This is a genomic window from Synergistaceae bacterium (assembly GCA_031267575.1).
GTDB lineage: Bacteria > Synergistota > Synergistia > Synergistales > Aminobacteriaceae > JAIRYN01.
Genome location: JAIRYN010000073.1, coordinates 1 through 57,671 on the forward strand (window position 1 = coordinate 1; position 57,671 = coordinate 57,671).

Here is a 57,671-nt window from a genome sequence, read left to right on the forward strand (position 1 = left end):
AAAACCTCTACAAACGCTTTTTCCGGTTCTTTGGGTAAAGCACCGCCGTGTTCACTCACCTAAACCTTTATTGTCTGTGAACTCGTCCAATCGCGGCTATCAAAATGTGTACTTTTTGACAGTCTCCCTATCACTGGCTAGCAACAGCAAAATAGCTAAATTTTTCCTAGGTATTATACCATAATTATTCCAAAATTTTGAGTCCAAATTTCAATTCTGGGATTTTATCAAAAAGTACGCTTTTTGATAGCCGCGATTAGGTAAGCTCACAGATGATAGAGGAATTTCAGGTTAAGGTTTTTCCCTGCATGCTCAAGCGATTATGCTCAATTTACATGTTATGGAGTATTTTTGACATCTCTCTAAAACTTATGTATCTATAACGCGTGAAAAAGTAGCCGAGTGGTCGGAGGGGTTTTGTTATTTCTCATCATTGATGTCTCATCATTGATGTCTTATCACTGATGTCTAATCATTAATCATTGATGCGGAATAGATCTGGTACGGGACAGCGAGTATATTTATGTGTACTGAACCTCTTGGAGGCTGGAGGCACGTAGTGGCTTTGAAAAGTCGTAAAAAAGGTGATTTTGCGCTGATGATGGCTGATGATGAGAGAGATTTACGCAAAGTATTATCCTGATGCCGAGCAAATTACGTTAGTGGCAGATAATTCGTGGCAGATAATTTAAATACTCATAACAAAACTCCAAACAGTTTTGACAAGAAGTTGAAAACAAGAAGTTGAAAACAAGAATAGATTCAGTGATAATTTCAGTATACTGAGGAGAAGGAGCGGGTCAATATGGGAGTTCTACCAGAAATTGATAGAAAGAGCCTTTGGAGCGCGATCGAGGAAATGGGTTCGATAGGCGTTACAGCTTCGAGGCGCGCGCGACTGGCTTTGGGACCGGAGGACTTGAAAGCCCGCCATTTATTGGTCCACTGGATGGAGGAATTGGGACTGGACATTCACATGGACGCCTACGCGAACCTTTGGGGCACGCGGCGCGGCCTGGATTTTTCGGCGGATTCGCCGGCCGTGTTCATGGGGTCCCATATCGACACGGTGGAAGACGCGGGGATGTTCGATGGCGTTATGGGGGTTCTTTCGGGATTGGCCGTTCTCCGCGCGCTGAATGAAGCCGGCGTCGAAACGAAGCGCCCTGTGGCCGTCATCTCCTTTACCGATGAAGAGGGAGGGCATTTTTCGGCGGGGGGCCTGGCGGGGAGTCGTTTGGCCGTGGGCGCACTCGACCTGGAGACCCTGAAATCTAAACGCAACCCCCAAGGAAAAAGCTGGGTGGAGGCTCTGGGTGAGAGCGGGTTCCTAGGGAAAGATCGGCTAGAACCTCACGCTTATCTGGAGTACCATATTGAGCAAGGTCCCGTGCTTTTCGACGAGCGGATCCAGATCGGAGTGGTGGAGGGCGTCGTCGGCCTCTCCTGGTTGCGGGTCACGTTCAAAGGCGAGGTGAACCACGCCGGGGCGTTCCCTATGAACCGGAGACGTGACGCAGGACTTGCCGCGGCTCGTGCTGTCGTCAAACTCAACCGGCTGGCCTTCGAACTCGGCCAGGGCACTGTAGTCACTTCAGGGCAGTTGAACCTGCGCCCAAACCTTCCCAACATCGTACCTGGCGAGGCCATCTTGACGGTGGATATCCGCCAGTTCGACTCCGACTTACTGGAGCGGGGCGTCACCAGGATCGAAGAAATCGTGAAAGAGGCGGGCAAGGTGGAAGGAGTATCCGTGAACGTCGAAAATCTCGCGTACACGCGCCGCGCGGCATTCACCGATGAAATGACGTTGCTAGTAGAGAACAAGGCCAAGGAACTGGGCTATAGTTCCAAACGGATGCCCAGCGGCGCCGGACATGACGCGCAGATCATCCACCACCTGTGTCCCAGCGCGATGATCTTCGTTCCTTCTCGAGATGGTAGAAGCCATTGTCCCGAGGAGTACACCTCCCCTGAGGACGTCGGCAACGGCGCGGAGGTGTTGCTGCGTTGTGTTCTGGACCTGGCGAACCGATAACCTTGATCATTCAAAAGTGTATATACACTATATCTATCTTATCAACATATCTATCTTATCAACCAAGAAATTTGTCAACGTCAAAAGCAGTCTCTGCCATTCATTTGTGATAATGTCCTCTTATTATAAATCGATGTTGGTATATTTCCATGGCGAGGTGAACCACGCCGGGGCGTTCCCTATTGAGCGTATTACCGAAGTATGGCAAATTTTCTTTCGGTCCTCTTCCTTTTCAGGCATTATTACGATAATATCTTGTGTGAATAAAATAGTATCTTGTGTGAATAAAATGGGAAAAAATGGAAAATAAATAAAATCAGAGGGGAAGGAGAGTATGCATAGCTTTACTAATGAGGATATAAGGTGTAATATGATGTTATGGATAAGATATATAGTTCAGGGCAAGCGGCAGAATTTCTTGGCATCAAAGTAAAAACTCTACAGAAGTGGGACAGGGAGGATAAATTAAAACCCACTTCACGAAGTAAAACAAATCGGCGGATTTATACTGAGAAGCAATTAAGAGATTTTCTGCGCTTGAAGTCGGAGGATTCTCGTGTCAGAGTCGTTGCGTATTGTCGGGTTTCTAGCCAAGCTCAGAAGCCCGACTTAAGAAAACAGCAAGCAGCTATTGAACAATATTGCGGCGAATTGAGGCTACAAGATGTCGAGTTTATTTGCGAAGTTGGTAGTGGTCTAAATTTTAAGCGACAAAAGTTTCTTAAACTGATGAAAGACATAGAAAAACAGCAAATCCGTCTGCTGATTATCGCTCACAAGGATAGGCTGGTACGTTTCGGTTTCGAGTGGTTTGAGCGTTTTATTAAAGATCATTTTTGTGAGCTAAAAATTTTGGACAGTAAAGAATTGAGTTCAGAGCAAGAAATGATCCAAGATTTAATGACGATAGTTCATTGTTTTAGCTCAAGGTTATATGGGTTACGAAACTACAAAAAATCCTTAAAAGAGGCATTGGAACATGATTATAGCTTACAAGACAGAAATAGATCCAGTGCCTGAGCAGATTGAGAAGATACACCGGACTACCGGCGTGTGTCGTTTTGTGTATAACCTATTTATAGCCACGAAATAGTAAAACTATAATTTAAGAGGATTACCAAAATTTAAGAGGAAACATGATAGCGACACCGGCTTTTACGTTTCTGATCACTACGTTCCTCGTAACAATGAACTCGTAACAATGAAAAGGATACAGAAGCGCGGCGGCATCGAATCAAGATATCCACCCTAGGCTGGGTAAAGCTGAAAGAGTATGGGTACATCGTATATGAATAAGCTATAATACATTAATGTTTCTACTGATAAGCTATTACAAAGCGCGACAGTGTGTTGCAGTGAAATTCTATACGGTGTATCGAGCGGCGTAGGTAACAGGCTTGCGCGTTTCAATAGCTTTCAATATCTTTTAATAGCTTTCAATAGCTTTTAATAGCTTTCAATAGCTTTCAATAGCTTTCAACAATTTTCAACAGCTTTCAACAGCTTTCAATAACTTTCAACAACAAGGAGGTGGACCAATGAAGGAGAAATTTACGATTGATTCTGGAGTTTGGGAGATGGTTCATATGCGTTCCAATAGCTGCTGATGTTGTAGCCAAAAACCAAGGCCGTGCAGTAGTTATTGCCCCGGTCACCGAACGTTTGCATGTAGAGACCGTATGTATCTACTGTGATGAAAATATTATTATAGATTGGGGCGATAACGGCGCTTGAGGAATATTTCCGCAAGCTTTGCGAGATTCAGCTTTTTCTTTGACTTCATACTCAAAGAAATACTATGCGAAACGTGTCTACTCGTTATAAGTAGGTATTAGTACGCTGAAAGAATCGGAGGGATTTATCTATCATGTCTTTTCTGGAAAAGCAGTTCAAGCTCCAAGAGAACCACACGACGGTAAAGACGGAGATTCTTGCGGGTGTCACGACGTTTGTGACAATGGGGTATATCATTTTTGTCAACCCGGACATTCTCTCCAAGGCAGGAATGCCATTTGGTCCCGTAATGGTCGCCACCTGCGTGTCCGCCGCCCTCGCCACGTTTTTAATGGCGTTTTTGGCTAATTACCCTCTTGCTCTGGCTTCTGGGATGGGGCTCAACGCTTTTTTCACTTTCAGCGTCGTCTTGAATCCCGACATGAACGTTGGTTGGGAGGGAGCTTTGGCCGCGGTATTTATCGAGGGTGTCATCTTTATCATCCTGACGCTCACCAAACTGCGCGAGACCATTGTCAACACCATCCCCAAGACCTTAAAGATAGGAATCGCCAGCGGGATCGGCCTGTTCATCACCTTCATTGGTCTGCAGGGCGCGGGTATCGTTGTCGGTAACCCCGCGACTTTGGTGGGGCTGGGTAGTATCAAAAACAGCTTTTCCATTGTCCTGGCCCTTGGTGGTTTGATCTTAATGGTGGTTCTCGAACATTTCAAAGTCAAAGGCTCCCTTCTAATCGGCATCGCGACTGTCACCGGCGTGGGAATAGCTCTGGGTAGAGTGCCTCTGCCAGAGGCCATTGTCGCGACTCCTCCGTCGCTTACCCCTATTTTCTGGCATTTAGATTTTTCTGGTCTAGGTGATCCCAATTTCTGGATTATCGTGTTTACCTTTTTCTTCGTCGATTTTTTTGATACGGTAGGGACATTGGTCGGCGTCTGCAACCGTAGCGGACTTCTGGACGAACAGGGACGATTGCCCCGCGCGAAGGACGCGCTAATGGCCGATGCTATCGGCACCGTCGCGGGGTCCATTTTGGGAACCTCTACCGTCACGACTTACGTCGAAAGCGCTAGTGGCGTTGCCCAAGGTGGACGCACGGGACTCACCGCGCTCGTCACGGGAATTTTGTTTTTGGTCGCTATTTTCTTCAGCCCCATCGTGGGCATCGTTCCCTCTTACGCGACGTCCCCCGCACTGATCATTGTAGGCATCTATATGATGATGGGGCTGCGTGACCTGAACTACGACGACTGGACGGAGTTGACGCCCGCGATGTTGGCCTTCTTCATGATGGCGTTGGCTTACAGCATCGCGATAGGGATCGAGTTCGGAATTGTTTCTTACGTTGTGATCAAGATCGTGAGCGGCAAGACAAAGGACGTGAATGTGGTTTTGATCGGCCTCGCGCTTTTGTTCGTCATCAAAGAACTTCTTGCCTAAGAAGCAATGCCAGACTGTTCGTTAGAAAATATAAGAGCGGGTCTCAGAGGCCCGCCTTTTTTACTTTCGGAGTATATCAAAACAAACTCAAAATACTACATCAGAATACTATAAACAGAAAGAAAACCACAAAAGAGGCTGCCCGAAGGCAGCCTCTTTTGTGATTGAAAGTACGAGTCGCTAACCCCGGAGGAGACTCAGAACCGATTGAGGCATCTGATTGGCCTGAGCCAGCATAGCGGTACCGGACTGAGACAGGATCTGGAGGCGCGTAAAGTTCAACATCTCCTTGGATATGTCCGCGTCCCGAATGCGGCTTTCCGCGTCCGTGAGGTTCGTGCTGGTGGTCGTCAGGTTGGTGACGGTGTGTTCCAGCGCGTTCTGAAAGGCCCCGATCTTCGCGCGTTGCGTCGAAACTTTGTTGATAGCGGCGTCCAGTATGGTGATGCCACGCGCCGCGGCGTCGCGATCCGTCACGATCACCCGTGTGACCCCAAGGGCGTCCGCCGACATGTTCCCGATATCCACAGCCACGTCTTCGCCTTCGTTAGCTCCGACTTGAAATATCGTGCTGTTGTCCACCAAGTGCAGAATCGTTTCGTAGGGTTGCGACTGCTTGATTAAAGAGAAGGCACGCGTCTGCTCGTTCCACTCGGCCCGGATGTTCGCCATCGGGTCGAACTCCACGTCCACGTTGGGATGGATAACCCCGACAAGCAGGTTGCTGGAGACCTTCACTCCGCTAGCGATGATGGTGCTATTGTGAGCGTCGTACACGGAGACGGTGAAGGAATTTTCTTTCGCTGTCTGTACTACATTGAGGGATAGGGCGTTGATGAGTTCCTCGTCGCCGGAGAAGGCGAGTTTGCCGCCATTGCCCGCCACCATGGATCGAATGACGAGAGTCCCCGCTACGGACTCCATCGTATTATCGTAGGTTTTGCCGTCCTCGACAAAGCTCACGAACTTCGACGCGCCCTTGGTCGCGTACCGTCCCTGACCTAAATCCGCGGAGATAGCGTCGTTCAGCTTCCTCTGCAACACGGCCAGGGTATCGGTGGAGTAAAGCGTAACGGTAGCGCTCTTGCCATCGCCCTGAGAAATGGTGATGGTCTGGTGGTTGGTTAGCAGAAAAACGCCTTGGGGGTTCCAAAACTTGTTGATGTCTCGCAGTTGGACATCCGCCTTTGCCGTCTGCCCAATATAGGCGGCCTCAAAGGTTGTCAGAGTGGTCTTCGTGCTAGAGGTGAAATTGCTGGTCGCCCCGAAGTTTTTCTCCAGGTTCAGAACGATATCGCCCTCGTATACCGTCCCGTTGTCCGTGTTGAGATAGAAGTTGCGGAAGTGCAGCTCCTTTCCCGCGACGGCGGCTTTGTTCACCGCGTAGTGGAGAGGGCGCTCCGATACCCTGTAGGTCGGGGGATTGGGTTGAATTCCCTTGTTGTTCAAGTCCATGTCCGCCCACTTATTGGGCCAGTCTGGGGTCTGTTGCCCTTCTATCCGGACAACTGTATCCGCGGCGGGGGCGATGGCGGATTTTGTCGCGGTGACGTTGAAGACCATCTTGTCGCCCACTGCGTAGTCGATCTTACCGCCGTTTCTCGTCGGATCGGACGTGAGGCTGTTCGCGTCGATGAAAATCGCGAAATCAAAGCCCAGCTTGCTGCTTGACGCCGGGGGAGCGGTTTCCCACTTGGTGGCCTCTTGGAGGGTTGGCGCCGCTCCGCTAGGCGCCTTGGCCGAGACGACGATATTTTCCTGAACGTGGTTCTCCACCGTGCCGTCTGCCTTCAGAATCGAGGACGTCAGGCGGAGCGTCACGGTCTTGCCCGTCATGTCCACCGCCGTAACCTCCGCCAGGACGCTGGCGTTGATATCCTGGGTGAGAACCGCGAAGATATCCTGCCCTTTACCTGTGCCAGGGCTCGAAGTTGATGGCGCGCTTGCCCGTTCGCCGGCTTGAATGCCTTGGCTGCTGTAATAACCCACCAGGCGGGTGTTGCTCGCGTCGCCTCCGTATGCCCCCACCGCTGCGTTCCAGATTGCGTTAGAGTCAGCGAAAGCGGTCTTCACGTCGCCGTCCGCCCGTATATTGTACGCACCAGCCGGGATGTTGTCCACGCGAGCGTTCTCCACTCCCACTTGGTTATTGACGCTTTTGTTCATGACAACGTTTTTGTGTTTGATCGTGAAAATATCGCTCTTTTGAGCTTCGGCCTGACCGGGATCCGCGTTGACCCTTATTTTGTAGTTACCCTCAAAGGCGGCCTTCTGTCCGAATTGATCAATCTGGCGCAGGGATCCTTTGACGTAGGCCTTCGTGGAAAGCTCACTAGAGGACCACAGAGCGGCGGCGCTGCCATCAAGCAGCCGCTTTTTGTTGAACTGCGTCGCGGTGGCTACACGGGTGAGTTCCCCTTTCAACTGGTCGATTTCCGATTGAATGTACTGGCGATCTTGCTGAGTCAGAGTATCGTTAGCCGCCTGAACCGCTAACTCCCTCATACGCTGGAGAATACTGTGATCTTCGCTCAATGCCCCTTCCGCCGTTTGCAACATCGAGATGCCGTCTTGGGCATTCCGAACCGCCATATTCAAGCCGTTGATCTGGGCGCGCATCTTCTCGGAAATGGCCAGCCCCGCCGCGTCGTCCGCCGCGGAGTTGATGCGCAAACCCGTAGAAAGCATCCTGACCGATTTTTGCAGAGCGGAATTTGTCTCATTGAGAGCGTTGAAAGCATAAAGCGCCGGTATGTTGTGATAAATCCTCATTATACGTTAACCTCCTTGTTACGAGACATCCTTATCCCGTTAACACAAAAAATCCTTTTGACCGTCCTGGTCTTCACTCACGCTTTTGTGTAGTACCTTTGCGTAGTCCCTTTGCATAGTTCCATCGTTATCATCACGGTTGGCGCCGAAACTGAAAATTTTCCCTCCCCCTCAACGTTGCTCGCCAACTGACTCACGCTCGATCTCATTCTGTTTTTCAGCCAGAGCCAAGGCTCTTTTATCATTATAGGAAAGAATTTATGGAAATATATGTGATAATTCATGAATAAAAACCGGTAAAAAGATCTATTTCAATTCAAGGCTGTTTTGATCGAGTTTTATGTAGAATCAATATATGTAGAAGCAATACACGAGAAGCCCCTCACTATTAAGATTGAGGGGCTTCTCGATCGAGTTTACGCAAAAATCAAGTTCACGCAAAAAGTTTATGCAAAAATAGATATGCTCGTTCCCGAATAGTAATTTGAGTTGCCGAAGCTGGACGGATTAGGGAGAGTGACTTTGATATTGACGTATTTGACCAAAAGTTTGCCGTTCTCATCGATCATCTGGTTAACTCTGGGTGTCTGTCTGTAAAATTCCGGGTCATCTTTCGTTATCATCGTCGGGATCGCTTGGGGGCATGCATTATTCGGATCTTGGCCTGGGGCGGCCCGCAAAACCATTTTGGTGGTTGGTTCCATTCCGGCAATCCGCACGTTGACAGATACGCTGAGCAGATAACCGTTTTGTGCACGAGAGTTCATGAGCGCTCCCCACAGACCTTCATCTTCAGTCGATCCCGTTTCCTGCGTTATATCGTACTTCTTAAGTTCTTCTTCTGACATTTGCGATGTTTGCGACATGAACTCAGACTCGCTTATGGAACCGGACGAAATTGTATGCCCAACGGGATCTCTAGCGAATGACTCCAAAAGACGTTGTGTTCCCGAAGAAAGCGAGCCCACCATCTTCGCGAAAGTATTGTTGTTAGCCTCCTCCGAATATGTGCCCTGCGGATTCGCCGCTCCGTTCCGATTGACAAACGAGGCAAGTTTCCCCTGCTGTTCCTGTAGTCTCGATAGATCGTTCTCCAAAGCGGCCGTACTCGCCTCGGCCGCTTTGGAGTCCATCACGCTTCTTCCTTCGTTTTTCAATATGTCGCCGACCGTCGGGACATTCGGGTCGCCCGTGATCTCCCACTTATCCGGCGCCCCAACAACGCCAGGATCAGCAAGATTTACTTCGGCAACATCCCACCGTTCACCGTTGGCAACGCGTTTGGCGGCTCTCGCAAGCATTTTATAAGATGACGTGTCTTCATACGAGCGTTCAGGAAACAGAACATTTCCATGTACGAATTTCTCTGTTTGGATATCCAGCTCATACTGCAACTTGCCTAACTCCGTCTGCAGGGCGATACGGTCTTGGGCGCTCAATGTCTCGCTCTGCGCCGATTCGGTAATTTCTTTCATTCGCGTGAGAAGTTCCTCCGCTATCGTGATGTGTTTGTCGATCGACTTCAATTTCGGATCGGCCCCCACGCCTCTTAACTTTTCTTGCCAGGATACCGCGTCATCACCGGAAACGTTCTCGCCGCCAGCAGGAAGACTTTTCTGAAAACTATCCGACGCGCGCTTAAGCGCCCCGCTCAAGCGATCAGTAAGAGAAGTCCCGCCCCCTCCGAGGCCACCCATTGGCAACCATTGCGATGCTCCTAAACCCACTTGATTTATCATCAAGATCACCCCTCCTTGGTTTTTTTAAAAGTCTCGTTACACTTTGTTCCGCAACGAGACTTTCAAAACTCACTGTACAGTATAAGAATTAATGTAGTGACCCATATAACCATCAAATATATCTGAATTATAGTACCCATTAACTGGCGACAGGAAATCCTTCAATTTTCCAGTATCTAAATCGTAGACAAATCCCGACTTCCAAAAAAGATCCTCGTTATAGAAGGTATCAGCAAACAAATCAGACTGACCACCCATAGATAACATATTACTAAAACTAAAGTGAACCGGCAAAAGCCATATAGCATTAGAAGCAGAACTACTTTCATGCAACTCATTCTCCATGCTGCTACTATAGCTTATAAATAGAGCCCGATGTATCGCCCCTGATGTTACATTAAAACGCGTAGATTTTTGTGGTTGTGGTATTGTTACTTGACGACTAAATGAGAGACTAATTGATGAAATTTTTAGGTCTGAATTAACCCACAACGTATTGGCTGTTGTCATATAAGCGATTCTGTTGTTGCTACTATTGCGTCCTAAAACCTGACCAATCGTTCCGGAAGAATTGAAGGTATTCACCAGTATCGAGTAATTATAGTTCAAATTGCTATAATACAAATTTCCCTCCGAAAGGACTCTAATGTAATAAGTACCCGGTGAAACCATTATCGGAACATTTGCGTTTGGTTCTATTGCCCCTTGATAAACAAGGTTTTCATTGTAAACATAGCCATAAACCAGAGGAATAACACCATAGACGTCTTGCATAATCATCGTCAGAACCGCTCGATTGGCAGATGTCGGTACGGTAAATTTAATAAAGTCTTCATCACGAAGAGTGGCTATTTCACCACTTATTCCTACTGTATTTGGCACCACAATCCTCGCGTTTTCGGGAAAATCATTAACTTCCGAGATTTCCGGATTGGGGTCAAAACTATTATAAAGAGTATATAGTTCAGTGGAACTTCCAGAATACGAGTACACAACAATAAAATATATCTCACCAGTTTCCGCTAGAAAGGATATATGCTCATCGGAACCCCCGACGCGTTGACTGGCTTTGAAAGACAGCACATTTCCAGCGTATAACTTATACACATACAAGTCATAATCCACATTAATCTGGGGAACTCGCAGGTGCATCGTGAATTGTCCAGCACTAGGAGCCTGAGTATAAAACCAAGATTGATGTCCTGTGTAGTCTAATGTGTCCGAAAAATTCATATTGGGCGGTATCATTGGAGCAGTGTTAGGCGAATCATTACCCGTGACCGAGGACATAGTACTCAACCCTGAGGACGAACTTTCACCTAAGGATAAGCTCTGACCGCTAGGTACAAACAGTCCATAAGGTGGTGATATCGGAGACAGCAAAATATTTTTTTTGCTCAAGTTATATATTGATTGATCCTTTGAAGCGACCGTCAGCGTCTCTGTCGGGAAATGGAGTGGTAGAGATTCATCCGACACTTCCATAATTGATCCAGCATAATTATTCCCCAAAAAGCCTACCCCCCCCCCCCCATATCTTCGTCATTCGCATGAACAGCAGAGCAAAAGAAAAACACACTTACAACCACCAACAACACATTACGCCTCATTACTCTACACCTCCAAATTTTCTACAGCTCTAAATCTTCATTGAATTCATTTTAATTTTAAAATTACTTTTGTCAATCCATGCTGAGCAGATTTACTATTCAGTCAAGTCGATCAATTCACGAGTTAAAGGCCTATACTAAATCGACGTTTCCGGGAATAATTCATTTCGCGTCTATTTCGCATCTATTTCACATCTATCTGAAACATTTATAATAAAAGTTTTAACTTACCAAATTCCTCTTTATGGAGATTCTGATGACATCCGCCAGGCTATTAGCTCCAAGTTTCGCATAGACCGTGTTCAGCAGCATCTTCACCGTTGTGATCGACAAATCGCGATTTGCCGCGATTTCCGAACGAGAAAGCCCTTCGTACAAGTCTTGAAGAACTTCCATTTCTCGCGTCGACAAACGCACGTCATCTCCTATGTTGTTTGCTTTTTTATACTCCGATATGACGAGAAGCAACTGCTTCGCGTAAGTGGCTGATTTCCTGTTGATCAGTTCGAGCCACTGGATGGGGATGCCGCAGTCTTTCTCCCGCATCGCCGCTCGGGTTAACGTGCGCATGTCGTTGCCCATTTCGATGAACGGCATCGTCAAATTGTTCGATAACGCGAGGTCATAAGCTTCTCGCAACGCGACCCTCGACTCGTCTCGATTTTTAATGTGATATTGACACGCCGCCGTGAGCAGTTTTATTTCTAGTTTTCCAAACAACACCTCACCAAAAACCGGTTTGCTTTCAATAAAGGATAGCAGCTCGTGGTATCGCTTGTCCGAGTAATAAAATTTCGCTTTGACAAAGTTTCCAAAATCCTCCTTGAATGTTCCTATGGAACCTTTTCCGAAGTCGTCGCTCAGTATCCAATGGACGACCAGATTGGGTTGATTGAGAACGAAATGGTACCAGCTTGATACGATGTCGTAGGTGATGAAACGGGTGGGATATTCTTTCATTTCCAACTGCGCGCTCAAGTTTTTAAATATCCTCTGGACCCCCTTGAAATCCCCCTGCGCGACAGCGATGCGCAAAAGATAAAACAGAGCCCGATTTCTGACTTCGTATTGATTTTTTTCCTCCGCTTTATATAACGCCTGCCTGAGGAATTTCATGGAATTTTTCAAGTCACCCTTGTAAAATTGCAGCTCACCTCTGGCCAGATCATCCAATCCGAACATACACCCGCCCATCATATGGCTCATATGCGGTATCGAGCGCGTCAAAGCGTCGATATATTCCTCCATCGCGCCGCTTCTCGTTGTTCCGACTTTAGAAACTAAAGCGCTCAGGGATACGCTGGTAATGGAACCAGATTCTAAATAAGGGCTGGAAGGGTTGGACTGATAATAATAAGTTGACTTCTCCAGCGGCTCCTCGAAATCGTAACGATCCGTGTGAGGCGCCATAAGATAGCGCGCGATAGCCAGAGCCATATAAGTGCCGCAAAGGACCCGGTTGTTGAAATCAGAGCAGGGCAGAGCCGAATATTTTTCGATGCGTTTCTCGATGTCCGCCAAGGCTTCTGCATAACGGTTCAGACTCATGAGCAGGTTCGGATACTCGCGATGGTACAAAGCGATGTCTTCCAGCGCGGAGGCCGGCGCTTTGTTATAGACGTCGAGAATAAACTTCGCTTGGTCGTAAGGGAACCGTATCGGCAGATGGTACACTAACTCGACGATCGCCTTGTATTCGCCAGCCTTGTCGTAGTAGGACACGGCATCCATTTTATACTCGTTCTCGTCGCACCAGCGAGCCGCTTTTAAGTAGATGTCTTTCTTTTCCTCCGCCGTCAGAAAATCCTGTTTTTGCCGCAGGTAGTCGAGAAAGAGGCGGTGGATAAGATAAACGTGCGAAAAGGTGTCAATCCGAACGAAAGAAGTGATTTTCTTCAATTCCTCGATGAGGGTTTTGTCACCTCCGGCAAGAATCGAAACCAGATCTCTCGAAAGGTGCTCAATCAGCGACAATTGAATTAGAAATCGTCGCATTCTCTCTGAACTCACGAGGAAGACCTCGTTTTCGATCATTTTGAAGATATTCAGCTTCATCGCGATACGCGCGTCTTGTACTTGATCGGGAGATTTTTTCAGGGACAAGCTGATCAGATTTACCGCTAACATCCACCCCGCCGTGTCGCTGTAAATACCGGCGATGCTTTGAGGCGACAACGGAATACCCATCAAACGAAAATACCCTGCTATTTCGCCCTCTGTCAAGCGTAAATCATCTTCGTTGACGTGAAAAACCATTCCCTGCGAGAGCAATCTCACCATGTTGATGTTTGGGTCTGTTTGTGAAATTAGGATCATGGCCACATTCGGGAACGGGGAATTGATGGATCGTTCGACAAACCGGAGCACCGAGTTTTCCTCGATGAGATGGAAATCGTCGAACACGATCACCCGCTTCTCCTTGAACAAGAGATTGTCCTCGATCGTCGAAAGGTATTTCTCGAACTGGTCTCTCGTCTCTGGAAATCCCAACATCGATAGACGCTCTGCCAAGTTCTTATCGCGCAGCAAAATCGTATTAGTGAAATGCTCCCAAAATCGGGCGCCCAGGTTATCGCGTTCCGAGAGCTGCAACCACAGCGTGTCCGCATCGTAGTTCTGGAGAAACGAGTAGACAGCCCAAGTCTTACCATAGCCAGTGCCCGCGGAAACAATGATCAAAGATTTCTGGAGGGCTTCCGCGAAAATTCCCTTTATTCGTGGGCGTTCCAGTAAAGTCCTATTTTCGGTAAGAATTGCCAATTCTCTGCGGAATATATGGTCACTCATTTATGAAAGATCCTCTATAAGTAGTATTTAGTAGATTTTTATTCCAGTTCCAGATTTTTATGCTTCCGATCCTTTCAGCCAGCAAGCCAGCAATAAATAACAGATCAATGATGTTGCGCTATACCTAAAGAATATACCTGCTTTTCAAAAAAACAATATGTTGGGACGTATTTTGTGATTTTTTGATCCTGCTTAGTCAAGTTTTTGCTTGATAACGTGAAGAAATATCTTTACAATAGTTTATAAAAGAGGTGAGGTAAAATATGACGCGAACAAACATCAACATTCGTATTGATGAAAATTTGAACACGAGCATGACCTGCTAGATGTCGACTGACGCGGAAAATCTGGTAAGGGATTTTAGAAAAGGGAGCATTCCCAAAACGCTGCTGGTCTTTATGCTTCCTTTTATGGCATCTAATGTTTTTCAGGTTTTGTACTCCACTGTAGATATGATTGTCGTTGGCCGCTGCGTAGGTAGCGCCGGACTTGCTGCGGTGTCTTTGGGTAGCCAGGTCCTAAATTTCGCCACGATGCTGTGCACAGGGTATTGCACCGGCGGACAGGTTCTCATCTCGCAGTTGATCGGCGCCGAACGCCGGAAGGAACTCAACGGGGTGATCGGCACTCTTTTCGCCTCCACGTTGATTCTGGGGGTGGCTTTCTCGGCCGGGATCGTCTCGTTACATCTGCCGCTGCTCCGCGTTCTCAACATGCCCCTGGAGTCTTTCAACATGGCGGTCGATTATCTGACAATCTGCGGGGTTGGCCTGATCTTCACGTTCGGGTACAACATGGTGTCTTCTGTCTTGCGCGGCATGGGGGACTCCAAACATCCCTTTCTGTTCATCCTTCTTGCCTCCGTGCTCAATCTGATTCTGGATCTGCTCTTCACCGGATACCTGGGGTGGGGTGTCGCCGGGGCCGCCGCGGCCACAATCTTGGGGCAGGCAGTTTCTTTCCTGTTCTCCCTGGTCTTTCTGTACCGTCGGCGCGCGGCGTTTTTCTTCGATTTCCGTCCACGCAGTTGGAAGATCCGTTGGATGTATTTCAACCCCATCGTCAAACAAGGCGTTCCCCTGGCCATCCACACCAGTGCTATCCACATCTCCATGTTTTATGTGAATAGCCTCGTGAATCAGGTTGGCGTTATCGCTTCCGCGACTTTCGGCGTCGGAATCAAGCTCGACGATATCTGCACAAAAATCTCCATCGGTATTCGTTACGCCGCGGGGCCCATGATCGCTCAAAATTACGCGGCGCGGGCTCTGGATCGCGCCAAAAGCGTCGTGTATTGGTCCTGGATTTTCGCCTGCGCTTTTCACGGTATTTTTATCGTCATTTACCTGTTATTCGGCAGACAGGCATTTGCTCTCTTCACAACGGACGCGGATGTTCTGGACTTGGCCCCAGTTTTTATTTCCGCTATTATGTGGACGTTCATGCCGCTGGCAATCATGCGTGGAACGAATGCCTTCGTCCAGGGCATTGGCAACGCTCCTCTGGGAATGCTTTTTGGGCTTTTAGATGCCGTTATCATGCGAGTTGGGTTGAGCTATGTCATGGGGGTCTTGGCAGGATGGGGCTTTTATGGATTTGTCTTGGGTTACGGCCTGGCTCCTTACGGCGCGGCAATTCCAGGAGCGATCTATTTCCTCTCTGGTATGTGGAAAAAACGTAAAAGCTTGATAGATGATTTAATAGATGATTTATAAAATACTTTTGGAGGCGGCACCCAGATTCGAACTGGGGATAAAGGATTTGCAGTCCTCTGCCTTACCACTTGGCTATGCCGCCCTCTTTCCAAACATAAAACAAAACTTAAAATATAAAACAAAACTTAAAACAAAACATAAAACGAAATTTCTCCTAAACACCCTTATCTAAACACCCTTATCTACACTGTATCCAATTCTAACTCATTTACTAGTAATTCGTCAAGTAGCTTACCAATAGAAAAGGGTATACAGATGAAAATGCAGTGGGGTCTGTAGTCGTGCCTACTCCCGGTATCCGAACGCTGTTCGTCGTCGTCAGCGCGAATCCATCAGTGCTTTTGACATACTCCCACGATTAAAGTCATGAAATTCTAACATCGACAAAGACAGCCGACTGAAACCGGTCTTACGTCTTCTTCATTTAATATAATAAGAGTGGATGCCCCATGCTCTTTTAAGAGTAGACGCCCCATACTCTGAGAATATTTACAGCCACATTAATATCTCGGTCATGTTCCGCCCCGCATCTCACGTTGATAAGCCATAAAAAGAGTTTAACATAAAAGTAGACATATGGCAAGAAATCAAATACAAAACAAACGCCACCGTTGGCGGCGTTGCGATTCTCATCTAATCTCATCCAATGACGGCTGAAGCCGTTGGCTTTCTCATCGCTTTATCGTCATTTTGGAGGCTTACACATAATATCTGAATAAGCTATAATACATTAATACTTATATCTGATAAACTATTACAAAATCTTGTAATGTGTCATGGCAAAATTATGTATTGTGCGTCAAACGGCGTAAGTCATAGGATTGCGCGTTTCGAAAATAAGGAGGTGGGCCGATGAAGGCGGAATTTACGATTGATTCTAGATTCTGCTAGGTGATTTATACGCGTTCCAATAGCTGCTGACAGCTGCTGACAGCTACTGACGTTAAAACCGAAAACCAAAGCCGCGCGGTGGCTATTGCCCTGGGCATTCGAATATTTGTGTGTAGAGACTGTGTGCCCCTACTGTACTGTGTGCCCCTACTGTATTGAAAATATTTGTGATGAAAATATTTTTGTAGATCGTGCTACAATGGCGCTTGTGGAATATTTTCGCTAGCTTTGCGAGATTCGGCTTTTTCTTTGGCTTCATAGTCAAAGAAATATTACGCGAAACGTATCTACTTGTTCTAAGTAGGTATTAGTACGCTGAAAGGATCGATTTCATAATGCGTAAGTTTTTGTCGATCGCCGGAATTGTTGTACTGTTTTTGTGTTCCAGAGCCTGGGCCGCGGACGTGGTTCGCGTCGGAATTGTATTGCCGATTTCCGGGCAGGCCGCTATGTATGGAGCTTATTGCAAAACGGGCGTGGAGTTGGCTTTGAAAGAACTGACCCCCGATATGACGATTAATGTCGGAGGCAAGAAGCTCCCCCTCGAACTCATCTATGAAGATAATGAAAACAAACCCGAAATTACGGCCAATGCATATCGTAAACTGATCGACCAGGACGAGGTTGTGGCCATCATCGGTCCGGAGTCTTCCTCCACGGCGCTGGCGGGAGGTCCTATCGCTCAGTCCGCGGGCATCCCCGTCATGACGATCTTCCCCACGAACCCAAAGGTTACTCAGGTCGGAGACTATATCTTCCGAGCCTGTTTCATTGATCCTTTCCAGGGAGCGGTAATGGCGAAGTACGCCTATGACGATCTAAAGATTCGTAAAGCCGCTGTGCTTTACAATAATGGCAACGATTTTTCCAAAGGGCTGACCGAATTTTTTACCCGAACCTTCGAGGAACTCGGAGGAAAGGTCGTTATCGTGGAGGCCTACGGCGGCAGCGATATTCGTGATTTCAACGCTCAATTCAACAATATTAAGGCCAGCGACGCCGAAATTCTCTTCATGCCCAACACCTACTTCGAGAGCGGACTCCAAATGCATCAAGCCCGCAGCGCCGGCATAACTCTTCCTTTGATCGGCGGAGACGGATGGGACACACCAGACCTCGTGACGATTTCCAATGGAGCAGAAGAGGGCGCGGCGTATTCTTGCGCCTTTTCTCACGAATCCACCACACCACAGGCCAAGAAATTCGTCGAGGCCTATAGAGTCGCTTACAACGATGTCCCGAACTCCAACGCGGTCCTCTCTTACGAGGCGTTCAATATTGTCTACAAAGCCATTGAGACCGCAGGCTCTCTGGAAGGGGCCGCCATCCGTGACGCCATCGCCAAAACAAAGCTGGAACTCCCATCAGGCGTCATTGAATTTGACGAAGAAAGAAACCCCAAGAAACCTGCTGTTATCGTGATGTACAAAGGCGGTAAAACGTCTTACGTTACTACGATCAATCCCTGAAGTCCTCCGAATACACTTGTCCGACAATGGTCAAAATATCGGCCATTGTCGCATTTTACGATAAATTTTGCGTTGGGTCTGACGTTGATTGAGACGTGGGTTGAAAGGAAGAATACCTTCCATGGAACAATTGATTCAACTGTCGGTTTATGGAGTTCAGCTTGGGGTTATTTACGCGTTGATTGCTCTGGGTTATACGATGGTGTACGGCATCATCAATCTCATTAACTTTGCCCACGGCGATTTCGTGATGATCGGGTCTTTTACAGCTTTTTTTGCGGTTAATCTCACAGGCGTCGGATTTTTCCCGGCCATCATCACCGCGATGCTCTTCCCCGCTATCTTGAGTATTCTCATAGAGCGCTTGGCTTATCGCCCGTTACGCAACAAGCCGCGTCTTTCGGCGCTGATCACGGCGATAGGCGTTTCCATTTTTCTTGAAAATTTCCCTCGCATGGTTCCCTTTATCGGCCCTAATTTCAGACGGTTTCCCGAACTTATCCCCATGCGTCACTTTTACCTATGGGGACAAGCGTCTATCAACACGATCCAGGTCACAAACATCGTAGCCTCCAGCGTACTACTCGTCCTTTTGATTTTTTTGGTCCAGTATACAAAAATGGGCAGGGCAATGCGCGCCGTCGCCTATAACAAAGACGCGGCCGCTCTGATGGGTATCGATGTCAATCGAGTCATTTCCTTTACGTTTTTCATCGGAGCCGCCCTTGCTGGAGCTGGAGGGGTTCTCTACTCACTAACCTACCCGATGATTGATGTTTTAATGGGGGTTTGGCTAGGGACGAAAGCCTTCATCGCCGCGGTCTTCGGAGGGATTGGATCAATTCCGGGTGCCGTGCTTGGAGGTCTATTGATGGGGATCATCGAGGTTTTCGCGACCGCGGTCTACTCCGAACTGGGTTATGGATCGAGTTTTGTCGTGCTGATCCTCGTTTTGCTATTCAGACCTTCGGGTCTTTTAGGCAAAGCTCCATTAGATAAAGTATGATTAAAGTATGATAAATAAAGTATGATTAGGGTATGATCATGGAAAAAACGACAACAAGAATGATCGTGGCAAAAATCAAAGATTACGCCCCCGCGTTAGGGCTTTTCGTCTTTTACCTCGTCTGTATCCAGCTCCGTCAGGCAGGTTACGTCAAAAACTACTGGCTTCAGGTTTTGATGTTTGCCTTAATCAACGGTATGGTGACGCTGGGACTTTACCTTATCAACGGCATCACGGGGCAATTTTCGATCGGTCAGGCGGGCTTCATTTCGGTCGGCGCTTATTCCTCAGGAGCTGTGACCACCCTTCTTTTCAATTTTCCTCCTCTTTCCGTCTACGTGAAGCCCTTCGTTTTTTTGCTGAGTATTGCGGTAGGGGGGATTGTCGCGGGAATCTGCGGCTATCTCATCGGGCGCCCCTCATTACGGCTGAAAGGAGATTATCTGGCCATCGTGACCTTGGCGTTCGGGGAAATTTTGCGCGCCATCATTCGCTGCATTCCCCAGGTAGGCGGCCCCCGTGGCTTTACGGGCATTCCTAGGTACAGCACGCTCGGATGGATCGTCGTGTTTTTCGGTCTTACCGTGTGGCTGATGAGAAATTACATCCATTCCTCCTTCGGCCGAGCCTGCGTCTCTATCCGCGAGGACGAGCTGGCGTCCGAGACGATGGGAGTCGACACCACACGATACAAAGTGCAGGCTTTCGTCCTCGGCGCGATGATCGCCGGCGTCGCTGGGGCTCTGCTTGCCCATGTTCTGGGGTTTTTGCACCCTGATCAGTTCAACTACATTCGTTCGACGGACTTCCTCGTTTATCTTTACGCGGGAGGCGCCGGCACCATGAGCGGCGCCATCGTCGGAGCCTCTCTCTTGACGATTCTTCCTGAGGCTTTACGCTTTCTAGCCGGTTGGCGCTTGGTCATCTATGGTATCGTTCTCGTGTTGATGATGCTCTATCGCCCCACTGGCATCTGCGGCGGAAAAGAATTTCCTTTTCTTATTCCTCATGTAGAGCGCGACGCTCTTTCGGAGAACGGTTGGGAAACGCCATGACCAAGATAACGTCGGCAAAGTCTTCCAAGAAATATTTGCTGAAGGTCGAAAAGAAGGAATATCTGCTGAAGGTCGAAAAGATCGGGATTCGATTTGGCGGGTTGCAGGCTGTGAGTGAATTCGACCTTAATCTCGCGTCCGGCGGGCTCTACGGGATTATCGGCCCCAACGGGGCAGGGAAAACGACGGTTTTCAACATGCTCACGGGTATCTATCGTCCGACGGAGGGGAGTATTCTCTTCAAAGGCAAGGAGTGGTCTGAGGGCAAGGATATGGTCGGCAAAAAAATTCACGACTTTACCGCCGCCGGAATAGGGCGAACCTTTCAGAACGTCAGGCTCTTCAAAAATTTGTCGATTTTGGAGAACATCGAGATCGCTTTGCACCGGAGCGTTCAATATGGATTGATGTCCGCGTTGTTCCGAACTTCCGTCATGAGGCGAAGAGAGAAAGAAATTCAAGACAAGGCGATCGCTCTTCTGAAGCGACTGGGGCTTTTGTCTCACCTGGACAAAAAGGCGAGCAGCCTCCCCTATGGTTTGCAGCGGCGTCTCGAAATCGCCAGGGCGCTTGCGACTTCCCCGACGCTACTCCTGCTGGATGAGCCCGCCGCGGGAATGAACCCTCAGGAGATCGACCAATTGATTGAAGACATTCGGTGGATCCAGGACGAATTTGCCCTGACGGTGCTTCTGATCGAACACCATATGGCGTTAGTAATGGCGCTGTGCGATGACATCACGGTGATGAATTTTGGCAGGATCATCGCCGGTGGGCCTCCGGACGCGATCAAAAACGACCGGACGGTTGTCGAGGCCTACCTGGGAAAAGGAGGCAACTTCTAGATGCTTCTGGATGTCAAAAACCTGACAGTGAACTACGACGTTATAGAGGCGGTCAAGGGGGTGTCCTTTTTCGTGGGAGAAAAGGAAATCGTCGCGTTGATCGGGGCCAACGGGGCTGGAAAGACCAGCATTCTTCGGGCGATATCGGGGCTTGCCGACATCCGGCAGGGACAGATCCTCTACGGCTCCACCGATCTTGTTGGTAAACCTCCCCACGACATCGTAAAACTCGGCATATCCCATGTGCCGGAGGGCAGGTTGATTTTCGCCCCTTTGAGCGTGAAGGAAAACCTTCTACTCGGCGCCTACACCCGGAATGACAAGCAGAACTTCAAAGCGGATCTCGAAAACATTTTTACCATCTTTCCCCGCCTTAAAGAACGTTTAAGTCAAGTTGGGGGAACGCTATCGGGAGGCGAACAGCAGATGCTCGCCATAGGTCGGGCCATGATGAGCCACTGTCGTCTGCTTCTGCTGGACGAACCCTCTATGGGCCTCGCTCCGATTCTGGTGGAAGAGGTTTTTTCCACGATTCTCAAACTGAAGGAAATGGAAACGCCCGTCCTTTTAGTGGAGCAAAACGCGAACATGGCGCTTTCTTTGGCGGATCGCGTCTACGTGCTGGAGACGGGAAGGGTCACCTTATCGGGTAAAGCCTCCGACATCGCTGAAATGGACGAAGTTCGGGCCTCTTATTTAGGCAAATAGAAAATATTCGGGGAATTTAAGTTATATAAGCTATAATTAGAGACACTGTTTTTCACCGACATTTTTTACGGTAAAGCGCTGAGAAAGCCAACGGTTTCAGCTGTGGGATGGGAATTGCAACACCGCCAACGGCGGCGTTTGTTTTGTATTTGGTTTCTTGTCATATGTCTACTTTCATGTTAAACTTCTTCAATAACTTATTAACGTGAAATGCGGAGCGGAATACGACTGGGATACTGATGTGGCTGTAAATATTCTCAGAGTGGGGCATCCACTCTTAGGGGACATCCACTCTTAAAGGAGAAAACGTGAGACCGGTTTCAGTCGACTGTCTTTGTCGATCTTAGAATCCTACACTTTATTAGTGGTGGGAGTATGTCAAGTTCATTTGTATTCATCATATTTCATTGGGAGGGGTTGTTGTTATGAAAAAGTTCGTTTCACTATTTGCGATTTTGCTTGTTTTTGCCGCTAGCGCTTCGTTTGCTGCGCCCGTCAAACTTGTGGTCGCTCACAACCAGACCTCGCAGGAGAATCCGTACCAGTATGGGATGCTCAAGTTCAAGGAAGCCGCGGAGAGACTGTCAAACGGGGAATTTTCCGTTGATGTGCACGCTGGGACCATTGGCACCAATGAAGACGAACTTGTCGAGAAAATCCAGCTCAGCGCGGCGGATGTCGTTGTCGTGTCCCCCGGATTCATGACGAAAATCGGTATTCCCGAAGTGGACATGTTCTCACTCCTCTACCTCTTTAGCGGATTTACCCACTGGGAGAAGGTTGTCGATGGAGAGCCCGGCGCGGCGCTTGCCAAAATCATCAACGAAAAATCAAACAACACCTTCCGTATCTCCGCTTATTGGTCCGCGGGTGTGCGAAACTACTACGGTAAAAAGCCGATCGAGAAGGTCGACGATCTGAAGGGAATGAAGATCCGCACGCAGATGTCAGGGGTCGTCGCCGATTTCTGGAAGAAAACCGGCGCGATTCCCACACAAGTTGCCTGGGGTGAACTCTATCAAGCTCTCCAGCAAGGAATCGTGGATTCCGCGGAGAACGACTACACCAACTTCAGCCTTCTCGACCATCATAAGACCGCCAACGGTAAGTTCATCACGGAGACCGAACACGACTTCACCACTCGTGTGGTTTTGATGAACGGCAAAAAATGGGATTCCTACAGCGATCAGCAGAGGGCCTGGATCACGCAGGCGCTAGAAGAGGCCACAGCGGAAGAGCGCAAAGTGACCTACGAAGACCTAGGCAAATCCAAGGAACGCGTTTTGTCGGACGGCGCTAAAGTCAATACGATTGATAAGGCTCCTTTTATCGCCATCGCCATACCCATCCAGGACGAACTCGCCAAACGTCTTGGTATGGAATCCTTCCTAAAGTCAATAAGAGACCTGGCTCAATAACTAAAGTCAATAAGAGACCTAGCTCAATAACCTAGACTCCAGGGGTTGTTCCATTTATTTTATTACCCCTCCTTTCGCAAGGAGGGGTAATTTTGGACGTAGCAGCCTGGCATTGGTGAGCTCATAGCCTGTGCTTGAATAGCCTAGATGGCCTGTGTTTTATAGGAGGGGACTGTATTGTGAAGAAGTGCGTGAAGATTGTTGTGCGTTTACAAGAAGCGGCTGGCACGTTACTATTGGCCGTCTTTTTTGCCGCGATACTTGCCCAGATCATGGCGAGATATATGAAAATTCCGCTGCTCTGGACGGAAGAGCTGGCCAACTATTCGTTCATCTGGGCGGTCTTTATGGGTGCGTCCGTAATGGTCTATTATAAGGCGCATTTTTGTTTCACCTTTTTCAAGGATTACTTCAAGGGTCGAATGGCCGCAGTTTACGATATTTTCGTCTGCGCGATACTACTGACTTTCACAGTTCCCATGTTCCTCTACGGAGTTAATGTGACCTGGACGTTCTGGAACTACAACTGGATTACGTTGCCGTGGATCAGGATGGGGTACACGTGGCTCTGCCTGCCGATCATGGGATTCACGATGTCATTTTACATTATGGCGCTGATGCTCGAAGACTTACAAGTTGTGCTAAGGAGGAACGCCTGATGGAATGGTGGGTTTACGTCGCGCTATTTGTGTTGCTGATTTTTTTGGGAGTGCCAATCGCTTTTGTTATCGGGATCGTTTCCTTGCTGGGAGTGGCCGGCATTCCCTTCACGCCGAACATCACGGTGTTCATGAAAATGTTCAATGGTCTGAACTCGTTCGTCCTGCTGGCCATTCCGCTATTCGTGCTGGCCGCCAATCTGATGAACCACGGTAAGATCACGAAGATGCTGGTCGATTTATGCATCGCCGCTATGGGGAACATCCGCGGGGGACTGGCTCACGCGAACATTTTGGTGTCGATGATTTTTGCGGGCGTTTCTGGGTCAGCCCAAGCGGACACCGCGGGAATAGGGAACATGCTCATCCCTGCGATGATCGAGACGGGATACGACAAAGAAACATCGGTCGGTGTAACAGCCGCGTCTTCGACGATCGGGGTCATTATTCCGCCAAGCATTCCAATGGTCGTCTATTCGGGCCTGACCAACGCCTCCGTCGCGGCGCTCTTCATTAGCGGCATGGTCCCCGGCATTCTGATCGGGATCGTTATGATGGGGATCGTCGTCTGGAAGGGGCGAAGACTGAACTTCCCGATCTACGAGAAAGCGAATCGGAAGGAAGTCTGGCAGCTTTTCCGAAAATCGTTTCCAGCTCTGCTTGCTCCCATCATCATTGTCGGCGGTATCAGCACCGGTTGGTACACGCCCACGGAGGCGGCCGCCTTCGCTTCGATTTACTCTATGATCATCAGTTTGTTCGTTTACAAAACCCTCAGACTGAGGGACCTGCCCGAAATCCTTCGGGAGACGCTGAAGCTGAGTTCTCTGTCGCTCTTCGCTCTCGCCACGGCCAGCGCTTTGGGGGAGTTGCTGGGGTACTACAAGGTCGCAGACCACGTTGCGACTTTTTTTTCCCTCTACATCACGAGCGCGAACGTCTTCATGCTGATGGTGATCGCGTTTTTCCTCTTCCTTGGGACGTTCATGGACGCGATTCCCGCCATGATCCTCTTCACGCCCGTGTTGCTCCCTGTGGCGTCTAGCCTTGGAATATCGTCGATTCACCTGGGGCTCGTAACCGTCATCACGCTTGCCATCGGCCTAGTAACGCCGCCTTACGGCCTGTGTCTTCTGATCGCGAGTTCTATCGCCGACCTTTCGATTGAGCGTTCTCTTTGGGGCGTCCTACCCTACATTTCGTCATTGCTCATTATCCTCATTCTAGTGGCGCTTTTCCCGTCGATTGCCTTTTTCGTCCCGCGCTTACTTGGGTTGATGTGAGAAAAAATACTATTAAGGACGGTCTAGGGATACAGCCCCAGACCGTTAAGAAAGGATTTGAGCAAGGAGTGTTTTGGTTTGTTTCACGTCGGTGTGACGTGACATTGATAGTTTATCCCATTCGCCCCGAAACAAAAGGGAAAAATACTATAATTCGACTACATGGAATTACTAATACCATGAGAGTTGAACTGAGAGTTGAACGAGGTATGTCGGGCGCGTGTTTTTCAAAAATCCACCAGCTTCCCTGAGAATGTGCAGCTCAAGAGTTTTTCCATTTCCGCCGGCGTGATCGGCCTCGGGTTGGCGCCCGTGCAGGCATCCCCAACCGCCAGCTCGGCTATCGAAGACAGCTTCGATTTAAACTCGGCTTCCTGAATGCCAAACTCTTTGAGTGTCGCGGGGATTTCCAGAATCTTGTTCATTTTGTCGATTTTGTCGCAAAGCGCCTGTACCAGACCCGCCTCGCTCGTGGCGGACAGACCGACGAAGCGGGCAATGTCCGCGTAACGGCTTGCCGCGTTCACCGCGTTGTATTTGATCACGAAAGGAAGGTAAATCGCGTTGGCGCAACCATGTGGGATGTGCCCTGTGGAAAACGCGGCCCCCGTCTTGTGAGCCATGGAATGAGTGATCCCCAAAAGCGCGTTGGAAAATGCCATCCCCGCTAGACACTGCGCATAGTGCATCTGTTCTCTGGCGCTCATGTCTCCTTTCCACGAGGAGACCAGGTAGTCGAACACCATTTGGATCGCCTTCAAGGCCAGGGGATCGGTGAAGGGGGAATGACATACGGAAACATAGGCTTCAATCGCGTGAGTTAGAGCATCCATACCCGTGTGAGCCGTAAGTGTCGGCGGCATGGTCTCGGCGATCAGCGGATCAAGGATGGCCACGTCCGGCGTGATGTTGAAGTCGGCCAGAGGGTATTTGACCCCTTTGGAGTAGTCCGTTATGACGGAAAACGCCGTCACTTCCGTGGCCGTTCCTGAGGTGGAGGGAATCGCCGCGAATCTCGCTTTTTGGCGCAGCTCAGGAAAGCTGAAGGGCGTTATGAGCGACTCGAATGTCGTATTGGGGTACTCGTAAAAGGCCCACATGGCCTTGGCGGCGTCAATGGGAGATCCTCCACCGATAGACACGATCCAGTCCGGCTGAAACTCCCTCATGGCCTCGGCGCCCTTCATCACCGTTTCGACAGAGGGATCCGGCTCCACACCCTCGAAAAGCTGTGTCTCCATCCCCGCTTCTTTGAGGTAGGCGACGGTTTTGTCCAGAAAACCAAAGCGCTTCATGGATCCTCCGCCCACTACGATAATGGCCTTTTTCCCCTTCAGCGTCTTCAATACCTCCAGAGAATTTTTCCCATAGTAAACATCTCTCGGCAGCGTAAATCTCGGCATTTTAACTCCCCCTTATCTAGAGATCAAATTATTTTATATTATATTACTCCGGTATGGAAAAACGACGACGAAAAATTTCTACTGCTATATCTAAAAATTTCTACTGTCATATCTATGTTGAGTATACGGAAAGTTTTTCTCTTCACGGATCCCGATGCCATGCGATAATAGGAGATAGAGAAGTAGGAGATAGAGCAGTAGGAGATAAAGAAGAGTGAAACATCAAAACGGTTGTCGTTTTTTTTTCCTTGGCCGGCTAATACAACAAGAGGTGAGCCTTGTGCAAAATCGAAATCAATTCGCGCTCTTTCGTTCGCGTCGTTTTCTACCGCTTTTTCTGACACAGTTCTTAGGCGCTTTCAACGACAATTTTTTCAAAAGCGCTATGGTGATGCTGATTACCTATCGCCTGGCGGAGGAGGCCGGATATGACTCCCGCATTCTGGTCAACGTCGCGGGCGGTGTCTTCATCCTGCCCTTTTTCCTTTTTTCCGCCACGGCGGGACAATTAGCCGACAAGTACGAACGGTCGTTTCTAGTGCAGCTCATTAAAATCGCGGAGATCGTGGTCATGGCAGGAGCCGCTCTGGGTTTTTACCTTGAGAACGTCTACTGGCTGATGGTTGTTTTGTTTTTGATGGGGGCGCAGTCCACCTTTTTTGGACCACTCAAGTACAGCATCCTGCCTCAACATTTGAGCGAAGACGAATTGATCGCCGGCAACGGGTTGATTCAGATGGGGACATTCCTCTCCATCCTGACGGGCACAATTTTCGGTGGGCTTTCCATCTTACGTCAGGGGGGCATTTATTTGGTCAGCGTTTTGGTCGTCGGCATCGCCACGGTGGGCTGGTGGTCCAGCCGGCATATTCCCAGAACCCGTCCTGTCGCTCCCGATCTGAAACTCTCGGCTCACATCGCGAAAGACACCTACAAAATCGTGGCCGACGTCCTTCCTTACAAGGACATTTTCCTCTCTATTCTAGGAATTTCCTGGTTTTGGTTGGTCGGCACGACTTTTCTTTCGCAATTTCCCACTTACGCCAAGCTGGTCATTGGCGCGGACGAACAGGTCGCCACGCTGTTTTTAGCTGTTTTCTCCGTTGGGATCGGCCTTGGCTCCCTGGCTTGTAACGGGTTCCTGAAGGGTGAGGTATCGGGGCGTCACGTTCCCTGGGCCGCTGTGGCCATGTCTGTGGCCAGCGTCTTCCTGTATTTCGCGAGCCGGCGCCCTCCGCTGCTTCCTGAAACCCCTGAGGTAGGTCTTTTAGCGTTCCTAGCCTCCTGGCAAAACGCGGCGGTTCTGACGAGTCTCTTTGCTATCTCGTTTTCCGGAGGACTTTATATCGTGCCGCTTTACGCCATCATCCAAAGCCGTACAGACGAGGCTCGCATGGCGGGGGTCATCGCCTGCACAAACATCACGGACTCGTTCTTTATGGTGGTTTCCGCCGTGGGAACCAGCTTTTTACTGGCCGCGGGATTTTCCATCCCCCAGATTTTTCTTGTCATGGCCATTTTGACCATCTTTGCGGCTATTTTCATCCGCGCGGCTGTCCGCGGACAGTTGAGGAAACGAGGAGCTCTCTAAGCGGAAATTTTAAGTACAGCCAACCTATTCGTTCCGCTTCAATCTTCAAATTCAATCTTCAAATGCGCCTTCAAACGTGCTTAGTATATAATAACTTGGAAATATATCCTTTCTATATCTTATTATGTCTTATATTCTTCACAAATTAAAAGATTAAATATAAAGAGATGAGTGGCTTGTTTGTAGATCTTGAAAAAGTAAAAAAAGGTTTTGACCGGTATGTCCAATCTTTCGATTTGTCAGCTCCCATGATCCGGTTGAAGTACCAACACAGTTACGACGTCATGAAGATTGGCACGACGCTGATGGATGCCCTGGCCTGGCCGGAGGATCGAGCCCAGGTAGGAATCGCGGCCTGTCTTCTCCACGACACGGGACGTTTCAGCCAGTACCGGGACTTTGGAACCTATTATGATGGAGCCTCTACTGACCACGGAGAACGGGGATATCAAGAGCTGCGCGCGGCTTTTTCCGCTTTTTCCAATTTTTCCAAGGAAGGGCACTTCAAGGAAGGAGACTTCAAGGAAGAACACCTCGGCGACGGACTGGACCAGGAGGCCCAAATGGCGATCTTGGAGGCCGTGAGATGGCACAATAAAAAGGCGCTGCCCGATACTGGCGAGATAACGCCCCAAGTTATGCCCTTTTGCCAGCTTGCCCGGGACGCCGACAAACTAGATATTTTCGCCCTGGTATCGCGCCGGATAGACGAGGGAACGGTGCTAGAGCTGTTGCCTCGCCACAAGATCGACGCGCCTCTTTCCGCCGCGCTGCTCGACGAAGTGGAAGCGCAATGGAGCGGGTCGTACAAAAACGCCTCTTCCCTGTTGGATTTTTTGCTGATCCAATTAACCTGGTCTCTGGATGTCAACTTTGCCCCATCCTGGGAGATGCTGCAAAGCAGCGGCGTGCTTACGCGTATCCGGGACCGATTTCCCAAGAACGACGCCAGAGTTCAGACTTTGTTAGACCGGCTTTTTGTCCGCATGGAGGAGCGCCAAAAGACTGTCGCCGCCATGGCGACAGCATATTTCTGAGGAGGAGGTTTTTTTGATGAAACGAAGCTTATCGATTTTTTCCCTTTTGTTTATGACGATCATGGCGTTGACGATTTTCGTTACGCCGGGGTGGGCCTGGAGCGGAAAACTGGCCTGGACTTACGACACTCAATCCCCCATCTCCAGCTCCATCTCCGTGGCGGGGGGATTAGTCTTGGCGGGCGATAGCGCCGGCGCGCTTCACGCCATCTACGTGGCGTCGGGTCAGAGGGCTTGGGTCCACAACGGAACGAGCAGCATCGTGGGGCAGCCCACGGTATCGGGTGAGAGCGTGATTATCGCTCAGGCGGAGGGCACAATAACGGCGCTCTCCTTGTCCAACGGCAAGGTACTGTGGAGATACTCACCTCCCGACTACGCCTCGGAAACCCTGATGGACGGCGCGTCGGTGGGCGACGGCAAAGTCTTTTTCTCCAAAGGAGACGGCAAGATGACGGCGCTTTCCGAAGCGAACGGAAAACCACTCTGGACCTACGACACCGGGCAAGAGCTGCGCAACGCTCCTTATTTTTCCAATGGCTTCATTTTTCTGGGGGAACAGCGGGGCCTCTTCAGCGCGATAAATCCCGAAACGGGCAAGCGAGACTGGGGTGGGGGCGCGGGGGGCCCCATCAATACCCCAATGACCGAGGAGGGCAACGTGTACTTCTCCAGTTGGGACGGGTCCGTGCACTCCGTCAAGATCCAAGGAATCATCCCCCAGTGGAAGGCCAACGTGGGAGACCCCGTAACGACTCGACCCTGTGTCGAGGGTGACAAGGTTTTCGTGGGGACGGCCAAGGGTAAGGTCGTGGCGCTCTCAAAAGACAATGGCGGCATTCTTTGGACCTTCGAGACTGGAGGCGGCACGGTGGTAGGGACGCCCGTGGCGGCCGAGGGATTGGTCTTCGTCGGCGGCGGCCAAGGAACTCTTTTTGCCCTCGACGGGAACAGCGGCGCGGCGCGTTTCACCTTCTCCACCGGGGGCGGCATCAACGGGACTCCGGCTTTTGCTGGAGGTGTACTTTTCTTAGGTAGCGCTGACGGAAAGATCTACGCGATCAGATAACATGCGATCAGATAACATCTAACACCGCCCGGCCGGGGGCAGCCAGAGGGACTTGAGCGAAATGAAAACACTGTGTGCCTGGATACAGAAATACGTCTTTTTGGAAGACCTTCCTCTCGACGTGAGAATGATGAACGTGACTTGCTCGGTCGGCATGGTCGCCGCCCTAGTGGTCACGCTCATTCGCTTCGTGGTAGGCTTTCCTTTTTCGTTATTTCTCGTGATGTTGGGCATCGTGCTCGTTATCGGTTTTCTGCTGTACGCCTGCAATTCTTTCCCTTCAAGTACCCTGCCCACATGGATCACTTTGATCTTGTTAGGCGATGTCCTGTTCCCGGCGGCGTTTTTCTTTCTTGGCGGAGCGGATGGCGGAATGACGGCGTTTTTTGTGGTGAGCATCGTCGCCATCTTTCTGCTAGCCCGAGGCAAAAGCCGTGCCGTTCTTCTAACGGTCCACGTCGCCTTAGTCACCTCCTGCTATTACGTGGGCTATAAATTTCCGGACCTGGTCCTGGAACTAAGTCGCTGTCAACAGACTATCGACAACATTCAATCCTTCATTGTGGCCGGCTTTTTTATCGGTCTCGTGGTCATGTTCCAACACAAGATCTACCTGATGGAAAAGCAGAAGGCAGAAGCCGTCAGCAAAGAGCTTCTCAAACAAGACGAACTGCTCCGTGTGGTGAACGACGTGGCGGAGAAACTGCTCACGTCGGATGTGAAAGACTTTGGGGACGCTTTGCAAAAGAGCATGGAAATGATGGCCCGCTGCGTGAAGGTCCAGCAAGTTCATATCTGGCAAAATATCGAAAAAGATGATGTACTGCATTACATCCAGATGTGCGAATGGAGAGAAAGAGCTGGCTTGAATCAAAAATGGGAGCAAGCAGGGGAACAAGAATGGAAGCCCATGAAGTTCTCGTATCGCGACAGCCTTCCTGACTGGGAGAAGATCCTGTCCAGCGGGCAATGCGTCAATGGCTCGCTGCGTTCTTTTTCCCAGAGGGATCGAGAGCGACTGCTGCCCTATGGCATCTTGTCCGTTTTCGTCATCCCTGTGTTCTTGCAGGATCGTTTCTGGGGTTTCGTCAGCTTCGACGACCATCTCCAGGAGCGAGAATTTTCCAAGGATGAGGAAAGTATCTTGAGATCCGGAAGCCTTTTGATCGCTAATGCCCTGGTCCGTAACGATATGACGCAAAACCTGGTTCAAGTCAGGGAAGACGCCTTGTCCAGCGCGAGGGCGAAAAGCGAGTTTCTCGCGAACATGAGCCACGAAATTCGCACGCCTATGAACGCCATTATCGGTATGACCTCTATAGCCAAGTCTTCCTCTGAACTGGAGCGGAAAAACTACTGCTTGAACAGGATAGAGGAGGCCTCCACGCACCTTTTAGGAATTATCAACGATATTTTGGACATGTCGAAGATCGAGGAAAACAAACTGACTCTCTCGCCGGTGAGCTTCGACTTCGAGAAAATGCTCCAGAGGGTGGTGAACGTCAGTAACTTCCGTGTGGATGAAAAACACCAAGATCTCACCGTGCACATCGATGAAGATATTCCTCCCACGGTGATTGGCGACGACCAACGGCTGGCCCAGGTTATCGCCAACTTGCTCTCCAACGCCGTGAAGTTCACGCCCCCGCAGGGTTCCATCCGCTTAGGGGCGTATCTCACGCGAGAGGAGGAAGAAAAAGAAGAAGAAAAAGAGAAAGAAAAAGGGAAAGAGAAAAACGGGCTCTGCACCCTCCGAATCGAGGTGACCGACACAGGCATCGGCATCAGCAAGGAGCAACAATCACGTTTGTTTAATCCCTTCGAGCAGGCCGATAGCAACACGTCGCGAAAGTTCGGAGGTACTGGGCTCGGCCTCGCGATCTCCAAGCGGATCGTCGAGATGATGGGTGGAGAGATAGGTGTGAAATCGGAACTCGGCAAAGGGGCCACTTTCTCCTTCACTCTCCAAGTCCGGCGCGATGCGGAGAAACGCGACCTCTCGCTCCAGGGGAAAAAATGGGGCCCTATCCGTTTGCTGGCGGCGGATGACGCTCTGGAAACACGGGAGTGTTTCGCGGACATCGCGAGCCGCTTTGCCGTAGCCTGCGATTTAGCATCGGACGCCCAAGGTGCCCTCCGGCAGGTCGAAACGAACGGTCCTTACGACGTCTACTTCGTGGACTGGAATATGCCGGACATGAATGGATTGGAACTCTCGAAACGAATAGCGGAACAGGGTGCGGCGTCTTCGGTGGTGATGATGATCTCCGCCACGGACTGGGTCACGATAGAAGAAGAGGCCAAAGCCGTGGGCGTGAATAAATTTTTATCCAAGCCGCTTTTTCCGTCCGCCATTGCTGAGCGCATCGATGAATGTCTCGGAACGGACGCGGACAAACTCCATGATGAACCGGAGGATTTCAGTCAGGACGAAAGGGGCCTTTTTGCGGGATATTGCGCGTTGCTGGCCGAAGACATGGAGCTCAACCGGGAGATCGTGTTGTCGCTTCTGGAGCCTACCGGCCTCGTTATCGATTGCGCCAAAAACGGAACGGAGGCGGTACGGATGTTCTCCGCCGCCCCCGACCGGTACGACGTGATTTTCATGGACGTCCAAATGCCGGAGATAGACGGATACGAGGCCACTCAGCGCATCCGGGCTTCGAGTTTTCCTCGCGCGAAACAGGTACCCGTCATTGCTATGACCGCCAACGTCTTTCGGGAGGACATCGACCAATGCCTCAAAGCCGGCATGAACGACCACGTAGGCAAACCCCTGGATTTGAACGAAGTGTTGGACAAGCTGCGCCTATACCTGATAAGTTAGCTCTCTATAAGTTAGCTTAATCACGCCATCGCATACACGGGGTTCAGTTATTTGTCTAGCCTATCGGCGATTTATCCAAGTCTAGAACCGTTGTCAGCAGCACATCGCAGCCCTTCTGAATATCTTCCTCTTTGGAAAATTCCTCCGGTGAATGACTGACTCCGTTCACGCTGGGAATGAAGATCATGCCGCAGGGGAACGACCTCGCCAGCATCAAGGAATCATGAAACGCGCCGCTTGGCATGAGCGCACAAGAATACCCCGCGTCCTCCGCTGCTTTCGCGACGGCGCGCGTCACCCTCTCGTCCATAGGCGCGGGTGGAGTGAAAGCGACAATTTGGGAGACATAGTCCGTTCCGTTCGCCTTCGCGATTTCCGCTAGACGGCGCAAGAGTTCCTCATCGATCCGCTCGATCACCGAAGACTCCCCGTCCCGTATTTCTAAACTGAACACGCAACTTCCCGGAATGACGTTGACCGCGTTCGGGCGAACCGCGATCATGCCCACCGTGGCGACGGAATAGGCGCCGCCGCAAGCCGTGACGACTTCTGGAACCGACGCGATGAAACGCGCGCCCGTCAGCAGGGCGTCTTTCCGGTCGGACATCAGTGTACTGCCCGCGTGGTTTTTTTGTCCCATGATTGTCACTTCGCGGCGCTTGACCCCGGCAATGGCGGTCACTGCCCCGATGGAGACGCCGTTCCGAAAGAGTGAGGCGCCCTGTTCGATATGCAATTCCAAAGAGCAAAAAACAGACGCCTTGTCTCGGACGGCTTTCTCCAACCCGCTCCAATCGACGCCAAACGCCGCTAAAGCCTCGGCCCGAGTCACACCCGCCCCGTCGGCAACCGTCGGTGAGAAAACGTCGAGCGGCGCGCCACAAAAAGCGCTGCTGCCGATCATGCCACTGCCAAACCTCGCCCCTTCCTCATCCGCGAAAACGATGACCTCCAGAGGGTGGAGTAGCTTTTCGCCGGAGGACAGAAGCGTTTCCACGACCTCCAGCCCAGCGACACAGCCCAGCGCTCCGTCGTACTTTCCGCCGTCTGGGACCGTGTCCATATGAGAGCCGATCAAAATAGCCGGAAGGGGCTTCTGCCCCTCTAGCTCTTGCCCCTCTAGCCGGGCAATCATGTTGCCCGCCGCGTCGCAAGCGCATTCGAGTCCTAGCGCGCGGAAATAACTGGCGAACAGATTCCTTCCCTTTTGATCTTCTTCGGAAAAAGCGAGACGTGAATGAGAACCATCGCTCAGTTCCCCGCACCGATAGATTTCTTCGAGCCTTGCCACGACCCGCGCGCCATTCGTTTTCATGATATGCCCTCCCAAAGATGGTAAGTCCAAAGATGCTAAGTTATTTAAGAAGCAGGACGCCTCGTGTATCTCGCGCTCTGCCGTCCGCGTATACGATTTTCCCGTGTGAAATCGTCGTTTTGACTCTCCCTTGAAAGGAAAACCCCAAGTAAGGAGAATGGGGATTTTTATGCAAAAGATCTTTTGGGCGAAGGATCCACCGCTCCCTGGGGTCGAATATTGCCATATCGGCGTCGTTCCCGACCCTCAAAGAGCCCTTACGGGGATATAGACCGAAGAGCCGCGCCGGGTTTCGCGAGAGCAGACAGACTAGTTGTTCGATGGGCAATCCGCGCTTTTTTACCCCTTCGGTAAAAAGCGCGGGCAGCAGAGTCTGCACACCTTGCACTCCTCCCCAAGCGCTCATAAAATTGCCGCCATTGGGGGTTTCAGGGGGGTCAATGAGGTCGCTTTCGGCCGAATGGGCGCCCCCCTGAGCTTGAATAATTACATTTTTTTGAGACATCGTCGAGGGCGAATGATCCGACCCCACCAGCTCGACGGCGCCGTCGAACACTCTTTTCCACATTCCCTCCACGGCTTCCGGGCTCCGAACCGGCGGGGTACACTTCAACACAGGTCCCATTTTTTCGAGATCCTCTTCCGTGAAAAGCAAATAGTGCGGACAGGTTTCGACCGTCACGCGGACACCTTCGGTATGAGCGCGCGTCACGGCGTCCACAACTTCGGGAAGGGTCGCGTGACAGATATGAACACGCGCTCCAGTGGTCCGAGCCATCTCCAAAACGGCGTTGACCGCTAGGACCTCCGTCAAAGGGGAATGCGCGTCGAGAAAGGATCGTGTCGTCCCTTTTTTTCGCGCTTCTATTTCGCCCCAGGCGGTCAAAGCCTGATCCTCGCAGTGAACTCCGATCAGAAGCCCCAACCGGGCGGCTTCCTTCATCCCCTTATAGAGAACCTCCGACGTGGCGTAGGGAAAGTCGTCGCCGGCGAAACAGGTAAAGGCCTTGAACGCGATAGCCCCCGCCTGGGACATCGCCTCCATCTCGTCCACGTTGTCGTCGACGAGCCCGCCCCATAGGGCGTAATCTACCTTCGCCCGCAGTTTTCCCGCCTCTTTCTTCAATTCGAGAGCTTCGACGGAAATCGCCGCGGGGCGCCCCGATAACGGCATGTCGATGACAGTCGTCACGCCTCCCGCCGCCGCGGCCGCCGTACCGGAGGCCATGTCCTCCCGTTCGGGAAAACCGGGATCATTGAAATGCACGTGCGCGTCGACGACGCCCGGCAGGACGTAACATCCTTCCGCCTCCACGACTTCTTCTTCTCTACCTTCAGGAAGAGACGCCGCGATGGTCGCGATGGTCCCCTCCCGAATACCAACATCAGCCCTTACGACCCCGGAGGGTGTAACGAGCAGCCCGTTCCTGACCGTCATATCAAACTCATTCGGCATCAATCGACACTCCCTCCCAGGTAGGCGCGTTGAACACGCTCGTCGTCACGAAGCCGACTCGATTCTCCTTCGAGCGCCACCTTCCCCGTGACCAGGACGTAGGCGCGATGAGAAATTTTCAGCGCCATGCGGGAATTTTGCTCGACAAGAATGATGCTGACCTTTTCCTCGCGGTTGATGCTGACAATGGCTTTGGCGATTTCCTGTACGAAGATGGGCGCCACCCCCAGAGACGGTTCGTCGAGAAGCAGCAATCGGGGTTTAGCCATAAGCCCCCTTCCAATAACCAGCATCTGCTGCTCGCCGCCGCTCATGGTGCCCGCCGACTGGCCGATGCGTTCTTTAAGACGGGGAAAGCGTTCCAGAATTTTTTCTAGTGATTCTTTGATTCCGACTTTGTCTTTTCGGAGAAACGCGCCCATCATAAGGTTGTCTTTCACCGTCATCAGGGGAAAAACATGGCGGCCTTCGGGAACCATCACGATTCCCCGTGCCACGATCGCAACCGGGGGCAGTTTGCCGATCTCTTCCCCATCGAAAAAGATAGATCCGCTCTGTATCGGTTTGAGGCCCGTGATCGCGCGCAGGATCGACGTCTTTCCCGCCCCATTGGCGCCCACGAGCGTTATGATCTCTCCTTTGCCGAGCGAAACGGAAACGTCCTGAAGGGCTCTGACGTAATCATAAGCGACGTTTATTTTTCGAGCTTCAAGATACATCCAATTCCGCCTCCTCGTCTTCGCGCCCCAGGTAGGCTTCGATCACGGCTTCGTCGTTCTGTATCGCGGACGGGGTTCCCTCGGCTATCTTCTTCCCGAAATTCAAGACGACGATCCTGTCGCTGATGGTCATGACGGCTGACATGTCATGTTCCACGAGAATGACGGTCACTCCACGATCCCGAATACCCCGGACCATCTGAATGGCCCGTGCCGTTTCCTCGGAGTTCATACCCGCGAAGGGCTCGTCCAAAAGCAGTAATTTAGGCTGTGCCGCGAGGCCGATCGCGATACCCAAAGCTCGTAAATGCCCATGCGGCAAGCTTGACGCGGTCATGTGCCTCACCTCGGTCAGTCCCAGGTAATCCAAAATCTCCGAGGCGCTTGCACGGAACCGTGCCTCGTCCGCCCGCGCCGTCCGCGTCCCGAAGAAAAAGCCGGGAAGAGAAGCTCGGCCGCTCAAATGGTGAGCCACGACGACATTGTCCAGCACTGTCATGTCCTTGAAAATCGTCGTCTCCTGAAAGGTGCGGACAATGCCTTTGCGGGCCGCGATATGAGGCGACTGCGATGTGATGTCCTCTCCCTTGTAAAATATTTTCCCCGACGTGGCGGGCAAGAATGAGGAGATAAGCTTGAACAAGGTGCTTTTTCCCGCCCCGTTCGGTCCTATGACGCTCAAAATTTCTCCTTCGCTGACCTCGAAGGAAACGTCGTTAACGGCGGGCAAACCGCCAAAACGTTTCGTGAGGTTTTTGACCTCCATCAGCGTCATGGCCGCTCTTCCTCGATAGCAGGCTTGATAGCAGGCTTGGCGGCAGGCTCGACACTAGACCGCGAGAACGGCCATTTCAAGCTCAACAGCCCATTTGGAAGCCATAGCATCATACTGATCATGATCAGGGAGTAAATCAGAGGCTGATATTGATTCAGACCCTGGAGCATCTCGAAACTCAGGAAAAGCACAAACGTGCCCACCAGGGCTCCCCACACGCTGCCCAGGCCTCCCAGGAAACAATAGAGCAGAAAATAAGTCGAGTCCTGAAATGTAAACGTGGCCGGGTAAATACTTTGCTGCGTCGCGACGAAAAAGGCCCCTCCGGCCCCCGCGAACGCCGCGCATATGGCCAAAGCGATGACGCGCAACCAAGGAACGTTGACGCCGAACGACGACGCCAGGTCCTCGTTTTGTTGGAGAGAGCGAAACAACCAGCCCAAGCGGCTGTTCACGACTCTATAGAGAACCGCGAAACCCAGAATCGTCAGGAATGCTCCCAGATAATAGAAAGCGAAGTGTTTGTCAAGGGTGTTGAAGTCAGGAATGATCGTAAAGCCGGCCACTTTCAGCGCGCCTGGCAAGGGAAGGTTCAAAATTCCCCTCGAACCGTTCGTCAGCGAGGGGAAACTTTGCGCGGCGAGGCGGGCCGTCTCGGTCAGGCTGAGGGTGATCATTGAAAAGTAGACTCCCTTCAGGCGCAGCAACGGCAACCCGACCAAAATACTCACAACTACCGTGATGGCGCAAGCGCCAACTAGAGAAAGCCAAAAAGACACTCCCAACTTCGAGATCATGACGGCGGAGACGTAACCGCCCAGCAGGGCAAAACCGCCTTGCCCCATATTGATCCGCCCGATGTAGAACATCAGCCAAACGCCGGCGCTGATCAGGCTCAAAACGGACGACGTCGTCAAAATCCCCAACCGATACGGCTGATCGCGGAAAAGCCACGGAAGCAGCACGAGGTAAATCGCCAGGAAGAAAGCAACACCTATTGCCGTTTTCAATTTTTTCACGTCGTTACCCCACAGCTTTCCCCATCAGGCCATTGGGGCGCACGGCCAGAAAGACAATCAGCCCGGCGAAAATAATGAGGTAGGTCTCGCCTCCAGGGAAAAAATGGTAGCCGAGAGATTCGATCATGCCCAGAGCCAGCCCTCCGGCTATCGCTCCCGAGACAACCCCCGCGCCGCCGATCATGACCATGATGAACGTTTTTATGGAAATCCAATTTCCGAGACCGGAATTGACTCCCGATATAGGCACAAGCATGGCCCCGGCGATTCCGGCCAGCATGGCGGCCAAGGCCCAGCCCAGGATTGCGTAGCGCTCAGTGTCCACACCCATAAGGCAGGCCGTCTCAGCGTCCTGCGCCATTGCACGGAGCGCCCGGCCCGGACGAGTGTAGCGCATAAATAAAATGAAAACAGCGATAAAAAGAAAAGAAAGCCCGATAACGAGCAGACGCCCCTTGGGGAGGAATACACCTTCTATCTGATAAACCCCGCTTATCACAGCAGGAACACCGCGGTGCTTTTCCCCGAAGAAAATCAGGACGAGGCTTTCGACCATCGTCGCCGTCCCAGCGGACAAAAGCATCGTGCTTTCGTCTCTCACACTGCGGCGCATGACGGGCCTGAAGAGAAGCGTCTGAAACAGGTATCCGATCAAAGCCAGTGTCAAAGCGGAAGCCACCAGAGCGACGGGAAAAGGCAGCTTCATCCTGCCGTATACATAGTAAGTCACAAAACCACCCAACACATAAAGCTGCCCATGCGCGAAGTTGAGTACATTCATGAGAGAAAAGATCAACGTCAACCCCAAAGCGATAAGGGCATACTGCGCTCCCGTGTATAAGCCGTTGAAAAGAACCTGCCCCACCTACTGCACCCCCTTTTGTCGCGCCTGTGAAACGCGCCTCCGCCGGTCAAAGCGGGCCGCCAGGGGGAATAAATCGTAAAAACCCCCGGCGACAAATCGGCCGTTTTTCTATTCCGCGCTTCCTACGAATAGAGTCTTGAAATCGCCGTCCTCGTAGATATTCACGACCATCGGGACGGAAATCTGGCGCTTCTGCCCGAAATAAGGGACTCCGATGTAATTAAGGGGTCGCTCGTCTTTCAGGTAAGGGTTGGGCATGGAGAAAGTGTCCATCGCGGTCTTGAACTTCGCCACGTCGGTAATGGCCTCCGGGCCGGCCTGCTGCAGGGTGTTGAGGATTATTTCGAGGGCGTAGACCTTCGTTCCGGCCTCGTCGTTCCACTCTCCCGCCACTTTCTCGTAGCGCTTCATAAATTCTTCCATGTAAGCGCTACGTATGTCGGGAGTGCTCGCGCCTCCGACTGAGATGAAGCCGTTGGCCGCGTCTCCGGCGAGTTCTGATATGACTTTGGCGTCCTGCGCGTTTTCCGTGCTGATTATCCCTTCGAAGCCAAGTTCACGGGCCGCTTTGATCAAAAGCGGTGTGTCAGCCGGGGCTGGACCAGATAGAACCAGCAAACCCGGTTTTTTGGAAACGATGCCGGACATGACGGGAAAGAAGTCCGTCGTGCCAGGTTCGTAAGTATCCCTGTCGGAAAGAACCTCCAGACCAAGTTTCTTCGCGGCGTCAGCGCCTTCGTCTCTTTGGGTAAGGGATTCGGAGTCGTTGCGCGCCACGAAGGCGATCGACTTGATTCCCTTGTTGTCAATCAGATATTTATAGATGACGGGGCCCGCCTGGTAGGATGCGATCATGCCCAAAATGGAGTTCGACGCCGGAAGAGAGTAGAGTTCTTTTGGAAAAGCGTAAGGAATGCTTATAGCGCCGCCTTGCTCGATAACCGGAACGATGGCCAGAGCGGTCGGCGCGATATTGGGACCGATGATGTAATGAATTCCTTCCTCGTAAATCAGACGCTCCGCGCCGGAAACGGCGACCTTCGGGTCGTTGCGGTCGTCGATTGCCACGATTTGTATAGTGTACTTCTCTCCTCCGATCTCGAATCCGCCTTGCTCGTTGATCATTTCAGCGGAAGCCTCGACGCAATAGCGATTGACCAATCCCCAAGAGGCCGCCGGTCCGCTCATGACGCCTAAGACGCCGATCTTGAGAATCTTCTCAGCCGCCATAGCCCCCATTACGCTGGAAAAAACAAAGAACACAACGAAAGACAGCACCAAAAACTTTTTAAAACTACACTTCATTTCTCGTGCACCTGGCCTTTCAAAATAGGTTCCGTATTTCAGTCCCCAAATAATATCCCACCGCCGCGTTGCTTAAATTTATTTTTTGGTTCATTTCTTAATTTATTTCTTAATTCAATTTCTTAATTCAAGTCTGCCGTGACCGAACATCGGCATTTTTTCGGACTTCCCGCCATCGTCTCGAAAAACAAGTTCGCCGCGGACGAAGGTCATAACGGGCTGACCCTTCCCTTTCAATCCAGCAAAGGCCGAAATTTTGTTCAGATAAAACAAAGAATCGGGGGTAATTTCCCACTCGCGTTCAGGGTCGAGGACGACAATGTCCGCGTCGAAGCCAATTTCAATCGCTCCCTTGCGTCCGTAGAGCCCGAAAACGCGGGCCGGTTCCTCGGATAGACAGCGGGCGAGGAGTTCCGGGCTTAAGTGCCGCTTGTGGACAGCACTGTCGTAAAGAACCTGCATTGTCGTCTGAACGCCCGAAATGCCACCCCAGGGCGCGAACGCGCCTTCCTTTTCTTCTTTTTCTTTTTCCCAGGGCGCGCATTTTTCCCAGGACGCGCAGGGCGAGTGATCGGAGGCGACACACTGGAGGGTTCCGTCGGCGACGTAATCCCACAATCGCTCCATAGCGTCCCGCTCTCTCAGAGGAGGGGCGCATTTGAAAAACATTCCCTCGCGCCCGCACAGGAAATCGTCCTCCGAGAAGACGAGGTAGTGTGTGCAGGTCTCGGCCGAGAGGGGAAGGCCTTTCGCTCTCGCTTGGCGCACGCGTTCCGCCACCTCGGGGTGACTGATGTGGCAGATATGAGCCCTCGCGCCAGTTTCGCGAACCAGTTCGATCACGTTTTCCACGGCGATGATCTCCGCGGAGAGGGGGCGAGACCGGAGAAAATCAAGACGCCCCGCCCGCCCCTCTCTTTGCGCGCGCGCTTCTTCGTGTTTGACGATAGCGAAATCTTCCGCGTGGAAACCGACGAGAGCGCCAAGAGAGGCCGCTTTTCGCAACGTTTCCCTTATGGCCCCCATATCGAGAGAACGGTAATCACTCGATACTGGGCCGATAAAAATCTTGAAAGCAACAACGCCGGCGTTGTGAAGTTCTTCCATTTTATCTTTATCTTTATCTTTATCTTTTTTATCTTTGTCTTTATCTTTGTCTTTATCTTTATCTTTGTCTTTGTCCGGTTTGTCTTTATCCAGAACGTCATCGACGAGACCACCCCAAAAACCGTAGTTCACCAAAGCCTTCTCCCGGACGGCCGCGTGTTTGGCGTGAAAGAGCGGCACGCTCGTCAAGGCGGGGTCGTTTTGGAGCGGCATGTCGAGAACGGTCGTGACGCCTCCGGCCGCCGCCGCCAGAGTTCCGTGCTCGAAATCCTCGCGCCACAGATATCCCGGATCGTTAAAATGGACATGAACATCAATGGCTCCAGGAAAAACGAGTTTACCGGAGATATTTTCCGTCTGACGCGCTTCCCATACAATATCCCTTTGGGTTATCGCGGAGATTTTTCCCCCTTCCGTGTAGACATTTCCCTCAAAAAGCCCCTCAGACGTGACGATAGTTCCGTTTCTTAAAAGCAAATCAAAAATCATTTGCTACCTCCCGGCGTTAGAGTACAGGAAGAAAGTTTGTGAGAAAACCCAATAAAATTGTAAGAAAAAGCATCAGAAAAAATCCTAAAGAAAAATCAAACTTCTTGCAACTTCTTGCAAAACTGAACCTAAGCTCTTTAATAATTCAGTATAGTATACCTTAAATAGGAATCATTATAAAAAATATCCAAAACACAAGTTACCTATTTGTATATATTGCACAAGGCTCAAAAAATCAAATTCCCCCGTTTTGTGATGGGGGGAATCTGAACGGCTTATTCGCGTCGCCGGAAGCGAAATACCCTTGTTGCACTTTCGCCTGTCAGGCTTTTTTGTAGGACAACACGTTCGGGTCGAATGCTTTTTTCCCGTTGTAAATGTCTCGGTCAAATTCCCCTTCCGATTGCGCGACGATCATCGCGACCATGACGTCGTCAATGGAATTTCCAATGGTGCGAATGGGGGCCAAGAAGAAGTCGGCGGCCGAGATGATGACCATCCCTTCTACCGGCAGCCCAACCGCGGCCAACACTACAGCCAGCATGACCAAACCGCCTCCGGGAACCGATACTGCAGCGAAACTGAACGCCGTGGAGAACACGATCAACGTCACAAGCTGAGATCCCGTCATGCTCAAACCAAACACTTGAGCGATGGTGACACACGACAGACAGAAAAAGCACACAGCTCCGTCGCTGTTCATGGACATTCCCATCGGCGCGACCAAGCGGTTGACTCTCGGACTAATACCAATCAACTTCTCGCCATCTTCCATTTTAGTCGGTAAGGTGACGGCGGAAGACGTTGACACGAAAGCGATCAGTGTCATACGAGCAATTTTGGGAAAAAACTTGAAGGGATTGACCTTGCAATAGCTACACGCGAAGACGATAAAGAACAGCATCACGGCACACATGGCGATGTAATTGGCGATGATCAGTTTCGCTAGCGTCAACAATACCTGGGTTCCGATAACGCCCACCGCGTAGCTGATGAAGGAAAAAATAGCGAGGGGTAATCCCTGAATGATGATGAAAATGAACTGCATGACGACTTTGTTGACGTGTTTGATGCCGTTCAAAACCGGGTTGCTTTCGTTCTTCGAGCCATAAATGCTCAACGTAATGCCAAAGAGAATCGCGATGATGACGCACTGCAGATTATTGCCGCCCGCCATTGAGGCAAAAATGTTGCTGGAAACGTAACCCAGCAATTGTTGGGAAAAATTGGCGGGCGTCGGCACAGTTATCGTTTGCAAGTCAAATACTCCCTCGATCTGCAATCCTACACCAGGCTGCATGACAAACCCCGCAGCCAGCCCAGCCAGCCCGGCCATCGCCGTCGTAAGGGCGAACAACACGATCGTCTTCAATCCCAGTCTGCCCAATTCCTTGGGGTTGAGAGTTCCAACCGCCTCGATGACGGCGGTCATGATCAACAGAATGATCGGCATCTGCATTAACTGAAGGAATAGATCCCCGACCACCTTGAAGTTCGCCATCTTTTCGCCGAAAACAATTCCGCAGACCAATCCCGCGACAGCAGCTATACAAATCCCCAACATCAAGCTGTACCTGAACTTTCCCTTACCCAAAATAAACCCTCCTTAATTTAAAAAATGTCTCCGCGCGTGAAATAACGCATGAGCCGAAACGCAACACTTTAGTTTCTACGCGAAAGTTCAAGTAAGTTAAAAAAGGATTCATCTAAAAACGACGTGGCCGAGTTCTCTCAGCGATTTCTAATTCATCTTCATCTTCTTCATCTATTTCTAATTTATCAGTATAATGCGCCTCAAAAAAATAATCATTGTGATAAGTAAACAAATAAAAATTTTTTTATAGTAAAGTATTCCTAATGCTTTCAATCGCACTTCTTTTTATACTCCATAAAGTCCCAAAAGTATAGTTGCCCATAGCGGCAATATTTTTCACAGGAGGCGATTTTTGTGGGGTATCCCAAGGGAAATCTGGTTAGTCGCGCTATCGTGAAGCCGGGTATTTACACTGTCATTCCACCAGAAGGAAGGGTCTTCAACGTTATTCCCAACTTCGAGGGATTTTCAACGACCATCCTCGCATCCCCGAAATACGGCGCCAGCTTTGTGTTCTACGTCTCCAGCCTGGCGCCGGGAGCTAAAACCAACAAAACCTGGTGCAAAGAAGAGGGAATCGAGAGCTTCGTCTACTTTATGGACGAGGAAAAACCCGGTGACGGAAAACTTACTGTTCGCATCGGCGACGAGGAAAAAACGCTTTCTCAGGGTGGCTACGCCTATGCCCCGGCGGGGGTCGGCATGGATCTTTCCAGCACGTCTTCCGGCAAGATACGGATTCTGTTTTACAAACAGCGTTATCTTCCTCTTGCCGGACACGAGGCGCGTACTGTGTGGGGCAACGTCAACGAGATACAGGAAAGAATTTACGACGATATGGCGAACGTTTTCATCCAGGACTTGCTACCTATGGACCTGGGCTTCGACATGAACTTCCACATTTTGAGCTTTGAGCCGGCGGGGTGTCACCCCTTTATCGAGACTCACGTCCAGGAGCACGGGGCATACATCCTTTCCGGGCAGGGCGTCTACATGCTGGAAGAAGATTACGTTCAAGTGCAGAAGGAAGATTTCATATGGTTCGGACCCTTTGCCAAACAAGCCGTCTACGCGACGGGGCGTGAGCGTTTGAGCTACATCTACTCCAAGGATTTCAACAGAGACGTAGAGCTTTAGAGAACCGGAGGATGGGGATTATGAAAAAACTTCGCGTGGGCATTATCGGCGGAGGAATATCGGGAACGGCCCTTGGGTACCACTTGAGCCTCTATGGAGCCGCAGAGGTCGTTCTGTTTGAGAAAAACGCCATTGGTTGCGGAACAACGTCCAAGTCGGCTGGCACGGTTTGTCTTTTCGACGACTCGCTGCGCAACCGCTATTGGGATGTGCGTCTTTACGGGTTCGAGAGCTATCTAAAAATGGAGCGTGAGGAAAAGGGTTCCAGCGGGTTCGATAAGACGGGGACCTTAGTAGTCGCCACCTCCGAAGAGGTCGAGGCCACTATTCAGACGGGCATCGCCCTGACGAAGGCAGCGGGCTACGAAGGCGAGTATATCACGGACAAAGCTCGTATCAAAGAAATACTGCCTCTCATTGACGTCGAAAACATTTTGGGCGCTGGGTACACGCGGGACGACGGTTATTTTGACGGCACCATGATCTCCAATACCTACGCCAAAAAAATGCAGAAAAACGGCGGAGTCATCCACACCATGACGCCGGTCGTGGAGATCGTCGTGTCCGGCGATAAGGCGACGGGCGTGAAAACCGCCGACGGAACGACGCATTCGTTCGACTGCATTGTGGACTGCACCGGGCCTTGGAGCCGATTCACCGGGAAAATGGCTGGGCTGGACGTTCCCATTTGGCACACCAAAGCGGAGGCCTTCTTTCTCAGCCCTCCAGGGAAAAAACTGGATTTCGTTTTCCCGGTTCTCAAATACCCCGCGTTTTACGCCCTTCGGGCCGGGGACAACGTGTTTATCTGCAAATCCCACCTGTCAATGGATCTGGATAACCCCATGCACGCGGGCCAGTGGGATCCCGACAAGCTGCCGGCCACGGGAGGCACGGACGATTACTTTATCGAATTCCTTTTTGAGCAGATGCAAGTATGCGTGCCCGGCCTCGTGCAAAGCGGGCTCGTTTCCTCTTGGTTGTCCTATAGGGCCGAACCGCGGGATTTTCTGCCGCTTCTGGGAGAAACACCGCTCAATGGGTACATTGTAGCCACGGGCTACGGTGGCAATGGCATTATCGAGGCTCCGGCGGCGAGCCGCGATTTGGCGAAATATATTATGAGGGGAGAAAGCACGCCACTGCTGGAAGATTGGGCGTTCAAACGCCTTTGGGGCAAGGAAAGCTAAATGAACATTGCCGTCTGCGTGAAACAGGTTCCGGTTTCCAACAACGTTTCCGTTGATCCCGTCACTCACTCCCTGGTGCGAGAGAGCGCGGAAAGTATGCTCAACCCGGCGGACGCGAACGCTCTAGAGGAGGCCATCGCGCTGAAAGAACGGCACTGCGGAAAGGTGGTCGCGTTCACGATGGGGCCCCCCTCCGCGGAGAAGGTTTTGCGGACGGCCCTGGCGATGGGGGCGGATGATACCGTTTTGATCACGGATCGGGCTTTTGCGGGCGCGGATACTGTGGCGACCGCGAGGGTTCTCGCGGAGAGCTTACGGCGCTATGGCGCGTTCGATCTGATTATGACCGGATCGGAGTCCTCCGACGGCGCGACGGGGCAGATTGGGCCGATGCTTGCGGAGTATCTGGCGTTGCCACACCTCACGGAGGTACGGAAGATCGAAGCCGTAGAAGATGGGCGCCTGCGGAGCCTGAAAAGGTTCAAAAACGGTCTCCTGCGCGCCGCTGTGACGCTACCTGCTGTATTGACAGTTTCCTTCGGCTGCAACGAACCGAGACTACCTACGTTTATGTCGCAGATAAGCGCGAACAAAAAAAGCGTTCCTACGTGCACGAACAAGGAGTTAGGCCTGTCGTCAGGCGATGTGGGGCTAGCGGGGTCACCCACGGAGGTCATTGATACCTTCGAGGCGGAGAAGAAAAAGAACGCGGAGTTTCTTTCGGGAACCGCAAAAGAGATCGCGGAAAAGATATTGGCGCTGATTGAAAAGAAGAGAGGAACAGATAATGGCTGAGGGACGCGGAGGAATATGCGTTTTTGCCGATGTTTTCGAGAGCGGGGGAGGGGTCGAGCCTGTTTTCAGTGAGCTTCTCTCAGCTGCGCGCCGTATTGCGGAGACGACTGGGGAACCAGTTCAGGCTCTTCTTGTCGCTGAAGACATTGCCGGTCCTCTTGAAGAACTGAAAAACATGGACATCGACCAGATTTACGCCGCGGAAACTCGCGGGGTTTCAGAACTTGGCGATGATGCTCGGAGCGCGGTGGTCGCCGAAATGCTGAGGCGTGTCTCGCCGAGCTGTGTTCTTATCCCCGCGAACGACGCTGGGCGTTCTCTCTTTCCGCGGGTGGCCGTGAAGTTGAACACCGGTCTGACCGCGGATTGCACGGAATTGATCGCGGAGCGGCGGGGAAGCGGTTTTTTTATCCGGCAGAACAAACCTTCTTTCGGCGACAACGTGCTGGTGAGCATTGTTCACCGTGAAGGATACCTTCCGCAATTGATGACCGTTCGGGAAGGGGTTTATAAGCCGCACGGGGAGGCCCAGAAGAAAAAACCCGAAGTGCGAGTTTTTGAAGATATTCACACGCCGGAATCCGCTATTTCCCTGCTGGAAGTTTTGCCTCGTGACGATACTGGAGACGATATTCTCGGCGCGGATTTGGTGGTCGTCGCGGGTCGAGGCGCTCTGCAAGACGACGGGCTCCCCCCGCTCCGAGAGCTTGTGAAAAAAATCGGCGGGGCTTTGGGCGCTACGCGTCCTCTCGCGGACGAGGGTCTTATTCCTTTCGAGCATCAGATTGGCCAAACCGGCCGCACCATCAGACCGGAAATTTGTCTTTCTTTTGGCGTATCGGGAGCGATACAGCATACTGAGGGCATCAAAGACACGAAACTTTTCATCGCCATCAACAACGACCCGAACGCGCCGATCTTCCATACGGCTGACTATGGCGTGATGGCGGATATGAATGACATTGTACGTGCGCTCCTCGCATTATAAAGCAGGAGCATAAAGGGGTGCAGGGGTCGTAGACCCCTGCCGGGTTTGGGCGGAGCTCAAAATTGTCGCATTTCTCACATTTTCCATATCTAAATCTAATCTACATATCTAAATCTAATCTATCTAAGGGAGGTAAACAAGTATGGCATTACCAAAAAGTTTTTCCCCATTCAGTATCATGGAGAAACTGGAAGAAACGGGTTTGAAGGACAGAAATTTTGAATTTTTGACGGACTACACGCGCCAGCAATTGCAGAGCCTTTTCGAGGCTGGCGAGATGCTGGAGCCATTCTGGAAGGACAAACTCGAACTGATGAACGGTAAGGTGCTGGCTACGCTTTTCTTCCAGCCCAGCACGCGTACTCGATTCAGCACGGAGGTCGCGATGGTCCGCCTCGGAGGTTCCGTTCTGTCCGAGTCCAACCCTACGACAAGCTCCTCCACCGCTAAAGGGGAGTCCTTGTCCGACTACCTGCGCACAGTATCCAACTACGCGGACATCATTGCCCTGCGCCACCCCAACGACAAAGAGGTGTTTGAATCTCTGGGCGGCGCTCGTGTTCCTGTCATCAGCGGAGGGTGGGGCAACGTCACGCACCCCACACAGGGGCTTTTGGATGTTTACACCGTCTATCGAGCCCTAGGACGCTTCGAGGGGATAAAAGTCATGATAGCGTCCTCGGATCTCTCACGGGCACGTAGCGGACACTCTTTCGCCCTGGGACTCGCGGCGATGGGGGCCGAGCTGCTCTATATCGGTACCAGCGAGAACTCCATTCCCGATACCATTTTGGATAAGCTCAAGGCGGCCGGAGCGAAGTTCACCGTTCGTAACGACTTGAACCAGGCGGGATTTTTGGACTCCCTGATGGAGGTGGACGTGTGCTACCTTCCGGGTTGCAGCGTTCCCAAGGATGATCCAGCGGCGCGCGCGGCTTTCCTCGATAAAATCAAGCCGTTCTACATCACTCTTGACATGCTGCAGAAGGTCAAGAGCAAGACGAGTAAGGTTGTCGGAATCATGCACTCTTTGCCGCGCAACGATGTGGAATTTGACTATGCCATCGACGACAGCGAATTCCAGCTCTATTTCCGGCAGATGGCGTTTAGCGTTCCCATCCGCATGGCTTTGATTGCGGGTATGGTGGGCGTCTAACGCTCAGACAGGAGAAGAGACATGGGAAAGTTGGTGCTGATAGCTATCGGAGGAAATTCGATCATCAAAGACACTTCCCGCCAGGATGTCGAAGCGCAGTATGAGGCCATCTGCGAGACGGCGGAGCACATCGCCGATCTTATCGAGAGCGGCTGCAAAGTGGTGATTACGCACGGTAATGGCCCGCAGGTGGGGTTTCTTCTCCGCAGGTCGGAAATCGCTGAAGCCGTCGAGGGGCTGCACCCCATTCCGTTGGTCAGTTGCGGGGCGGACAGTCAGGGCGCGCTTGGTTACCAAATCCAGCAGGCGATGGACAACGAGTTTCGGAAACGCGGTATAGACAAACAGTCGGTGAGCGTCGTCACTCAAGTGCTCGTGGACCAGGACGACCCGGCCTTCGGGAAGCCCACGAAGCCGATCGGTTCTTTTTACGGCGACGACATGATAGAAGTCGTGAAAAAAGAGCACCCGGAGTGGTGTATGGTCAGTGACGCCGGGCGAGGTTGGCGCAGAGTCGTGGCCTCTCCTGAACCAAAGGAAATTATCGAGGCGAAGGCTGTTCAGAATCTGATCGAGGCCGGGTACTGTGTCGTAGCGGCGGGGGGCGGAGGCATACCCGTGCTTCGCGACGAAAAGGGTTTTCTCAGCGGCGTGGACGCCGTTATAGATAAAGATTTCGCCAGCAGCCTTCTGGCGTCGAAGTTGAAGGCCGACACGCTCATCATTTCTACGGGAGTTCCGAAGGTATATATCGGCTACGGGAAACCCTCGCAAAAGGCATTAGATCAGGTGACGGTGGAAGAACTGAAACGCTATATCGCTGAGGGACATTTTGCCGCGGGCAGTATGCTCCCCAAGGTCGAGGCGGTCATTCGATTTATGGAAAACGGCGGCAGTGAAGCCATCATTACGAGCCCAGAGTGTTTAAACGACGCCGTGTCCGGAAACAGCGGAACTCACGTGATTCCGTAGGTTTTTGTTGTTTTGTTGATTGATAAAATTTTCGTGGGCCGAAGCGTTGAGTTTCGGCTCGTTTTTGTTGTTGGTGGGGAGGCGATATGGAAGCTAAGGTGATATAATGAGTCTCATAAAATTTTAAAGGTAAAATTTCAAGATAAAGTATAAAGATAAAATATAAAGAGGGGGCATGTATTTGCGCCGTGATTTTGGGAAAATCTTTGTCGCTGTAATGGTTTTTCTGCTCGCAGCGACCGGCGAGAGTCCATTGATGGTTGGAACATCCAAAGCCCCTAAACTTACGAGCACCGAGTTTTGTCCGATAGACGAGGACCATAAAACTAGAGATCTGCATGAGCTGCTTCTCCAGGTTGAAAGAATGAAAGCGGACGATGACTGTATCCTAAACGAAACACCCTCCACTATACTGCTTATAAAAGAAAAAGGTATGAAATCTATCGTGGTTAATCAAAGTATTTTCGTTGCTTTGCTTATGCCTGTCCTTGTTGATTTGTCAAAATTTGAAATCGACCCTCCTGTTATTCTGTTGCTTCCAACACAAATTGTGGAACGGAAATAGACTTCAGATATTTAGTTAATATTCAAACACAGTGAAGCAGCTTTTGTAGGTTGGAATATTTTATTCTTAGAGAGGAGGAAATTGATTATGGAGATCGTTATGTCCGATGGGTTGGCTCTCGTAAAGGTAAACATGTATCAACTGGCGGCGTTAGGGGTTATGGCTTATTACCTTGGAGTATGGGCTCGCTCCTGTTTCGCGTCGCTGGTTCGTTTCTCGATACCAGCCCCGGTGGTGGGGGGGCTTCCCTTCGCGTTGCTTGTGGCCGTGCTGGAATACAAAGGTATGGCAAGGTTTAGCTTCGATGGCACGATCCAGACTATTCTGATGTTGGTTTTTTTCTGCACCATCGGAATGAACGCGAGCATCAGTTTGCTCAAAAAGGGAACTCTTCTTATTTTGGCGTTTTTCTTGGTGTCAGTGGTCGGTGCCATTTTGCAGAACGTCATCGGGATGGGCGTCGCGTCGGCGTTTGCCATCGACCCACGTCTTGGAATAATCGGAGGGGCGGTGACGCTGACGGGAGGCCTCGGAACTGCCGGAGCCTTTGGACCAGTTTTTGAAAGCATGGGAGTGAAAGGCGCGGCGGCGGCCGGCGTAGCGTGCGCCACCTTTGGCATGATTGCCGGTTCCATAGTGGGCGGACCGACGGCCGAGTTTCTCATAAGGAGAAAAAAACTTAAAACGCCCCAGGATGCCGATTACGTTACATCGGAAGGCTTTGCGTCGGACGGCGATGTCGAAGACGAAAGCATGTTGCCCAAAGATTTGATGAATAATCTGGCCTGGGTGATTTTCGCTGTGGGTGTGGGCTCCATTCTAAGCTACTACGTGGGGGAATTTTTCCGCTCCATCGGTTCGAGGCAGACCTTTCCGGCCTATTTAGGGGCTATGTTTGTAGCGATATTCATACGTAACATGGGCGAGTTTTCTGGGATTTACAAAATAGACTCCAAAGTCATAGACGCTATTTCGGACATCGCCTTGTCGATTTTCATCTCTATGGCCATCGTGTCCATGAAACTGGCGGAGCTGATACATCTGGCGCTTCCCCTGGTCTGCATGATGTTCGTTCAATTGGTGTTCGTCCTCTTAATGGCGTACTTCATGGTTTACGCGCTGTTCGGCAAAGATTATGAGGCTTCGGTCCTATCGGCGGGGTTCATCGGGTTCATGATGGGGGCCACGTCCAACGCCCTAGTCAGTATGCAGGCGGTCACGTCAAAATATGGGTACGCCGCGAAAGCCTATTTCGTAGTACCGATCGTGGGCGCGTTTCTGATAGACATTCCCAATGCGTTCATCATCAATTACATGGCAAACGCCGATGGAATTCTGCGTGTTTTTGGACTGAAATAAACTTAGTTTTTTATCTTGCAATCAGTACAATCAATCAGTCAATCAGTACAATCGCAATGCCCCCGCAAAAGCCGGGGGTATTTTTTTACCTGCCTGAAAATGGCACTATAGCTTGACATCTGAAAATTTCGGTATGATACTCTCAATACCAACTCCAAAAAAAGAGAAAGTTGGTGGCTATGATGGTGGAGCCCGTTTTCCCCGAAAGGCGTAGACGGCTATGCCTTTGACAGTCAAACACATTTTGGAAATGCCGGAATTAAAGGGAGTGATGTTGATCGCCGGCGAATCTGGCCTGACCCACCGCGTCAGAAGCGTCAACGTCATGGAAGCGCCGGATATCGCGCAATGGCTGAGGGGCGGGGAATTTTTGCTCTCCTCCGGCTATCAGTTCCGGGACAGCGCCGAGGATTTTGAGGAATTCATCAAAACCATACATGCGGCGGGCACCGCGGCACTGGGATTCAAAAACAGATTTTTGCAGGAGTTTCCTCCGGGAGCGAAAGATTTCGCGGACCGGCTTGGCCTCCCGATTCTTGGGCTACCGATCGAGCTTCCGTACTCGGATATCATTCGTATTGTTATCATGAAAACGGATGAGGTGGAAAACGTTCGTTTTTCCGAGTCTGTTTTGCGTTCTTTCTCGGAAGTGCTAACGGAGGGAGGAGGGGCCGCGGAAGTTATCCGGAATCTGGCGTTCCTTTTGAACTGCGGTGTGTGTTTTTTGGGCGAGACGACAAGGCATTGTTCCCCCGCGAATGTTCAAGCTCAAGAGGGCAGAGCCCGTTTGATTAAAAGCGGCCTCACTGGTCCCCCTGAAACCCTTAAGAAAAACCCTTGCCAAGTGAGAATCGAGCGGGAGGAGTTTGAACGGTTACGTTTCCCCTTCTCTGGAAAGAACTTTGTAGACGAATGCATGTCGGCGGACGAAACGATTCTTTTAGAAAAATACCCACACGAACGCCTGAGTCTCTCTCATCGCTCCTACGGGCATTTCATTTTCGAAAACGCTCCTCATGGCGATATGTGGCGGGTAATTCTCGAACACGCGAAGGTCGCGATGCTTCTAGCCCTCCAGAAAGAAATAGCGACAAGGCAGGTCGAAGCCCGCTACCGCAACGAATTTGCGCAGGACCTCCTGACGGGCAATATTCGGAACCACGAAGAAGTCATCAACAGAGCACGGTCTTTCGGATGGAATCTGACGGGAAAACTCAGAGTCGTCGTCTTCGATATCGACAACTATAAAGCCCGTTTAGGACAACCCCTGCCAAAGGGAAGCGGTTTACACCTGGAAGAAGTGAAAGAACGTATTTACGTTATCTGCAAAAACGAAATGCGGTTTGTTTCCCAAAACCTTCCCTATCTTACAATGAGCGATTTTATCGCGTTCATCGTCAATACCGACAAATGTCAGGATTTCAGGACAAAATTAGAGCAGTGCCGTCAAGTTGTTCAGGAAAAAACCCGAACTTGCACAGGATTCACGATTTCCGTAGGCGTCGGAAACGAAAAAAACGATTTTTTCGGACTGAGCGAAAGCTATAACGAGGCGCGCCGCGCCATCGAGCTGATGCGTCCCTCAGCCGGCGAAGGTGGCTTCCACCTCTGGGATGAAATGGGAATTTTGACGATTATCGCTTCCGTAAGTAACTCCGAAGAAGCAAAAAAATTCTGTCTTTCACGGTTGGGTGGATTGGCGGAAGACGAGAGCCTACTCCACACTCTTGAGATTCTGGTGAAGCAGAATTGGAATTTCAAAGCCGCGGCGCGCCACTTGAATATTCACTACAACACGATTCATTACCGTTACGAGAAAATCTGTGAACTCACTGGACTCGACCTGTCAACGGGGGAAAAACGCCTAGAGGCGACTATGGCTCTCGAACTTCTTCATATCAACCCCAAGCTGAGAGAGAACTTTGCTTCCTAAGCCAAGGCTCTGACTCGTTGTATGGTTATTTGTTTTATTAGCTCTTATGATATAGTTAATACGGCGCTTGTGGGTATTTCTGAATATTTCTGAATATTTTTGAATATTTCTAAGAGCTTTGCAAGATTCAGCTTGTTCTGGTTCATATAGAGGCAAGAAAACTAGCTACTTGGTTGCGACCTTAGATTATAAATTTTTATGTACATTGTAATTAGAAGCGAAAAGTCTGGGGTTCTGCCTAAGCTCGTTAGGGCCGTAGACCCCAGATTTATGTATATTTATGTATTATTGTCGGTATAGACGAATCAGAATAAATCGGCGCGCATTTTTAGTGAAACCTCACAAAAACGCCTTGATTTTCAGTAAAACTTCTCTCAGAATATCCAAGGAAAGGATTTAATACGCGCAAAATATTATTGTCTGGAATTTTCTTGTCGGACGCAAGATCTGGCTAGAATCCTGAAAAGGAAGCAAGTGCAACTCCTCTAGAATAGACATATAGAACAAATATATATAAAATAGATATAATAGAATAGACATAAAGGTCGTTAACGTATCTTCTCTCGACCAAATTTTTCCTCGTTCCAATCTTCTTCACACTTATTTACCTTTTGTTTAACTTTCTCTCAGCCAGAGTTTAAAACTTTCCATTAATATAAAGCATGTAAGTTGATACAAGTGCGGAAGGAGCGATTAGCATGACATCGAATGACAAAAAACGAAAGAGGTTGCGCCTTTTTTTCGTCGTCTTGGGAGTAACGGCGGGACTGGGACTTGCGATCCACAGCGAGGCGGCTCCGCTTTTGAACTTGGCGGACTGCCTGGCTATAGCGGAGGTGAACCATCCAAACATAGCGGGCACGGCGGGGCAAATCGCCGCTCAACAAGCACGGCTCACTCAAAGCGCTGCGGCGGACCGGTTGGAGGTGTCAGGCAACCTCTCAACGTCCCGGTCGGGAACAGGACGCAACGAGAACGCGAGTTACTCGATCGGAGCGACCACGAGCATCAAAATTTTTGACGCGAACCGGAACAAATACTTGGTGGACGCGCAACGCGTCACCCTTTCCGCAACTGAGGAGGAGGGCCGTTCGACTCTTCTGAGTGTGAGAACCAATGTCAAATCGTCGTATATGACGCTTTTACTCGACATGGAGATAGCCAGCCAGTGCCTCGAATCGGTAAGGGCTTTCGCGCATCACCTGGAACAAGCCAAAGGATTCTATCAGGTTGGAAGCAAACCCTGGTACGACGTAACCAAGGCGGAGGTCGATCTCGGCAAAGCGCAACTCTCTCTTGTCGAAGCCGAGGCGAACATCGTAACGGCGAAGGCCTCTCTTTTGAACGCGATGGGCATCGACCAGCAAGAGGAATTTGACATCGAGCCCATAAGCCCCGATATTTCCAGCGCCCCGCAAGAACTAAACGAATCCGAGCTTTTGGCGGATTTGGCTTTGGACAATAGGTCCGATTACAGGGTGGCCGCGCTCAGGATCCTGGCGGAACAGGCGACTTTGAGCGCTGAGGCGAGAGCGTCATCGCCGAACGTCACTTTGACGGGAGGCTACAATAGTGGAGGCGATGATCTTTTCGACTTGGAAAAGGCTTGGAACGTAGGGCTCAGAATGACCGTCCCCATCGTCGACGGAGGCGCGACCAAGGCCAGGATCGACATGGCGCGAGGACAGCTCGTTTCGCTCGCGGCCACTCAGGAAAAATTGAGACAAGATATCCTCCTTGAGGTTCGTAAAGCCATCTCCGACCTGACGAAAGCCCGAGAGCGCATCCGAATCTCGGAACTCACGTTAGCGAGCGCCGAGGAAAACCGGAAAATGGCCGTCGGACGATACGAAACCGGAGTGGGCGACCCACTGGAGGTCACGGACGCGTTGCTCTCGTTTGCCGAAGCCCAACTTGCCAATCGTCAAGCGTACTATGATTTACAACTCGCGATCATCGGGTTAGAAAAAGCAATCGGAAAAGAGTTGACGGAAATTTGAAGAAAATTATTAGATCTTTTCTTTAGGCCTTTTATCAAATTCAGGAAAAAGCGATTGGGAAAGAAATTACGTAAATAAAAAAAATGTGGAGGTGACCCTGATGAAGAAAAAGATGAAGAAAAAAACAAAAATTCTGTTCCTCATATTGACGTTCGCCGCCGCGGCCTATGGGGGATTCCAATTTTTCGGCCCCGCCGAGGCAACCTATGTTTACAGGACTCAACCCGTCACGCGAGGAGTCATCACATCGAGCATCAGCGCGACGGGAAAGGTGAACGCGGTGGAGATGGTAACGGTCGGCACTCAGGTGTCGGGAACGATCAAAGAACTCTATGTCGATTACAACAGCCAGGTGAAAAAAGGGCAGCTGCTGACGTTGCTGGATCCAGATGTGCTCTTGTCGAAGATTGAAGAGAACAAGGCCAGTTTGTCTGTGGCTCAGGCCGGAGTCGTCAAGGCCAGGGCGGAGGTGCTCAACGCGCAGCGCAACAATACGCGCAATCATGAATTGTGGGAGCGCAAGCTGATCGCCAGAAGTGACGCGGAGAACACCGAGACGCAACTTATGGTGGCCCGCGCAAGCCTGACAGAAGCAAATTCGCGGGTTCTTCAAGCGCAGGAGTCCTTGAAGCAGGCCGAGACGAACTTGAAATACACCAAAATCACATCGCCCATCGATGGAGTGGTGGTGTCTCGTCAGGTGGACGTGGGACAGACGGTAGCGGCGAGTCTACAGACGCCGACGCTTTTCTCGATAGCGAGGGACCTGACCCAGATGCAGGTCGAAGCCAACATCGACGAGGCCGACATCGGCCGTATTCGAGAAGGGCAGAAGGCGGTGTGCCGGTTCGACGCGTGGCCGCAGGATTCTTTCGAGGCAGTTGTAGCGCAAAAACGCCTGAGCCCGGAGACAGTTTCCAACGTGGTGACCTATGTGGTTATTTTGAAAATCGACAACGAAGAAGGAAAACTTATGCCGGGTATGACGGCAAACATTTCGGTTGTGACCGAACAACGGGACGACGTTTTGAGGATTCCGGCGGCGGCCCTCAGGTTCACGCCTCCCGCGGGAGTGGCCACGGATTCGGCGCAGCGAAGCGAGGAGAGCACGGGCGGTCTCTTCCCCATGCCCCGGCGCAGATCTAGCGGCGGCGATAGGAACGCCGATCAGGTCGTGTGGCTTGTGGAGAATGGGCGTCTTGCCGGTAACGTCGTCGTTGATGAAACCGGAGTGAGCGACAGAACATGGGTCGAACTCCGCGGCGACGCACTCGCGTTTATCCGCGAGGGACAGGAATTGGCGGTGGCCTTCATTCTGGAAAAAGGCGGCTCAGCCGCGGCGGGAGCGCGGCAATGAGCGCTTTCATAGAGGTCGAAGACCTGGTCAAGACGTACCGATCAGGGGATTCGGAGCTACGGGCGCTGGACGGGGTGTCTTTTACCATAGAACGCGGCGAATTTGTGGCGATCATGGGTCCGTCGGGTTCGGGGAAATCCACGACAATGAACATGCTGGGGTGTCTCGATTCCCCAACTCAAGGAGTTTACAGGCTGGATAGTAAGGACGTGTCGAGTCTTTCCGACGATGAATTAGCACGTATTCGCAACGTGAACCTGGGTTTCGTTTTCCAGGGTTTTAACCTTTTGCCTAGACTCGACGCACTAGGCAACGTCGCGCTGCCTCTTGTCTACGCTCAGGTTGAGTCTGAAGAACGCGTCGCACGCGCGACGAGGGCGCTGGAAAAAGTGGGGCTCGCCTCACGTGTGAAACACCGACCTAATCAAATGAGCGGTGGACAACAGCAACGCGTCGCCATCGCGCGAGCCCTGGTCGG

At 51.0% G+C, this 57,671-nt stretch carries 43 protein-coding genes and 1 tRNA gene (1 of these 44 running past the window's edge); 29 read left to right on the top strand and 15 right to left on the bottom strand.

All coding sequences use genetic code 11. The features are described 5' to 3' along the window. Positions 1–805: 805 nt before the first annotated feature. The 4 genes from LBJ36_11725 (at position 806) to LBJ36_11740 (ending at position 5,213) form a co-directional block, all read left to right on the top strand. A complete protein-coding gene (locus LBJ36_11725; protein MDR1379701.1) occupies positions 806–2,038 on the top strand; it encodes a M20 family metallo-hydrolase in 1,233 nt (410 codons plus the stop codon). Between the two features lie 378 nt (positions 2,039–2,416). After that, positions 2,417–3,058, top strand: a complete 642-nt coding sequence (locus tag LBJ36_11730; protein MDR1379702.1) for an IS607 family transposase — start codon at positions 2,417–2,419, stop codon at positions 3,056–3,058. Beyond that, on the top strand, positions 3,018–3,131 hold the full coding sequence (locus LBJ36_11735) for a helix-turn-helix domain-containing protein (GenBank protein MDR1379703.1): 114 nt from the start codon (positions 3,018–3,020) through the stop codon (positions 3,129–3,131). Before LBJ36_11730 ends, LBJ36_11735 begins: the two co-directional genes overlap by 41 nt. Before the next feature lie 774 nt (positions 3,132–3,905). Beyond that, positions 3,906–5,213, top strand: coding sequence for an NCS2 family permease (locus LBJ36_11740; GenBank protein MDR1379704.1), 1,308 nt, complete (start codon positions 3,906–3,908; stop codon positions 5,211–5,213). Positions 5,214–5,393: 180 nt separating this feature from the next. On the opposite strand, the gene LBJ36_11745 is transcribed toward LBJ36_11740, so the two are convergent. The 4 genes from LBJ36_11745 to LBJ36_11760 all read right to left on the bottom strand — a co-directional run bounded on the left by LBJ36_11745 (position 5,394) and on the right by LBJ36_11760 (position 14,121). After that, entirely contained in the window at positions 5,394–7,985 is a 2,592-nt protein-coding gene (locus LBJ36_11745; GenBank protein MDR1379705.1) for a flagellin, read from the bottom strand. A 446-nt stretch (positions 7,986–8,431) separates the two neighbouring features. Then, positions 8,432–9,724, bottom strand: coding sequence for a hypothetical protein (locus LBJ36_11750; GenBank protein MDR1379706.1), 1,293 nt, complete (start codon positions 9,722–9,724; stop codon positions 8,432–8,434). Between the two features lie 69 nt (positions 9,725–9,793). Further along, entirely contained in the window at positions 9,794–11,236 is a 1,443-nt protein-coding gene (locus LBJ36_11755; GenBank protein MDR1379707.1) for a hypothetical protein, read from the bottom strand. A gap of 320 nt (positions 11,237–11,556) precedes the next feature. Continuing rightward, entirely contained in the window at positions 11,557–14,121 is a 2,565-nt protein-coding gene (locus tag LBJ36_11760; protein ID MDR1379708.1) for a LuxR C-terminal-related transcriptional regulator, read from the bottom strand. 326 nt (positions 14,122–14,447) lie between these two features. On the opposite strand from LBJ36_11760, the gene LBJ36_11765 reads away from it, so the two are divergent. Further along, complete coding sequence (locus LBJ36_11765) at positions 14,448–15,836, top strand: MATE family efflux transporter (protein ID MDR1379709.1); 1,389 nt, start codon at positions 14,448–14,450, stop codon at positions 15,834–15,836. An 8-nt stretch (positions 15,837–15,844) separates the two neighbouring features. Here the strand turns inward: LBJ36_11765 and LBJ36_11770 are convergent. After that, positions 15,845–15,918, bottom strand: a tRNA-Cys gene (locus tag LBJ36_11770). 1,144 nt (positions 15,919–17,062) lie between these two features. On the opposite strand from LBJ36_11770, the gene LBJ36_11775 reads away from it, so the two are divergent. The 8 genes from LBJ36_11775 (at position 17,063) to LBJ36_11810 (ending at position 25,170) form a co-directional block, all read left to right on the top strand. Further along, positions 17,063–18,196 (top strand): ABC transporter substrate-binding protein, encoded by a 1,134-nt coding sequence (locus LBJ36_11775; protein MDR1379710.1) that lies wholly within the window; start codon positions 17,063–17,065, stop codon positions 18,194–18,196. A 121-nt stretch (positions 18,197–18,317) separates the two neighbouring features. After that, positions 18,318–19,202, top strand: a complete 885-nt coding sequence (locus LBJ36_11780) for a branched-chain amino acid ABC transporter permease (protein MDR1379711.1) — start codon at positions 18,318–18,320, stop codon at positions 19,200–19,202. Between the two features lie 38 nt (positions 19,203–19,240). Next, complete coding sequence (locus tag LBJ36_11785) at positions 19,241–20,257, top strand: branched-chain amino acid ABC transporter permease (protein ID MDR1379712.1); 1,017 nt, start codon at positions 19,241–19,243, stop codon at positions 20,255–20,257. Continuing rightward, on the top strand, positions 20,254–21,102 hold the full coding sequence (locus tag LBJ36_11790) for an ABC transporter ATP-binding protein (GenBank protein MDR1379713.1): 849 nt from the start codon (positions 20,254–20,256) through the stop codon (positions 21,100–21,102). Before LBJ36_11785 ends, LBJ36_11790 begins: the two co-directional genes overlap by 4 nt. After that, complete coding sequence (locus tag LBJ36_11795; protein MDR1379714.1) at positions 21,103–21,810, top strand: ABC transporter ATP-binding protein; 708 nt, start codon at positions 21,103–21,105, stop codon at positions 21,808–21,810. 425 nt (positions 21,811–22,235) lie between these two features. Then, positions 22,236–23,228: a TRAP transporter substrate-binding protein gene (locus LBJ36_11800; protein MDR1379715.1), complete on the top strand. Its 993-nt coding sequence runs from the start codon at positions 22,236–22,238 to the stop codon at positions 23,226–23,228. 179 nt (positions 23,229–23,407) lie between these two features. Further along, positions 23,408–23,887, top strand: coding sequence for a TRAP transporter small permease subunit (locus LBJ36_11805; GenBank protein ID MDR1379716.1), 480 nt, complete (start codon positions 23,408–23,410; stop codon positions 23,885–23,887). Continuing rightward, positions 23,887–25,170: a TRAP transporter large permease gene (locus LBJ36_11810; GenBank protein MDR1379717.1), complete on the top strand. Its 1,284-nt coding sequence runs from the start codon at positions 23,887–23,889 to the stop codon at positions 25,168–25,170. Before LBJ36_11805 ends, LBJ36_11810 begins: the two co-directional genes overlap by 1 nt. Positions 25,171–25,397: 227 nt before the next feature. Here LBJ36_11810 and LBJ36_11815 read toward each other — a convergent pair whose 3' ends face one another. Continuing rightward, entirely contained in the window at positions 25,398–26,573 is a 1,176-nt protein-coding gene (locus tag LBJ36_11815) for an iron-containing alcohol dehydrogenase (GenBank protein ID MDR1379718.1), read from the bottom strand. A gap of 280 nt (positions 26,574–26,853) precedes the next feature. Here LBJ36_11815 and LBJ36_11820 point away from each other — a divergent pair, with 280 nt between their 5' ends. From LBJ36_11820 to LBJ36_11835, 4 genes are all read left to right on the top strand, one after another. Next, positions 26,854–28,164: an MFS transporter gene (locus LBJ36_11820; GenBank protein ID MDR1379719.1), complete on the top strand. Its 1,311-nt coding sequence runs from the start codon at positions 26,854–26,856 to the stop codon at positions 28,162–28,164. 176 nt (positions 28,165–28,340) lie between these two features. Then, the gene (locus LBJ36_11825) at positions 28,341–29,201 is read left to right on the top strand and encodes an HD domain-containing protein (GenBank protein MDR1379720.1); all 861 of its coding nucleotides are present in this window, start codon (positions 28,341–28,343) and stop codon (positions 29,199–29,201) included. Between the two features lie 16 nt (positions 29,202–29,217). Then, entirely contained in the window at positions 29,218–30,270 is a 1,053-nt protein-coding gene (locus tag LBJ36_11830; protein ID MDR1379721.1) for a PQQ-binding-like beta-propeller repeat protein, read from the top strand. Positions 30,271–30,331: 61 nt separating this feature from the next. Then, on the top strand, positions 30,332–33,097 hold the full coding sequence (locus tag LBJ36_11835) for a response regulator (protein MDR1379722.1): 2,766 nt from the start codon (positions 30,332–30,334) through the stop codon (positions 33,095–33,097). A gap of 55 nt (positions 33,098–33,152) precedes the next feature. Here the strand turns inward: LBJ36_11835 and LBJ36_11840 are convergent, their stop codons facing one another. The 9 genes from LBJ36_11840 to LBJ36_11880 form a co-directional block, all read right to left on the bottom strand. Continuing rightward, complete coding sequence (locus LBJ36_11840) at positions 33,153–34,412, bottom strand: Zn-dependent hydrolase (protein ID MDR1379723.1); 1,260 nt, start codon at positions 34,410–34,412, stop codon at positions 33,153–33,155. 40 nt (positions 34,413–34,452) lie between these two features. Further along, on the bottom strand, positions 34,453–35,868 hold the full coding sequence (locus LBJ36_11845; protein ID MDR1379724.1) for an amidohydrolase family protein: 1,416 nt from the start codon (positions 35,866–35,868) through the stop codon (positions 34,453–34,455). After that, entirely contained in the window at positions 35,868–36,587 is a 720-nt protein-coding gene (locus tag LBJ36_11850; GenBank protein MDR1379725.1) for an ABC transporter ATP-binding protein, read from the bottom strand. The genes LBJ36_11845 and LBJ36_11850 overlap by 1 nt, the downstream gene beginning before the upstream one ends. Continuing rightward, a complete protein-coding gene (locus LBJ36_11855) occupies positions 36,577–37,362 on the bottom strand; it encodes an ABC transporter ATP-binding protein (protein ID MDR1379726.1) in 786 nt (261 codons plus the stop codon). The genes LBJ36_11850 and LBJ36_11855 overlap by 11 nt, the downstream gene beginning before the upstream one ends. Then, positions 37,359–38,381 (bottom strand): branched-chain amino acid ABC transporter permease, encoded by a 1,023-nt coding sequence (locus tag LBJ36_11860; GenBank protein MDR1379727.1) that lies wholly within the window; start codon positions 38,379–38,381, stop codon positions 37,359–37,361. Before LBJ36_11860 ends, LBJ36_11855 begins: the two co-directional genes overlap by 4 nt. Before the next feature lie 4 nt (positions 38,382–38,385). After that, complete coding sequence (locus LBJ36_11865) at positions 38,386–39,246, bottom strand: branched-chain amino acid ABC transporter permease (GenBank protein ID MDR1379728.1); 861 nt, start codon at positions 39,244–39,246, stop codon at positions 38,386–38,388. A gap of 108 nt (positions 39,247–39,354) precedes the next feature. Beyond that, the gene (locus tag LBJ36_11870) at positions 39,355–40,551 is read right to left on the bottom strand and encodes an ABC transporter substrate-binding protein (protein MDR1379729.1); all 1,197 of its coding nucleotides are present in this window, start codon (positions 40,549–40,551) and stop codon (positions 39,355–39,357) included. 114 nt (positions 40,552–40,665) lie between these two features. Further along, on the bottom strand, positions 40,666–42,147 hold the full coding sequence (locus tag LBJ36_11875; GenBank protein MDR1379730.1) for an amidohydrolase family protein: 1,482 nt from the start codon (positions 42,145–42,147) through the stop codon (positions 40,666–40,668). 322 nt (positions 42,148–42,469) lie between these two features. Continuing rightward, complete coding sequence (locus tag LBJ36_11880) at positions 42,470–43,741, bottom strand: dicarboxylate/amino acid:cation symporter (protein MDR1379731.1); 1,272 nt, start codon at positions 43,739–43,741, stop codon at positions 42,470–42,472. A 354-nt stretch (positions 43,742–44,095) separates the two neighbouring features. On the opposite strand from LBJ36_11880, the gene LBJ36_11885 reads away from it, so the two are divergent. The 12 genes from LBJ36_11885 to LBJ36_11940 all read left to right on the top strand — a co-directional run. After that, on the top strand, positions 44,096–44,878 hold the full coding sequence (locus tag LBJ36_11885; GenBank protein ID MDR1379732.1) for a (S)-ureidoglycine aminohydrolase: 783 nt from the start codon (positions 44,096–44,098) through the stop codon (positions 44,876–44,878). A gap of 20 nt (positions 44,879–44,898) precedes the next feature. Continuing rightward, the gene (locus LBJ36_11890) at positions 44,899–46,068 is read left to right on the top strand and encodes an FAD-binding oxidoreductase (GenBank protein MDR1379733.1); all 1,170 of its coding nucleotides are present in this window, start codon (positions 44,899–44,901) and stop codon (positions 46,066–46,068) included. Beyond that, positions 46,069–46,863 (top strand): electron transfer flavoprotein subunit beta/FixA family protein, encoded by a 795-nt coding sequence (locus LBJ36_11895; protein MDR1379734.1) that lies wholly within the window; start codon positions 46,069–46,071, stop codon positions 46,861–46,863. After that, positions 46,856–47,851, top strand: coding sequence for an electron transfer flavoprotein subunit alpha/FixB family protein (locus LBJ36_11900; GenBank protein ID MDR1379735.1), 996 nt, complete (start codon positions 46,856–46,858; stop codon positions 47,849–47,851). Before LBJ36_11895 ends, LBJ36_11900 begins: the two co-directional genes overlap by 8 nt. 142 nt (positions 47,852–47,993) lie before the next feature. After that, positions 47,994–49,007 carry an aspartate carbamoyltransferase gene (locus LBJ36_11905; GenBank protein MDR1379736.1) on the top strand — a complete coding sequence of 338 codons (1,014 nt, stop codon included), beginning with the start codon at positions 47,994–47,996 and terminating at the stop codon, positions 49,005–49,007. Positions 49,008–49,028: 21 nt separating this feature from the next. Beyond that, positions 49,029–49,979, top strand: coding sequence for a carbamate kinase (gene arcC / locus LBJ36_11910; GenBank protein MDR1379737.1), 951 nt, complete (start codon positions 49,029–49,031; stop codon positions 49,977–49,979). A gap of 175 nt (positions 49,980–50,154) precedes the next feature. Beyond that, entirely contained in the window at positions 50,155–50,544 is a 390-nt protein-coding gene (locus tag LBJ36_11915; GenBank protein MDR1379738.1) for a hypothetical protein, read from the top strand. Positions 50,545–50,631: 87 nt separating this feature from the next. Beyond that, on the top strand, positions 50,632–51,903 hold the full coding sequence (locus tag LBJ36_11920; protein ID MDR1379739.1) for a sodium:glutamate symporter: 1,272 nt from the start codon (positions 50,632–50,634) through the stop codon (positions 51,901–51,903). A gap of 220 nt (positions 51,904–52,123) precedes the next feature. Beyond that, entirely contained in the window at positions 52,124–53,836 is a 1,713-nt protein-coding gene (locus LBJ36_11925; GenBank protein MDR1379740.1) for a PucR family transcriptional regulator ligand-binding domain-containing protein, read from the top strand. 698 nt (positions 53,837–54,534) lie between these two features. Further along, a complete protein-coding gene (locus LBJ36_11930; protein MDR1379741.1) occupies positions 54,535–55,836 on the top strand; it encodes a TolC family protein in 1,302 nt (433 codons plus the stop codon). 100 nt (positions 55,837–55,936) lie between these two features. Continuing rightward, entirely contained in the window at positions 55,937–57,193 is a 1,257-nt protein-coding gene (locus LBJ36_11935; protein MDR1379742.1) for an efflux RND transporter periplasmic adaptor subunit, read from the top strand. Beyond that, positions 57,190–57,671: the 5' portion of an ABC transporter ATP-binding protein gene (locus LBJ36_11940; protein ID MDR1379743.1), read on the top strand. 241 nt of this gene lie beyond the right edge of the window; 482 of the gene's 723 nt are visible here — the first part of the coding sequence; the start codon lies at positions 57,190–57,192; its stop codon lies off the right edge, out of view. Before LBJ36_11935 ends, LBJ36_11940 begins: the two co-directional genes overlap by 4 nt.

Coding starts and splice junctions, on each gene's coding strand:
- LBJ36_11725 (MDR1379701.1), top strand. CDS start 806: ATGGGAGTTCTACCAGAAATTGATAGAAAGAGCCTTTGGAGCGCGATC.
- LBJ36_11730 (MDR1379702.1), top strand. CDS start 2,417: ATGGATAAGATATATAGTTCAGGGCAAGCGGCAGAATTTCTTGGCATC.
- LBJ36_11735 (MDR1379703.1), top strand. CDS start 3,018: ATGATTATAGCTTACAAGACAGAAATAGATCCAGTGCCTGAGCAGATT.
- LBJ36_11740 (MDR1379704.1), top strand. CDS start 3,906: ATGTCTTTTCTGGAAAAGCAGTTCAAGCTCCAAGAGAACCACACGACG.
- LBJ36_11745 (MDR1379705.1), bottom strand. CDS start 7,985: ATGAGGATTTATCACAACATACCGGCGCTTTATGCTTTCAACGCTCTC.
- LBJ36_11750 (MDR1379706.1), bottom strand. CDS start 9,724: ATGATAAATCAAGTGGGTTTAGGAGCATCGCAATGGTTGCCAATGGGT.
- LBJ36_11760 (MDR1379708.1), bottom strand. CDS start 14,121: ATGAGTGACCATATATTCCGCAGAGAATTGGCAATTCTTACCGAAAAT.
- LBJ36_11765 (MDR1379709.1), top strand. CDS start 14,448: ATGTCGACTGACGCGGAAAATCTGGTAAGGGATTTTAGAAAAGGGAGC.
- LBJ36_11775 (MDR1379710.1), top strand. CDS start 17,063: ATGCGTAAGTTTTTGTCGATCGCCGGAATTGTTGTACTGTTTTTGTGT.
- LBJ36_11780 (MDR1379711.1), top strand. CDS start 18,318: ATGGAACAATTGATTCAACTGTCGGTTTATGGAGTTCAGCTTGGGGTT.
- LBJ36_11785 (MDR1379712.1), top strand. CDS start 19,241: ATGGAAAAAACGACAACAAGAATGATCGTGGCAAAAATCAAAGATTAC.
- LBJ36_11790 (MDR1379713.1), top strand. CDS start 20,254: ATGACCAAGATAACGTCGGCAAAGTCTTCCAAGAAATATTTGCTGAAG.
- LBJ36_11795 (MDR1379714.1), top strand. CDS start 21,103: ATGCTTCTGGATGTCAAAAACCTGACAGTGAACTACGACGTTATAGAG.
- LBJ36_11800 (MDR1379715.1), top strand. CDS start 22,236: ATGAAAAAGTTCGTTTCACTATTTGCGATTTTGCTTGTTTTTGCCGCT.
- LBJ36_11810 (MDR1379717.1), top strand. CDS start 23,887: ATGGAATGGTGGGTTTACGTCGCGCTATTTGTGTTGCTGATTTTTTTG.
- LBJ36_11815 (MDR1379718.1), bottom strand. CDS start 26,573: ATGCCGAGATTTACGCTGCCGAGAGATGTTTACTATGGGAAAAATTCT.
- LBJ36_11830 (MDR1379721.1), top strand. CDS start 29,218: ATGAAACGAAGCTTATCGATTTTTTCCCTTTTGTTTATGACGATCATG.
- LBJ36_11835 (MDR1379722.1), top strand. CDS start 30,332: ATGAAAACACTGTGTGCCTGGATACAGAAATACGTCTTTTTGGAAGAC.
- LBJ36_11840 (MDR1379723.1), bottom strand. CDS start 34,412: ATGAAAACGAATGGCGCGCGGGTCGTGGCAAGGCTCGAAGAAATCTAT.
- LBJ36_11845 (MDR1379724.1), bottom strand. CDS start 35,868: ATGCCGAATGAGTTTGATATGACGGTCAGGAACGGGCTGCTCGTTACA.
- LBJ36_11850 (MDR1379725.1), bottom strand. CDS start 36,587: ATGTATCTTGAAGCTCGAAAAATAAACGTCGCTTATGATTACGTCAGA.
- LBJ36_11855 (MDR1379726.1), bottom strand. CDS start 37,362: ATGACGCTGATGGAGGTCAAAAACCTCACGAAACGTTTTGGCGGTTTG.
- LBJ36_11870 (MDR1379729.1), bottom strand. CDS start 40,551: ATGAAGTGTAGTTTTAAAAAGTTTTTGGTGCTGTCTTTCGTTGTGTTC.
- LBJ36_11875 (MDR1379730.1), bottom strand. CDS start 42,147: ATGATTTTTGATTTGCTTTTAAGAAACGGAACTATCGTCACGTCTGAG.
- LBJ36_11890 (MDR1379733.1), top strand. CDS start 44,899: ATGAAAAAACTTCGCGTGGGCATTATCGGCGGAGGAATATCGGGAACG.
- LBJ36_11895 (MDR1379734.1), top strand. CDS start 46,069: ATGAACATTGCCGTCTGCGTGAAACAGGTTCCGGTTTCCAACAACGTT.
- LBJ36_11900 (MDR1379735.1), top strand. CDS start 46,856: ATGGCTGAGGGACGCGGAGGAATATGCGTTTTTGCCGATGTTTTCGAG.
- LBJ36_11905 (MDR1379736.1), top strand. CDS start 47,994: ATGGCATTACCAAAAAGTTTTTCCCCATTCAGTATCATGGAGAAACTG.
- arcC (MDR1379737.1), top strand. CDS start 49,029: ATGGGAAAGTTGGTGCTGATAGCTATCGGAGGAAATTCGATCATCAAA.
- LBJ36_11915 (MDR1379738.1), top strand. CDS start 50,155: ATGTATTTGCGCCGTGATTTTGGGAAAATCTTTGTCGCTGTAATGGTT.
- LBJ36_11920 (MDR1379739.1), top strand. CDS start 50,632: ATGGAGATCGTTATGTCCGATGGGTTGGCTCTCGTAAAGGTAAACATG.
- LBJ36_11925 (MDR1379740.1), top strand. CDS start 52,124: ATGCCTTTGACAGTCAAACACATTTTGGAAATGCCGGAATTAAAGGGA.
- LBJ36_11930 (MDR1379741.1), top strand. CDS start 54,535: ATGACATCGAATGACAAAAAACGAAAGAGGTTGCGCCTTTTTTTCGTC.
- LBJ36_11935 (MDR1379742.1), top strand. CDS start 55,937: ATGAAGAAAAAGATGAAGAAAAAAACAAAAATTCTGTTCCTCATATTG.